The sequence below is a fragment of the Oscillospiraceae bacterium genome, assembly GCA_015067255.1.
Classification (GTDB): domain Bacteria; phylum Bacillota; class Clostridia; order Oscillospirales; family SIG519; genus SIG519.
In genome coordinates this window covers 1-47,972 of sequence record SVMS01000011.1, presented here as the reverse complement: position 1 = coordinate 47,972, position 47,972 = coordinate 1, and the positions used below count along the sequence as shown (strand labels likewise).

Below are 47,972 nucleotides of genomic sequence, written 5' to 3'. Positions count from 1 at the left end.
CTCATGAGCTTGCACATCAGCGAGGAATTGCAAGAGAGGAAGAGGCGAATTTCGTGGCATTTATGGTTTGTATTTTGTCAGATGATCCGTATCTTCAATATAGTGGCTATTTGGATGTTTACTCTGATGTTATGAACGCCTTATATTCGGCAGATAAGGAGCTTTATAGCGCTGTTTCAGCTCGCCTTTGTGTTGAGGCAAAAAGAGAAAGAGCAAGCTATTCAAAATTCTTCAAAAAATATGCCGATTCAAAGACATCTGAAATTTCTAATAGTATAAATGATTCGTTCTTACAGGCTAATGGTCAAGAGCAGGGCACAAAAAGCTACGGAATGGTCACTGATTTGACAGTTGCATATTACAAGGCGAAGATAAAGAGCTAAATAGCGAAAAATACCTTTTGTGAATATAATGATAACAGTTTTATTCACGAGAGGTAAAAATGAAAAAAATTATTATTGATGGTGGGCAATCTCTTGATGGTGTAATTGAAGTAAGTGGAATGAAAAATTCTGCACTACCTATAATTTTTGCCTGCTTGCTTATAAAAGAAGAGTGTGTGCTTGATAATATGCCAAGAGTGAGCGATGTGCATAATTCGCTCGAAATTTTGCGTCAAATGGGCGCCGAGGCTGACTTTATCGATGCCCATACAATAAAAATTAACACTAAAAATGCCCAAAACATATATTTTGATATGGATTTAATATCAAAAATGAGGGCATCTGCTTATCTTATGTCAAGCTGCCTTTCAAGATACGGAAGTGTTCATATGGTATATCCAGGTGGATGCAACTTTGGCGCAAGACCGATAGAACAGCATATAAAGGGCTTTAAATGCCTTGGCGCAAGCTGTACTGAGGACGGAGAATTTATAGCGCTTTCGCTTTCTAAAAGACTACAAAATGTAAAAATAACCCTTGACAAAATTTCTGTTGGTGCTACAATAAATATGATAATAGCTTCTTGCGTAGGAGAAGGCACAGTAACTATCGAAAATGTGGCTAAGGAGCCCCATGTGCTTGATCTTATTGCCTTTTTGAACATTTGTGGCGCTAATATACGGCTTTTTGGCAATTCTATAAGAGTTGTTGGGGTGAGGTCCTTGAATGGCAAAAGATATCGTATTTATTCTGATATGATAGAGGCACTCACATATGCGACATGCGTAGGTAGTGCCAAGGGCAAAATTTATCTTAAAAATGTTGATTATGAGCATATTTTGCCTATTATTCCTCATTTTGAAAAGACTGGAATATCGATAAAATACAAAAACGGATTTGTATGTATAAAATCCCCAGAAAAGCTTGTATCAACAAGCGTTTTTACGGCCCCATATCCTGAATTTCCAACAGATTTGCACCCTCAATTTTCGGCGATGCTTTGCTTTTGCGATGGTGTCGGAGAAATTACAGAAACAATTTTTCCAGAACGCTTTGCCTATCTTTGCGAGCTTGAAAAAATGGGCGCAAAATTCAAAAAAATCGGCAACAAGGTTGAGATTTACACGTCATTGCTTCACGGTGCAAGCCTTGATGCAACCGATCTTCGTGCAGGTGCAGCTCTTATAGTGTCTGCATTAGGAGCAAACGGAAGAAGCGAAATAAACAATGTTAATTACATCGTCAGAGGATACGAGGACATAGTTCCCAAGCTATCATCTGTCGGTGCAAAAATATTTTATGATAACAAATAAAAGGAGATACAAAAATGGAAGTAACAAAGGAAACTCTTATCGGTGATGTTCTTGATTATGATGTTGAAACAGCACAATTTTTCTTTGAAATAGGAATGCATTGTTTAGGCTGTCCCTCTGCAAGAGGAGAAACTCTTGAGCAAGCTTGTGCTGTTCACGGAGTAGACATTGATGAGTTTTTAGAAAAGCTCAACAGCCATTTTGAATAACAAAAAATCTCGCTGAATTTATCAGCGAGATTTTTTTATCACTTAATATTTTCCGTACTCTCTCCATATGCTGTGCATAAGCTCATAGCGTTCAAGAGCAAGTCCTGTATATGCACAATTTGAAGAAGAAAAGATATATCCGTATCCGGGCATTCCGTCACGAAGAGCTCTTTTACAATCCTCTATTATTTCCTCTTCTGTTCCTGTTTGTAAAAGTCCGCAATTTACATTTCCTATAAGACAAATTTTATCTCCATACTTTTCCTTAACAAATTTAAGGTCTACTCCACCCTGAGGGTCAAGAGAATGTAATGCATCAGGACCTGCGCCTACAAGGTCATCTATAATAGGCATTATATTACCGTCTGTATGCTTTATTGTATAAAGTCCCATATCTTTATACGCCTTTATTTGCTCTGTTAAGTACGGTGTAATAAACTCCGAAAACATATCAGGTGATAAAAATGGATTATCATTAAAGCAGTAGTCACTACACATAGTTATTCCGTCAAGCTGCGCACCTTTTTTCAAAAGCATATCAATAAAGTTTGTTCCGTTTTTAATATTTTCTCTTGCAATTTCGTGCATTTTTTCGGGCTCTTCATAAAACTTTATAGCTTCTTCAACCATATTTTCGCCATTGGGAATAGGAAATGTATAATCTCCGTGAATTGTTACATAATATTGTCCTTCACCCAATTCATTAACCTGATTAATAAGCTCAACATATGTATCTATATCATCATGTATAGGACCTTGAATAAATATAGCACTGTGGTCATATTTCTTTGCTATATCAACATATACAGATGCCGCATCCTTAATCTGTGCAAGCTTTTCCTTTGTACTCATCTGATTCCATTGACCGAAGCCTCTGTGTGTAGGATGAACCTTTCCTATACTTTCCATACTAAGAAAGAATACAAGTTCAAAATGAGGTACATAACCGCTTATAGGCTCTCTTTTTAATGCTTTTATAAATCTCTCTTTGTTTGTCATAATCTTATCACTTCCCTGCTTTTAAATTAATTTATAAATTTTTTTATATTTCCTATAGACATACATAATATAAACATAGCTATATTTACACATACTATACTTGCGCCTGCGGGCACTGAATAAAAATAGGAAATAATTATACCTAAAACAAAAGATATAACGGCAACAATAGCTGAAAAAATAACAACTCTTTTAAAGCTCTTAAAAATCCGCATTGAAGAAAGAGGCGGAAAGATTATAAGTGCAGAAATTAGCAAAGCACCCATAAGCCTCATTCCCAATACTATTGTTATTGATGTCAGTATTGCCAAAAGCATATTATATGCTCCGGTATTTACTCCCGTAGCCTTAGCAAAGCTTTCATCGAAGGTTACTGAGAAAATTTTCGAATAGGAAAAAATATATAAAACAAGAACCGCAATACATAAAACAACAGACAGCCAAAGGTCTTTTTTCTCAATGGTAAGTATGCTTCCAAACATAAAATTTTGAATATCTACGTTCATTCCCTTTGTAAGAGAAACAACCATAACGCCTATAGCCAAGGCTCCCGTAGATATCATAGCGATAAGCGCATCACCTTTTATTTTACTGTTTTCGCTTATTCTAAGTAATAAAAATGCAGAAATAACTACAATAGGTATAGAAAATTCAAGCTCGGCAAAATTCAAAGCAGTTGCTATTGCCATAGTTCCAAAGCCTACGTGAGAAAGGCCGTCCCCTATCATAGAATATCTTTTCAAAACAAGGCTTACACCAAGTAATGCGGCGCAAAGTGCTACAAGACCACCCACAATAACAGCACGCTGCATAAACTCATAGGAAGAAAAGATTTTAATAAGCTCATCAAGCATTTTATTCTCCTCCCATAAATTCTTTTGAAAATTTACTCTTTAAATAATCCTCAGTTTTTCCAAAGAAAATTTCTTTATTTCCAAGATGCAAAATATGACTTGCGTATTTTACCGCAGTTTTTATATCGTGAGATACCATAATTACACTTATACCGTCTTTATTGATTTTTTCAATCAAATTATACATTTCAAGGGTTGCAACAGGGTCTAAGCCCGTATATGGCTCGTCTAAAAGCAAAAGCTTTTTGGTTGCACAAAGAGCTCTTGCAAAAAGCACTCTCTGTTGTTGACCTCCTGAAAGCTCAGAATAGGATTTTTTCAAAAGATTTTCAATACCCATTTTTTTCATATTTTCCAAGGCTGTATTTTTTTCTTTTTTAGAATAAAACGGACGCAGCCCTCTCGAATTAAGACAACCCGAAAGCACAATTTCATATACGTTAGCAGGAAAATCCTTTTGAAAATCACTTTGCTGTGGCAAATAGCCTATCTCATATTTTTTAAGTCCGTCTGAAAACTTTATTTTACCCTTTGAAACATTTTTTAAGGAAAGCAACGCTTTAATAAACGTACTCTTTCCGCTTCCGTTTTCACCGACAATATAAATATAATCGCCTTCGTTTACTTCAAGGCTAAGGTCAGACAAAATTATATTTCCGTCATATCCTAAGCTTATGTTTTCACAGCTTAAAAGTGACATATTAAATCCCTTTCAAATAGCTTTTAAAAAGCATTTTTTAACGTTTCATAATTTTTATACATAAGAGAGAGATAAGTTTCTCCTCTTTCTTTTTCTTCTTTGGAAATATTATGGCAAGAATGAAGCAAAGCAATATTTGCGCCTGTTTGAGAAGCTATACTTTGACACATTTTTTTATTTGAAAGCTCTATATAAAAAATTGTTGATATTTTTTCTGCTTTGATTTTATCTATTAAAAAAGCTACGGTAGAGGCATTGGGCTCTGTTTCACTGCTGCAGCCGGGAAATGCTCCGTAATAATCAAGTCCGTATCCTTCAACAAAGTAGCGAAAAGGAAACCTATCGGCAAAAATCAAAGTTACTTTTTTATTATTAAACAACATTTCAAAAGCATTGTCAAGATTTTTAATTTCATTTATATATTTTTCTTTATTCTGCTCATAATGCTCTTTGTTTTGCGAATCTATTTCAATTACTTTTTTATAAATTCCTTCTGTTATTTTAATTGCATTTTTGGGATAGGTCCACACGTGTTCGTCATACTCTTCTCCGCTATGCTCTGTATGATGTTGCATACCTTCTTTCAATTCTTCCTTTAGTATTTCTGTACAATCCATCATTTTAAGAGTATTTATAGGTTTCTCCAATGAATTTAATATTTTTTCAATCCAGGAATCTGATACTCCGCCCGTATAGATAAACAAATCACAATTTTGTAATGCTATAATATCCTTCGGGGTCGGCTCGTAGGAATGGCTTTCCGTTCCCGGAGGTACAAGCATTGTTATATTTGCTTTATCTTTACATATTTCTCTCGCAAAATCATAAGACGGAAAATTTGTTGAAATAATATTGATTTTATTATCCGATTTATTTTCTTCAAGCCCTTTGCAGCTTGCAAATGATATTAAAACCAACATTACAGCTATTAAAAAACTTAAGTATCTTTTCATTATTTACAATCCTTACAAACGCCATATATTATAGTTTTTGAATTATCCATAACAAAATTATGGTCTTTAGCAAGATGGGTACCCACTTTTCCCATTATATCGCAATCGGTATGGATAATCTCTCCGCATTTTAAACATTTTAAATGAAAATGAGAATCACAGTTATTACAATTATTAAGTCGGTAATTTGCACAGCCGTCATATTCGGAAATAAATTTTTTCAAAACTCCTTCTTCCGAAAGCTTTGACAACATTCTATAAACAGTCGCCTGCCCCATTTCAAGCTCATTTGACTGTATTATTTGCTTTGCACTAAAGCATTTATCAGGACTGTTTTTAAAAAAATCAATAATTAAACTTTTCTGTTTTGTATTATACATTTTCATACTAAAAATCAACCCCTGCAAAAAACTCAAATTGATAATCATTATCAATTTGAGTTTATCATATATATAGTAAATTGTCAACAAAAACGTAATATTTTCTAATAATAAAAAAACATCATAAAATATTACCAAAAATCAAAATAAAACCATTGACTTTAATTTAATTATATTGTAATATTTTAAAAAAGATTTTTTTGGAGGTCTTTATATGACTGTCAGAGAACGTATGCAAGCTATTTTAAATATGAAAAAGGTTGATAAGGTACCTGCTGTAGAATGGGCTACCTGGTGGGACAAAACTGTTGCAAAATGGCAAGAAGAAAACAGTTCGGTTCCTTCTGATAAATTTGAACTCTTTGATTTTTTCGGACTTGATACACAGTATCAGCTATGGGTCCCTTCCCGTGATGAAACTACCCCTGCTCCTGCATATGAAGGCGCTCCTATAATGGAAGATGAAAAAGATTATGAAAATTTACTTTCTCATCTTTATCCGGAAAACACTTTTGAAAATATAAAAGCTTCTCTTCTTCAGATTAAGCAACAACACGATGAAGGTAAAATTGCTGTTTGGTTTACTTTGGAAGGCTTTTTCTGGTTTCCCCGTACTCTTTTCGGAATAGAAAATCACCTTTATTCTTTTTATGACTATCCTGAGCTTATGAAAAGAATAAATACAGATTTAATTGAATTTCATAAAAAGGTTATAGAAGCTATTTACGAGGTATTGACTCCCGAATTTATGACCTTTGCTGAGGATATGTCATATAATCACGGACCTATGATTTCAAAAGACCTTTTTGACGAATTTATGGCACCTTTTTACAAAGAGATTGTTCCTCTTATAAAGGCTAAAGGCACCAAAGTATTTATAGATACCGACGGTGATGTTGAACCTCTTATTCCCTGGTTTAAAGAGGTTGGTATCGAGGGTGTTTTACCTTTAGAGCGTCAGGCGGGCGTTGATGTTAACAGAATACGTCAAAACCACCCCGATTGGCTGATGATGGGTGGCTTTGACAAAACTATTATGAAAAACGGCGAAGAGGCTATGAGAAAAGAATTTGAACGTCTTCTTCCCGCTATAAAATCAGGCGGATATATTCCTTCTGTTGACCATCAGACTCCGCCCGATGTTTCAGTAGAAAACTATAGAATATACGTTAAGCTACTCAGAGAATATTGCGAAAAAATTTAGTTTTCTTCTATTTTTATGCTTGCTTTATTATCCCACTGCGAAGGATATTTGGGATTGAAGGTATATTCTCCGTTTTTCAGCGTAACTCCCATTATTTCTTCCGTTACAATTTTAAAGAACCAGCCTGCTGAACCTGTATAATGGCTCCAGCCTCCCCTTCCCTTTAGACCTTGAGCTGTATATATATCAGCAGATAATGCATATGGCTCTGTGAGATATTTTTTAGCTGTATGGCTGTTTCTTGCGTGACTTAACGGATTTATCATTTTTAAAAGTTCATAGGCTTTATCGGTTTGTTTGTCCTTAATCAGTCCTAATACAAGCCATAATGCTGCGTGCGTATATTGTCCTGCATTTTCTCTAATTCCGGGTATATAGCTTTTTATATACCCGGGATTATTTTTGCTGTTATCAAAAGGCGGAACAAACAGAGAAATTATTCCGTTTTCCTCGTCTACAAGCTCTTTAACGGCATTTTCAAGCGCACTTTTAACCCTATCTTTTTCAAGTCCTATTATTGAAGCAAAGCTTTGAGGCAAAGCATCTATTTTACATTCATCACTGTTTTGACTTCCCAATGGGTCCCCGTTATCAAAAAAGCCTCTTATATAATAGCCCGAATCAAAGGCTACATCTTCAATGTTTTTTCTTAAAGCTTGAGCAGTTGTTTTACAAAGCTTAGCAGTTTCGCTGTCTGCTAATTCAATGCAAAGCTTTTTTAATCTCTCTGCTACCAAAACGACAAACTGACTAAGCCATACAGAAGTGCCTTTTCCTTGTGCGCCTACATTATTAAAGCCGTCATTCCAATCTCCGCTGCCTATAAGAATAAGTCCGTTTTCTCCATAGTTAAGCCCCTTTTTAAAAGCTCTTACTGCGTGCTCGTATACATTTTCCTTAATCTGTGATTTTTCGGGAGTAATATAGGCTTCGTTAACTCCTTTTTTCAGTTCATCTGCTTTAAGATAAAATATTTTTTTATCGAGAATTGTTTTATCTCCCGTTTTTTCTATATATTCACAAAGAGCGTATGGGAGCCATAGCAAATCATCGCTACACCTTGTGCGCACGCCTTTTATAATCTTTGTTGACTCACAGTACTCGTGCCACCAATGCATAACGTCGCCCTCTTCAAACTGTACTGAACAGCAACGCAAAATCTGAAGCTTTAAAATTTCCGGATAGATTGAACTGATGCAGATTGCATCTTGAAGCTGGTCTCTGAAGCCAAAAGCACCACCGCATTGATAGAAGCCTGTTTTAGCAAAAAGACGGGAGTATAAAATTTGTTTTTGCAAAAAATTGTTATAAAAAAGATTCAATTCTTCATCGGGAGTATCAATAATAAATTTTCTGTCAAATTTATTTTCTATTCTCTCTTCTTTGATACAGTTTTCAATAGCCTCTTTAGATTTTGCATATCCCAGAATAAAGCTTGTTTTAAAGCTTTGTTCACTGTTAAGCTGCTTTTCCACTCCTACAGCAAGACAATTTTCACAAGGCTTTTTAGTCAATGCGTTCCATATACCCTGTAAAAATTTTCTTCTGTTGTCTGTTCCGTAGGTGCTGTCTTTACAGTACAAAAACATTATTCCGCCATATCCGTTATTAACAATATTTCTTGCGCTCCATACTCCGTTTATATTTTCTGTTGCTATTGCACCGTGTCGGGTTTGTGAACTTAAAATAGGCTCACAATAAAAACAAAGCTCAATATTTTCCATACGTTGAGAATTGTTTTTTATTTCTACGTCTACATATTTGCACGGCTTTATACCGTCTACTGTTACAGTAACCTTTATCTCTGCAAAATCAAGCTTTGCCTCGAAAATTGCTTTATCAGGCCTTATAACAGTATGACCTTCACGGCATATATCATATATTTTTCCATGACAACGTAAAAAAAGTCTTTCTCCGCTGTTATCATATACAGTATCATTTGACCACGGAGTCAGCTTATTTTCTCTTGCATTTAATGCAAAGGTAAAGCCCAATGAGCTATCTGAAACCAAAGTGCCGAAATTTTTATTTGCAATTATTGCGCAGTAAGGAGGTCTGAAGCTCCAATGTCTTTTATTCGTTATTTTATATTCCTTTTGCGAAAAACCTCCTATTTGAGTTTGATTAAATAAAGCTTCCCTGTTAGGCTCACTTTCGCCGTATGAAAGCCTAAAAGGTAAAAATTTGTTTTGAGAAAAGCTTTCGTCTTTTTCTTCAAAGCTAAATACGCTCATACGAAGTAAAAATCTTCTCTCTTGAACAGGGAGATTTACCGTATATATATCACCTTTTGAACGGTATCCGCTTATACGAATTTGATTTATCTGTGCATTTATTCCATTATAAAGCGGTCTGTCATAGCCTTGTTTTTCGTCATAAAAAATTACAAGGTCACAGTTAACTCCTTTTTTACGGAAATATACATATATATCAATAGGTGTTCTTAATGCTTTTAAATCCTCTTGTTTATTTATAGATGTGCAAATTATAGGAATATCTCCGGAAATTCCGTATTGCCACAGGGTATCTAAGCCATAGCTTCTTTCGGGCGGTTGTATTATTGGATTAGTATTATAATAAAGCTTTGGTAAAATTTTAAGAGCTGTTTCCTGTTTTCTTTGAGAAAGTGTTGAAAAGGGCGGTAAGGCTTGACTCATCAAAGAAGTTTTTTCATTTTTCAGATTTAAAAACATCTCCTGTGCCTGCTCTTTAGTTTTGCCGCAGCATAAAAGCAAAACAGCAGAAGCCTTATTCTTTTGTGGCTTCATTTTTCCTAAAATACAAAGGCAAGGATTTACAGGAGATGGTGCCACTCCTTTAAAGCTGTTTTCTCTCAAATCAATATCTGAAAGACCTTCCATTCTGGGCAAAATATTTTCTCTCATTGTTTCATATTTTAACTCACTATCACTGCTAAGCACTCCTGCGGCAAGCCATATTTCCTTATCTTCAGGAGTTCTTGTACGGCGTGTAAAAATCACAAAATCTCTCTCATCATATTGACAGCAAGTAAACAGTGCAGAAAAAGCAGGATGGGAAAGTTCGCTTTCAAAGGCTGTTAAAATAGGCTCTAAATAAAAAGCAAAGCTTATATCTTGATTTTTCTTCATTTCAACACTAAGCTCAAAAATTGCCGCAGGCTGTGATTTATGCAATGTAGATACCATTGTCGCATCAAAATTCTGAGTATTCAAATAATAAACTGCTCTGCTTTCAGAAAGAGTCGCCTTATAGTTTTGATTTGTATCGAAAAACGGTGCTGAGGTTACACTGTATTTTTTATTTTTATCAATTATAAAAGCAAAAACACCTTGAGGCATTTTAAAATTATCTCTGCGATATTTTAATACTCCGACTCCGCCATACTTAATAATACAACATCCATTATCAGAAACAACAGCATTCATTGAACCGTTTGAAATTACAGAAGCTCTCTGATTATTCATTGAAATTTCACGGCTTACAACTGAAACAGGAAGCAGCTTCATATCAGGAATACGGAAATCTTGTTTTTCATTATATAAGCTTATACGAGCAGGTACCTTTTCGCATAACAATTCTTCAAAGCTATTCATCTGCAAATCACTCATAAATATTTTTACAAGTGCATCGTCGCAAAGTGCATTACATATTGCGCATATACTCATTCCCAAGTGATGTGCCATATAGCTTTTTACTATAGCGAATTGACCGTTAGCACGATTTTTTGTAAAGTCTACTGCTTCAAAAAATCCGTATTTTCCATATACACCTAATTTTTTTAATCTTTCAAGATTATGAAGGGCGCTGAAGGGCTGTATAGCAACAGTCAAAAAGGTTGAATAAGGTGATATAACCCTTTCACCCTGTCTGTATTTATCAAGAGCGAGCTTAGGCACTCCAAAGGCTCTGTACTGATAGGAAAGCTCATTATCAAAAGCATAAAATCCGCTTTCGGAAATTCCGTAGGGTCTATGATATTTTTTTTGTTCATTTATAGCAAAATGAGTTGCTTCCCATATAAGACTGCCACTATAACAAGGCAAAAACAAGTTAGGCATCATATATTCAAACATTGTTCCGCTCCAGGATTTCAAGCCGAAATAGCCTCTGTAACCTATAAATAGTCTATTTAAGGCAGACCAGTGCTTTTTGCCAACCTTTCCCTTTGCTATAAGATAGTATCCCGTCATTCTGTATTCGCTCATAAAAAGGTCGTAGCAGTTATCCCCTGTTTTACCTTCACTGTCTACCCCTATATAAAACAGCTTCTTTTTCTTATTATATAAGAAATCAAAATCCATTTCATTTTCTATATTTTTTATATCATTAAGCAAGCTTTCTTTAGCCTTGTTCTTTGATAGATAAGAATACAAAAGACAAAGACTGCAAGCTAAGTTTCCGCTGTCAACGGTAGAAATATATCGTGGCTCTAAAGGCTTTAAATCCTCTGTTGAATACCAGTTATAAAGATGACCTCTGTATTTTTCAGCTTTTTTTATTGTTTCAATTGTATTTTCAATTTTTGAAACTAAGCTTTCAAAAGTAATTATTCCTAAAATATGGGCGCTGACATGAGCAATAAGAGACATACCTATATTGGTAGGTGACGTTCTTTTAGCCTGACGGTAAACAGGCTGCTCCTGTAAATTATCGGGCGGCAAAAAATTGTTTTCTTGATTTACGAAATCTGCAAAATAGCTATATATATCTTTTGCATATTCCATAAGCTTTTCTTGTTTTTCAGCAGGTATTTTTCTTATTTGTTCCGGGGTTGGTTTAGAAATCAGATATGCCGCTAAGGGCGCAAGAGCAAAACCTACTCCTATGACAATAAGGTGAATTTTCAGTGTAAGAATAAAAACCAATGCAAAAACCGGACATATTATCATTCCTTTATAATAGCTCAGAAGAGTATCTTTTCTTTTATCCGATTGTGCGGCTGTTATCCAAACCAAAAGCTTTTTCTTAGTAATAAGCATACGGATAAGCGCTACATAAAAAGCGTGAAAGCTTACCAAAGCAGCATAAGGTAAAAAAATCAAATCAAACAATGCGCTTAAAAATACGCTTTTAAATACTGATATTGTTTTTGAAGAATATCGTATTTTTATAGCTTCAAGGCCACCGTGCACTACTGTATCAACAAGAGAAATAATCTGTCCCGAAAACAGTGATATAATTCCCACAGCAAAACAAATCGGTGAAAAAAAGCCCCATAGTAAAAGCTGTAAATTAGCTCTTATCAAAAGCATTCTTCTTATATTATCCAAAAGCTTGAATTTATTTATTGAGGAAATTCCCGAAAGCTCTTTTTCCCCCTTGGAATTAACAACCTTTTTAAATAAGAATATAAGGCTTTGCACATCTCCCCTATACCATCTGTGAGCACGTTTATAATAAGCAAATACACTTGAAGGAAAGCTGTCTGTCATAGCAACCTCGCCTACAAAGCCTGTTCTCATAAAAAAACCTTCTAATAAATCGTGGCTTAAAATTTTGTTATGAGGGATTTTTTTAATTGCCGTTTTATAAAATGCTTCTACGTCAAGAATTCCTTTTCCCGAAAAAATACTTTCTTCAAAAATATCATAGTAAAGGTCATAGGTAGGGTTGCTGTAGGTTTCGCTACCGCCGAAGCCTGCATAAATTTTTGAAAAAAGATTTTTTTGAGAAGATGCCAAATCCGCTGACAGTCTTGTAACGATTATTCCATAGCCATTCTTTACAATGCCTTTTTTCTCATCAATTTCTGCCTTATTTGATGGATGAAGCATAGCACCTACAAGAGTTTTAATTTCTTGTATTGGTAAATTTGTATCGCTGTCCAAAGCTGTAATATACTTTATTTTTCTTAATCTTTCCTGATTTCCAAAGATATCACCGTTGATTTTTTTGCCTTGATATATATAGGAAACAAGCTCACATATTGCTCCTCTTTTTCGCTCAAAACCCATAAATATTTTTTCTTTTGGATTATAGCTTCTGTTTCTTACAACACAGAAAAAGCAATCGTTTTTTAATTCTTCTATTTCTTTTTTTAGAGTTTGCTTTAATTCTTCATCGCCTTTTTCTACTTTCAGATTACTGTCTTTAAAATCTACCAAAAGTCCGAAAAGTACGTTTTTACCACCGTTTGTACAATTAAGCTTTTTTATTCTTGTTATAAGCTTTTCTATATCCTTTTTGCTTGTTACAAGACACGATATAACTACTGCTGTAAGCGCATTATCGGGTATCTCCTTTAGCTTAATTACAAAACAAGGTCTTATTTTTCTGAATTTATAATAGGAAAAATCTAATATTTTTTTAACAATTTCACTTACAGGAATTACAAATAGGAAAAAGCTCCACCAACGTCCCAAAAAAGCTGTAAGAACGCTGCTTAAAGCCACTGTAAAAAATGTCAACAAAAATAAATATATATAACCTGCTATGTTTTTTTCTTTTTTAAAAAGTATTTTTCCCAAATGAACGTTATTTTTTTGAGCTTCGTTCAATACTTTTTTTGCCTGTTCAAGCTGAGAAATATTATTTTTATCAGCAAGCTCCGCAACTTTTTTTCTGTAATAATCCTTTGACGCGTCTGTCATAGAGGAATATACATTCTCAGGGTCTTTTTCTAATACCCTCTCAACCTCCCAAAAGCTTAAAACATCCTTTTGCTCTATATCGCAAAGTTTGCGGTAAGCGATAATTATATCCTTAAAGCTACATTTTTCTTTACCTCTGCAAAGTCTGTAAAGTCTGTAACATAGCTCCAATCTTAAGCATAAAAGTATTTTTGAAATAGTTTCATATTTTAAAACATTCTTGTATTTATCGCTTTTTAGAATTGCTCCTAAATTTTCTAAAGAAATATCATATTCAAAGTTTGAAATACATTCTTTTGCTATATCAAAGGCAATACCGCTGTTACCCCTTAATTCATTAAGGGCAAAATAGACTTCCTGCATAACTATATATATATTTTCATAAAGCCAGCGTTTATCTCCCTCGTTTTTTTCAGCAAGGGTAAGATTTTGTTGATATTTTTTTATATATTCCGCCTGCTTTGCATAAACATATAAGCTTTTATCCATACACTTAATCCCCGTTTTTTAATTTTTGTTTTTAGTATGCTCAAAAACGTTAATTAAATGTAAAAAATTTGATTTTATCTCACTATATACATAGCGTTAAGAACACTCCAATTTGACGGAAAACGCTTCATAAGGCTCCAATAACCGCCGCCATACAAAGAATATTCTTCTATAAGGGAAAGCTTTTCAGATATGCTTTTTGCATCGTCAAACCATATCTCGTGCACTTGATTGTTTTCATTTGTATAAACAAAATGCGGAGCTTGAGAAACCTCGTCATAAAGGATTTCAGCCCTATATTTTACCGCTATATCATAAGCCTGCGATGTAGAAATACTTACTGCTTTAGTCTGTCCCTTTACATATGGTAAAGGCCAGTCATAACCATAATTAGGTAATCCTAAAATTATTTTTTCAGGCGGCATTTGAGTCAATGCATATTCTACAACAGCTCTGACATTTTCTATAGGAGCTACTGCCATTGGCTCTGAATACGTATATCCCCATTCATATGTCATTAAAAAAACATAGTTTGCCGCTTCTGAAAGACCTGCGTAATCATGAGCCTCATATAAAAGACCTCTTTGAGCTGATGAAGTTTTCGGGGCAAGAGCAACTATAACGTCATACCCGTAGTTATTCAAATACTGTGTGGCTTTCCTTACAAATTCTATATAATTTTCTCTGAGCTGTGCCGGAATAAACTCAAAATCAATATCAAGACCTGTATAGCCTTTATTTCTCATATTTTGATAAATGTTTTCTATCAGACGCTGTTGTGCCGCTTCATCATTTAAAAGCTGTTCTGCAAGGGCACTACTGAAATTCCCTTCCTGCGTAAGTGTAGAAATATGCATAAATGACGATGTTCCATAATACTGTGCAGAAGAAATAAGCTGTTCATCATCAAGGTCAACAAGCTCCCCCTGAGGAGTAAAGCCGTATGTAAACGGAAGAAGGTTTGTAAGATAATATAGAGTCCCCTCTAATAGCCTTTGCTCTATAAAAGGATATGCATATGCATTTATTACCACCTCTCTCGTCGGTGTATCGGTGAAATCAATTATTATACTCTGACCCTCATATATTTGCGGCCTTCCTTTTAAAGAGGCATTATTTCTATAAAGCTGTCTTACGCTCGTATTATACTGCTGAGCAATAGAAAAAAGGCTATCACCCTCTACTACCGTATGTACTGTTTTTGGATACAAAATTACCAAGCTTTGTCCTACAGCCAAGGTATAAGGAGCTAAAAGTCCGTTATATTCTATAAGTCTGCTTATTGTTATATTATAATTCTCTGCAATAGAATTTACTGTTTCTCCCGATTGTACCGTATGTATTATCATATTTACACTCTCCCCATCAGAATTTCATACAAATATTATATTAAGACACTATTTTTTTAATAACTTGATATAATGTTATTTTTTTGTTGCAAATAAATTGTTTTTCATTTATAATAGTATAGTAAATGTTTTAGCTGAAAGGGATTGACATAAAATTGGAAAAGCAAGAGCTTTTTAATTATATATTGTCTGCTGCAGCTTCAAACCGTCTTAGTCATTCCTATTTAATTGAAAGTAATGATACCTCAGGAGCACTTGAAGCAGCAAAGCTTATGGCTATGTGCTTTGAATGTGTCGGTCAACAAGTCCCCTGCAAAAAATGTAAAGACTGTTTGAAAATACAAAAGGATATTCATCCTGATGTTATTACTGTATCTGTCCAAAAAGACAGAGCGACAATCGGTGTTGAAGCTTCACGTCAAATTTTTGCAGACGTTTTTGTTATTCCCAATGAAAGCAAAAAGAAAATTTATATAATCCCGCAGGCAAATTTACTCACCGTTGCCGCACAGAATGCTCTTTTAAAAACCCTTGAAGAGTCTCCGGAATATGCAGTATTTATTCTTATTACTCCCGAGGGAGAAGCTATGCTTGAAACAATCAATTCCCGTTGTATCAGACTCTTGCTTTCTTCTGAGGATGAAGCTTCTAAGAAAAAAGAGCTTCAGACAGCTTCTGATTTTTTAAAGGCTTTATATGGTACAAATGAATTTGCTTTTCTAAAATTTTCAGACTCTCTTTCTAAAAAGCGTGAGTCTCTTTTAAAGCAAATCAGTCTTTTAAAAAACGTATTCAGGGATATAATAATCTCAAAAAGTGTTAAAGGTGCAGACCTTTACATACCTGATTTTTCAAAAGACTATGCGCTTGCCGCTTCGAAAACTACTATAAAACAGCTTTTAAATGTTGTTAACATCTTAGAAGATGCTTATACACAAATAGAATCAAATTCAAATATCAATCTTTCGGTTACTGTTTTATTTATTAAAATTTGGGAGGAAGTTCATTGACAGAGGTTATTGGAATAAAATTCAAAAAAGGCGGAAAAATTTATTATTTTGGTCCCGCAGGAATAAATTTTAAAAAAGGAAGCTTTGCTATTGTTGAAACTTCACGCGGAGTAGAAATCGGAGAAGTGGCTTTGGAAAACAGAGAGGTTCCTGATGACTGTATTGTGCCCCCTCTTAAAAACGTATTAAGAGAAGCTACTCCGGCAGATATAAAAAAATCTCAAGAGGCTGTTGAAAGAGAAAAACAAGCCTTTGAAATATGCCAAAAGAAAATTTTAGAGCATAAGCTTGATATGAACCTTATAAACGTTGAATGTAGCTTTGATTCAAACAGACTTCTATTTTATTTTACCTCCGAAGGCAGAGTTGACTTTCGTGAATTGGTAAAGGATTTGGCATCAATTTTCAAAACAAGAATTGAGCTTCGTCAAATCGGTGTACGCGATGAAGCAAAGCTTCAAGGCGGTTTGGGAATATGCGGCAGACCTTTTTGCTGTTCCTCATTTTTAGGAGATTTTCACCCTGTTTCTATTAAAATGGCAAAGGAACAAGGCCTATCTCTTAATCCTACAAAAATTTCAGGAACTTGCGACAGGCTTATGTGCTGTCTTAAATACGAGCAAAACGCATATGAAGATTTGGCTAAAACAACTCCACGTGTAGGCAGTATAGTACAAACTCCGGACGGCAACGGCGTTGTAACGGAAATCTATTTGCTTAAAGGTCTTGTAAAAGTACGTTTGGACAGCAATCCTGATGCTACTCCAAAAATTTATAATAAAGAAGACCTTAAAATATTAAAGAAAAAAGAAGAGCCTGAAACCCAGGAAACAGAAATCGTTACAGACGATTCTATATGATGCAAAAAAGCTTATGAGTTTTTACGACTCATAAGCTTTTTAAATTATCAGTTGCTTCTTTTCTCTTTTTTCTTCTTACTCTGTTTATATGTCTTTCAAAATCACCGTTTGAAATAAGCTTTGCCAAAACAAACTGCATAAAAGTCGGTACTGTGCAAGAATAAAAGCCTAATTTTTCTTCAAATACAGCCACTAATTTTTCGGGCAAAACCATATACCCCACACGAAGCGACGGGGATATAGTTTTAGAAAAAGTGTTCATATAGATAACATTTTCCTTTGATGTGTCTGAAAACAACGTTTCTTCGGGCTTTTTCGAAACTGAAAACTCCGATTCAAAATCATCTTCTATAATATATCTGTTATCTTTACTCGCCCAACGCATATATTCGTGGCGTTTAGATGCGCTTGCTGTTACTCCGCTTGGAAAACTACGATACGGAGATATATGAAGAACGTCTGCTTTACTTTCTCTTAAAGCAATGCTTTCTATTCCATCATTACCAAGAGGTAGCTTTTCGTATTTTACATCGGAAGCTTTATATACCTGCTCTATCTTTTTATATGAGGGGCTTTCTATTGCATACACTTTATTTCTTCCAAGCATATCTATTATTAAGCTATAAAGATATTCAGAGCCTGAGCCTATAATAATTTGCCTTGTATCAGCAATAATACCTCTGCTTCTTGCAAGGTATTGTCTTATTGCTTCTCTTAATTCTATACAACCTAAATTTGAAGATTTTTCTAAAATACTTTCTCCAAAATCATTCATTACGCTTCGCATTGTTTTTGTAAATACCGAAAATGGAAATTCGGAAGATGCACTTTTATTGTGATTAGACAAGGTTGTATTTGAAACAGTTTTATCCGATGCACTTGCGAAGCCGTCATCTATGCGAAAAATAACAAAATATCCGCTTCTTTCTTTAGCTTCCGCATATCCCTCATCACAAAGAAGCGAATATGCGTGCTCTACTGTTACTGTGCTTAATCCCATTTCTTCTGCAAGTATTCTTTTTGAAGGCAGCTTACTGTTATAAGGGTATATCTCTTTTATTATATCTTCCCTCATTTGCCTATAAAGCTGAAGATAAGCAGGCAAAGTATCATCTTTATCTATTATGTATTTCATCTGGTTATATATTTTTCTCCCATTCTGACTATTTTCATATGACCAAAAATATTATATACTATTTAAAAATAAAAAGCAAGGAGGAAAGCAAATGTTACGCACACAGCAAAAAAAAATAGCTGTTATCAATGATTTTTCCGGTTTTGGACGTTGTTCTATTACTGTTTCATTACCTATTATATCTGCGATGAAAATTCAGTGCTGTCCCTTGCCTACCTCAATTTTTTCTAACCATACAGGCTTTGATAGCTTTTATTATACAGATTTCACCGAACATATGAGCTCTTATATAGAAGAATGGAAAAAGTTAAATCTTAATTTTAACGGAATACTTACAGGTTTTCTCGGTTCTCCGGAACAAATAGATATAGTAAAACATTTTTTTGAGTATTTTAAAAAAGAAGATGCCGTTATTGTTATAGACCCAATTATGGGTGATTGCGGAGAGCTATACCCCACCTACTCTCCCGAGCTTGCAAAAAAAATGGGTTCTTTAGTCCCATATGCTGATATTCTTACTCCTAATCTCACAGAGGCTTGTATTCTTACTAATACTAAATACCGTAATGATATAGACAAAGATGGACTTCTTGAAATATGTCAAAAGCTTAGCTTAATGGGACCGAAAAAAATTGTTATTTCAGGTCTTGAACACCAAGACAACCTTGATAATTTTATTTTTGAAAAAGGAAAAGCACCTATTGTTATTACAGCACACAAAGTAGGTCCATGCCGTGCAGGAACCGGTGATGTTTTTTCTTCAATTATTGCCGCTGATGCTGTTAATGGCAAAGACTTTACAACTTCTATTCAACACGCTTCTTCTTTTATTGCCAAAGCTTTGCGCAAAACTGTTGAGCTCGGTTTACCGAAAACTGACGGTATTTGTTTTGAAGAATTTTTATCAGAAATCTGAAGGAGCTTTTATATATAATGAAAAAAGAAAACATAAAGCTTATGTGCCTTGCAGGAGTTTTTACTGCTATTGTATTTGTTTTTACTGCTTATCTTCATATTCCAATCCATACGGGATATATACATATAGGAGACGGATTTATATATCTTGCTTCTTGCATACTCCCATTGCCTTATGCTGTCTTTGTAGGTGCAGGCGGTGCTCTTCTTGCTGACTGTCTTACAGGCTTTGCTCTTTGGGCGCCTGCTTCTGTAATCATTAAAGCTATAACTGTATTTTTCTTTTGCAGAAAAACGCACAAAATTATTTCTAAAAGAAATATATTTGCCTTAGTCCCTTCCTCCTTAATATGTATTGGTGGCTATTACATTTACGATGCGTTGATAACGGGTAATTTCTTTTCTCCTATAGCTGCAATTTGGGGAAATATAACTCAATGTGTTTTTAGCAGTATTGTATTTATCCTTATTGGCATTACATTTGATAAAATTGATATTAAAAAATTTATAAGGTGACAAAAGTATGATGACTATTACATACCAGGTTAAAAACGGAATTTATGTCAATATCACAAACCGTTGTCCTTGTGACTGTACTTTTTGCCTGAGAAATAACAACGACAAAGTTTATGATTCAGACTCTCTTTGGCTTGAGCGTGAGCCCACTGTACAAGAAATTTGTGACAGCATTGACACTTGGGATTTAGATAAATACACTGAAATTGTTTTTTGCGGTTTTGGAGAACCTACAGAACGTCTTGACGCTTTGCTGAAGGTAGCAAAATATATTAAAGAAAAAAGTAATATAAAAATCCGTATAAATACAAACGGTTTATCCGATTTAATTTGGAAAGAAAAAACTGCGCCCAAGCTCAAAGGACTTATTGATGCAGTTTCCGTAAGCCTTAATGCTACCAATAAAGAGGATTATCTTAAAATAGTGCGTTCTAAATTCGGTATTGACTCATACGACGCTATGCTTGAGTTTACAAAAGATTGCGTAAACTATGTTCCTGATGTTATGATGACAGTGGTAGATGTTGTAACTTCTCCCGAAGAGCAACAGCGTTGCCTCGAAATTTGTAATTCTATAGGCGCTACCCTTCGCATACGACCGTATGAAAGCTGATAAATAAAGGAATGAGAATAAGAAATGGTAAAAAAGGTGATAAACTATTTTGCATCAATCATTACCTACACCGTTATTTTAGGATTGCTTTCTCCCATTTTTGATATGGTAAATATTTTGGATACATATAAACGAATAGATCACTGGCTTCTTTGTTTTCTTGCCGTTTTGACGGTATATCATATTCTATTTTACTTTGAAAAAGTCAATCCGAGAAAAATGTATTACTGTGTAGGAGTGTTTACTACAACAATTGCAATATTATTTTCGTCAGTTGCCTTCATTGTAGCATTAATATGGATAGCAATTCTCGAAAACATTGCAATAAAAATTGTATTTTTGTTTGTTTCTTCTATTATATATTTAACCCTAATTTATATTTTTGTACACCGAGGCGTAGCTGTATATAAACGAGGGAAAATTAGAATATTTAAATTTAGCGTTAAAACATATCAAACCGATAAGATTGAAGATTATAGCTTTGATTATATCGGTAAAAAATGTGTAATTCATATTATTGTTTCAGGAAATGACCACATTTTCAAAATTCCATCATCTTCTGCAAAGCATTGCGAACAACGGTTTAAATCCATAAATTGCCGTAATCATACGATATAAAATTATCCCCGACAGATTTTAAAATCTATCGGGGCATTTTCTTTCTTATAAAAAGCAACCATTATATGTCTGTTTTTTATCGTTATATTATGCGTACATACCGTTCATTGACATATACGCATATATTTTTTCGCCGTGTTCCTGCTCTTCTTTTTGAATATGGTTAAGCAAATTTCTTATTGCTGTATCTGAAAACTCAAATATCGAAATATTATAAAGAGTTGAAGCGTGCTTTTCTGTTGCCAAAGCATCCTGACAAAGATATTTATCTTTATTTTTATCTTCTGCTGAACAGTTTGAAGGTTGAGCAGGTACTTGAGGCTGAGTTCCTCCGCCGTTGCCTGTCGGAACTGTACCGCTTTCAATTTGATTTAAAGTTTGCAAATGCTGTTGTTCTACTTGACCTATTTGAGAAAAAAGATTTTTTAATCCTCCGTCACAGGCATCGTTTGCATATTTCATATACTTTTCAATACAAAGCTGTTCCTGGTCCTTCATATCTTTTATAAGTGTTTGTTCTTTTTGTGTCAATGTCATTTTATTTTCTCCTTTTTAAAGCTTTGGAATCCAAGTTTCCATATTACCCTTATAGAATGAATAGGGTGCGCCTACAAGAACTATTGTTCCTTCATCGTCTGGATGTTTTTCTACAGTGAATTTTCTTTCCTTATATTCGCCTGTTGCGGGAATTGTAAAGTCTTTTCCCATTTCTCCGCTGAAATCTGCATCAAATGCAGCCCATGATGCCGCTGCGGCAACTCTTCCCAAATCTATTACATCCCATAAAAACATATAAGGACAAACATAATCAAAGGCATTGTCGCTACTCTTTTTAGGCATAAAATCCTGCATTTCGCTGGGAAGTCCTAAGCCTGTGAGCTTAATATCAGACTTTGAACTTTTCAATGCCTGTCCTGCTGCTGCCATACCTACTGTTGTCGGTGATATGATAACATCAACCTTATTTTCTGAAATAAAGGCATTTGCCTGAGTTGTACTTACTGTAGGGTCATCGTTTCCGTATTTTTTATCTATAGTAGGACTTACTTTGCCTTTATATACATCACGCTTTAATTCCTCTTCCATTTTAGCTATCCAGCCGTTTTGGACGGGTGTATCAATAGATGCGGAAAGAACTCCTAATTTTATTTCTTCGCCTTTATAGTCTGCCAAGGCATCATCGCAAGCTTTTTTTATATCTGCATCCTCGGGATAATCTTTTCTCATAGCTATAAGCACAGCGGCTTGTACAAGTGTTTCACCTACGCCGCTTTGGGAAGTGGGGTCAACGTGAGTTATTCTGTAGTCGGGAGATACCTTTGAGTCTACCGAAACAATTTTAATTCCTGCATTCTGAGCTTTCTTCAAAACCTCGTCGTATCCTGCTTCTCCGTTTGTTGAAATTGTTATTGATGCTACCTTTTGAGTTATAAGCTCGTCAATAAGTGAAACCTGTGCGGCAACTGTTGTTGTAGCCGGACTTTTATATACGGCTTTGCCGCCCTTTGATTCTATATACTCCTTAAATCCTTCATACATAAGGTCTCCGAAAGTATTTCCCGTACTTTTAAACATAAATACGTGAGCACCTTCAAGGCCTCCTGCTGTTTCTGAATTACAAGCTGTAAAGCTTATAAGACAGGTGCTTAGTAATAAAACTGATAATATTGCCGAAAAAATTTTTTTGCTTTTCATTTTAAACTCCTTTTCAGGCTTTTGAAGCCTTTAATTTTATATTTGATATCAATACCGCAATTATCAAAATTAATCCTACGACAATTGTGCGGGTATTAGACTCTATTCCTAAAAGTCCCAGACTGTAATTTAAAAATGCTATTATAAGTGTTGAAATAATACAGCCGTAAACTCTTCCCTTTCCTCCATTGGTTGAAATTCCGCCTAAAACGGCTATTGCAATTACATTAAGCTCATAGCCTATTCCCATATCTGAGCTTATGCTTCCCATTCTTCCTATAAAAAATAAAGAAGATACAAATGCCATTATTCCCATTATAATAAATACTATTATCTTTATTGTTTTTACACGTATACCCGAATATCTTGAAACCTCTGTGCTGTTACCTATCATATAAAGCTTTCTGCCAAATCTTGATTTATGCAAGCATATTGCAAAACCGATGCTTGCCAAAATAAAAATAATGAGAGAAAAAGGTATTCCGAAGATATTACCCCAAGAAAGCTTTGAAAGCCACGAAGGATAGCTTTTAAGCACATTTACATCTAAAATTATCCTTACTATTCCTCTGAAAACCAACGAAGTCGCTATAGTTACAATAACAGAGGGCATTTTACAAAGTGCAACTAATGTACCGTTAATTGCTCCGCATAATATTCCTGTCAACAAACCTCCCAAAATTGCAAAAAAAGCTCCTGCTCCCGATTGAAAAATCAAGCCCGTTGTCATAGCGCAGGCAATCATTGTAGATGCTGTTGAAACGTCTATATCTCCTATCATCAATATAAATATCATTCCCAGTACCATAAATGACAGGTCCATACCCGACTGTATAATTGAGGTAATAGTTCCGGAAGAAAAATAAAGGTTTGGTTTTGTCAGCATAAGAATAATATTTATAAATATCAAAATATATACAAGTATCATTTCCCAGCTGACAAGAAATTTAGACAAATCAAATTTCTTTTTAACTGTTAAATCCCGTGTCATTTTAAAATTCCTCCCAAAGAGATATTTCTATCATATCAAAGCATCTCTTTCTTTCAAGGCGTTATTTTCAATCATTTTTCCTGTAATAAGATTTATTGCTACTGCTATAATTATGATTATACCCCGTATTGCATCCTGCCATACGCTGAAACCCGGAAGCATCGAAATAAAATTAGAAATAATGCTCATAATTATAACGCCTATTACTACTCCGTCAACTCTGCCTCTGCCACCGTTTATACTTACTCCGCCCAAAATACATATTGCTATGGCTTGCATTTCAAAGCCTGTGCCTATCTGCGATGAGCAAAGAGCATAGTTTGCAGTAAATAACATTCCTGCGAGTCCTGCTACTGCTCCGCATAGTGTATAGGCTAACACCTTTACATTCGATGGATTTATTCCCGCTATTTTTGCCGAGTTTTCATTTGTTCCTACGGCGTAAATATATCTGCCGCTTTTTGTATATCCAAGGAAAAATGCAACTATTATATAAACAATTACCGTTATCCAGATAATATTATAAATTCCAAATATTTTTCCCTGTGCAAAGGCTTTATAATCCTCTGTAAAACGATGAGGAAAAACCCAGACACCGTTACTTATTAAAAAAGCTATTCCTCTGTAAATATACATAGTTCCTAAGGTTGCAATAAGAGGAATCATTTTAAGCTTTCCTATAAGAAGTCCGTTTACAAATCCGCACAAAGCACCTATAACAACAGAAGCTATCAGCCATACTATTGCGGGTACTTCATTGAAATTATCCATAAGAAGAGATGCAGATACTCCCGAAAGACCCAATGTCGATGCTACGGATAGGTCTATTCCACCTGTCAACAGTACAAACATCATTCCTATAGAAAGCAAAGCATATACTGAATTGTTTTGAAGCATATTATGTGCTGTTGTTAAAGAAAACATAGAAGGAGTTAAAAACGCCGCTATAATAAGCAAGCCTGCTATTCCCAATATAAGACCGAAATTATGATATCCGGTAATTTTTTTCAAAGCGTTCATTATTATCCCTCTCCCCCTTCTTTAGCAAGAGCTGCTGACAAAAGCATTTCCTGAGTTGCCTCTTTTGTTTTAAATTCTCCAGTAATTCTTCCTGATTTGAATACATATATTCTGTCAGAAACGCCTAAAACCTCAGGCATTTCGCTTGATACCATTATTATCGCATATCCTGCTGCGGCAAGCTCATTCATTATCTGATAAATAGAAAACTTAGCACCTACATCTATACCTTTTGTAGGTTCATCAAGAATAAGCACTTTTAAATTGCAATTAAGAAGCTTTGCAAAAACCACCTTTTGCTGATTTCCTCCCGAAAGCGCATTGGGAGTATCACTTATATCCTTTGCTTTTAAAGCCATTTTATTGCAAAGCTGTATTGCTGTTTCTATTTCTTGATTTTCATCCATAAAGCCTGACTTGGAAAACTTCTCAAGAACTGCTGCAGAAACATTTTTATATAGAGGGAATTCATAAATGAGTCCCTGTCTTTGCCTGTCTTCAGGTAAAAGAGCAATTCCTTTTTTCAAAGCGTGCGTAGGAGATATTACATCTATTTTTTCATTATTTATAAAAATTTCTCCCTTATCAGCCTTTAATATTCCGAAAACAGACTGACATACCTCTGTTCTTCCTGAGCCTACAAGACCTGTAAATGCAACTATTTCCCCCGCATGCACATCAAAGGATATATCTTTAAAATATCCTGTTTTAAAAAGATTTTTAACACTTAAAACCTTTTGCCCTATTTTTACATTTTTATCAGGATACATTTGGGTAAGTGTTCTGCCAACCATAGCCTCTATAAGCTTTTCGTTTGAAATTTCATTTGTCTGCCAATGGCCTATATATTTGGAATCTCTGAAAACCGTTACACTTTCACAAAGACGGTACATATCTTCAAATCGGTGCGTTATAAAAATAATTGATACTCCGTCTTCTTTTAAGTTGTCAACAATGGAATAAAGTTCTTCACATTCGTGCTTTGTAAGTGAAGCTGTAGGCTCATCCATTATAAGAATACGTGCATTTCTCGAAAGTGCTTTTGCTATTTCTACAAGCTGTTGCTGTGCGACACTCAAGGTTTCCATTGGCTTATTGACATCTATATCTGCACTAAGACTCTTTAATAGCTCTTTTGCCTGTTTTCTCATTTGTCCCCAATTATATGTTCCTAAAGGGGTTAAAATTTCTCTTCCCATAAAGATATTTTCTGTTACCGTCAAGTCGGGAAACGATGTAACGTGCTGATAAATAGCCGCTATACCATACTTTAACGAATCAAGCGTTGAAGAAAATTCCACCTTTTCTCCGTCTACCAAAACAGTACCGCTGTCAGGCTTATGAACTCCTGTTATAACTTTGATCAGGGTTGATTTTCCTGCTCCGTTTTCGCCCATTAAGGCAAGAGTTTCTCCCCTTTTAAGCTTTAGCTCCACATTGTCAAGGGCAGTTATTGCATCGAATTTTTTTACGATATTTTTCAATTCGAGAATATATTCAGACATTTTGCCGTAATCCTCTCTTTTTATATGATGTATATTATTATTTTCAGCTTTATGTTTTATATACTGTTTCAAATAGAAAAAAGTGTTTGCAATTAAGCAAACACTTTTTTAGAAATTATTAAAATAAAACTCAAAATTAAAATTCCTATTAAACTTATTACAGCGCCTGTTTCGAGCCATTTGTTTTTATATTTAACGGTTATTATACTGTCTTCTTCGGGGACTTCAAAGGCTAAAAATGTATTATAATTTTCAAACGTCTGTATTTTTTCTCCGTTTATATAAGCTTCAAAGCCTTCATAGTATGGGATTGTTGTTGAAACGTAGCCGCTTTTATTATTTTTCACGTTTATTATATACTCTCCCGCTTTGTTTTGAGTTACCTCATAGTCATTGATGTCTGACAAAGCCTTTTCCAATTCCTCTGTATCCAAAGTATAAAAGCAAGCAAAATCAATATCAAAGCTTCTTGCTGACTTAGCGTTCAATTCTATATCAACAATATCATTTTCTTCATAATAGCCTAAATCCACTATATTATAGTTATTTTCAGGATAAGTATATGCTCTGAAATATTCGCAAAGCTTTTCTCCGTTTACATACACATCACAATTATATGCCTTTTGTGAATACAGATACATATAAAGCCTGCCCGTTTTTTCTACTGTTACGCTATAATTCATATCATCTTTTTCAAAAGAAGCTTTTTTATAAATTTGAAAATTTTTTAAGCTTAGCGTATCTAAATAATTTTGCTGATTTAAAAAAGGATCTTTGTAAATATCAAAATCATCAATTATTGAATTAGTTTCAAAAGCTAAACCCAAGGCATAAGGATTTTCATAAAGGATATATTTATTTTTTCGGGATATTTCCTTATAAAACGGTATTTCTTCTTGGCTTAATACATATTTAATTGAAAAAATACTGTCTGAAAGAGGTGTTGCACCTTTATATTTTGTCCAAAATCTTGATTGCAAAAAGCCCATATTTTTTATAAAGCTATTGGTTTTTTGATTAAAACCCGAGCTGTAATGAGAAATTCCGTTAATATACAGCGACATATTATCATTTCTGGAGCGCGCAAAGGTCTTTTCTGTTCTATAGAGATTTTCACTTAAATCAATGTCATTTAATATTTCTCTCACCTGAGAAACATACTGAGTGTAGCTGTCTCTTTTTTCGTATATATAAGTGTCATCAATAGTAAATACAAGCATAAATGTACTTAACGAAGCTTCAAGAATAAGCACACAGCTTAAAACTATTTTGCTTATTTTCTTTTGATAAATTATAAAATATATACTTAAAAATATAAAAGCTATAATAACAAAAACAAAGGGAGCAGAAAAAGCACCGATAACGAAAAGCAAAACTGTTACGGCAATTGATAAATACAATCTCTTTTTACTGATATTTTCAAGCTTTGACAGTCCCTTTGCGCAAATAGTGATAGCCATAAATGAAAACAAGAAGGAATATCGGTAAGGATACCAATAGGGCGAATTAAAGCCGTGCCATAGTAAATCAAGCGGATTCAAAAGCATTGAAAGAGTTATTACTCCTAAAACAATTCCGTTTCCTATTTTCTCTCTTAAGCTAATATTTTTATTAAGGAAAAAGAAGAAAATCCCCGGTACACAAATAAGTCCTGAATATATATTGGGAAGTCCATATACACCGTCGGTTGTTTTTATAGTATCACTATATCCTAAATAAAGCTTTGAAAGAAAATCGGGAAGCGAGAAATTTATATACATTGAAAAGTCGGTATCGTAATATCCGCCTCTGCCCGACAAAACAGAAAAAAGCGATGGCAAAAGCACTACTGCACAGCAAGCACCGCAAATAGCTGAAAAACAAAAAAAGCTTATAATACGCTGAATTTTAAACGGCTGTTTTATATATAGGCAAATAACATACAGCACTAAAAAAACACATACCATAAAACCTATATAATAATTAGATAAAATAGTAAGTATTAAAAAAATACAATACAAAAGAGGTTTATTTTCATAAAGCAGTTTTTCAAGAAAAACAATCAATAACGGCAAAAATATCACGCCGTCAAGCCACATAGGGCAAATCCCATAGACCACGAAAAAAGCGCAGAAGCAATACATTTGCGAAAAGGCAAGCTTTATTCCAAAGCTTAAAGATGGAAACTTTTTATTTATAAAAAAAGCAAAGCAAAAAGCACAAAGTCCTGATTTTAAAAGCGCTATAACAAGAACTGCTTCTAAAATAAATTTTTCGGGAAATAAAAGTATTATCAAATTCAAAGGGCTTAAAAGATAATATGAAGTAATTCCAAAGGTATCTCCACCCAATGCAGTTTTTAAAGAAAATATCAAATTTCCGCTGTCCCCAAAAATACTCTGTCTTAAAAAGCTATAAAAGTCTGTATATTGATGGGAGATATCAACCGTTAAAAACGCTTTTTCTCCAAATGGGAAAATTTTCACTGCTGCAAAGCATAAAAACAAAATGCCTATTCCTAAAAGAAAAGAAAAGGCATATAACAATATTGATTTATTTATCTTACTTTGCATAAATTCACCTTGTAAAAAATATTTAAACTACTATATGGCCAAAAATTTTTACAAATATTTCCTTACTTATTCCTTCTACCTGCATTATTTCTTCAACACTTTTAAAACTACCGTTTTTAATACGGTAGTTTATTATATTAAGACATATTTGCTCATCAAGTGCTTCTATTGTCTTAAGCTCTTCAAGGGTTGCTGTATTTATATTTATTTTTGTAATATTCAAAGGCTCTGCCGTTGCGGGAGCATCGGGCTTTGACAAAGCAAATTCCGCAATTTTCCCGCAACCGAAAGCAACTATACAAACACATATAGTTATAACACAGACAATATTTATTGTTTTTGTCATTTTATAATTTCGAGTATTCTTTTGCCCATCTCATCCGGACAGTCACATTTTTCGGGCACAGTATCAAAAAGCTTCCACTCTTCATAATGAGAAGCAGTTTCTCCAGGTACAAGCTTAACTAATTTTCCTAAGCTTTCAATCTCAGTCATATATTCACTGGTATATGTTTCAAAATTACAGCCGTTGTCTGTATATGCTGCATTTTGATCATATTCAAATTTTTTGAGGAATGTAACTCCGTCATTTATGTATGCTGACCAGCCATTGTTGTTATCCATTCCGACTTTTAAAGGAGTTTTTTTCTCTTTATCCTGTTTTAATAAAACAAATTCTTTTCCGAAAGATATGCGGTCATCATTCAAATTTGTATACGGCCAAAGCATAAGAGTTCTGTTGGAAAGCCAACCTGTATCATTGGTATTCATAGGAAATACTTCCCATCCGCCTGCTTTCATAACAGTAATTGCCCAAGGCGCAATTTCATAAGTTTTATCCGATTTGTTTTCTAAGAACATATCAACTCTTACCTCAGCGCCCTCACCTATTGTAAGAACTGTTTTGCCCTGTAAATTAAAGGGAGTTTGAAGTCCTTGAATAAAAGTAAATTTATTTGCGTCCACACTGTACTCAATCGGAATATTATCGGGATAGTATGTATAACCGTATTCGGGACCTACCCAAAGTCTATGCCCGCCGTAAAGATACCATTTAGCATCTTTTCCGTAAACTTCCTTTACCTCATCCTTTTCAGATGAAAAAACTCTGTCTACGTCTTCAAAAAATAAATTTTCTTTTCCACAAAAAGCAAATTTTATTACTCTGGGGCCAACATCAAGAGTAACTATCAGTTCAATTACTCCGTTATTTATTTCAAGGCATCTTCCATAATTTTTATAGTTTATTTCTTTGTAATTCATTTTTATATCTCCTTTGAAAAACTTATTTTTTGGAATTTTCACGTTCGAGCATTTCGTGTCTGATATCCCACAGCTTTTGAGATAAATCCACATAATATGTGTGAGGGTTTTCAAAACGCTTTACTTCATCCCAAAGCTTATCCACTTCAGAAAGACAATAATCTCTTATAGTGTGTACATCGGGAAGCTCATATACAAGCTCTCCCTTATCAAAAATCTTTACAAGCAAAGGCTTCAATGTATAATCTTCAATAACTTTACGCTTCCAGGTATAATCGGGATTGAAAATTTCCAAAGGTTTTGTCTGATCTATTTCCTCATCGTATAAGCATACAAGGTCAGCCATAGCCTTATTGGTAGAATTTTCATAAATTCTGTATACCTTTTTAAAATGAGGATTTGTAATCTTTGCAACGTTTTCGGAAATTTTAATTTTAGGTATTATCTGTCCGTCATTTTCAACAGCTACAAGCTTATATACGCCGCCAAAAACAGGCTCGCTTTTTGATGTTATCATACGTTCGCCTACACCAAAGCTGTCTATCTTAGCACCCTGTAATGTTGTTTCTCTTATTATTATTTCATCCAATGAATTTGATGCCACAATTTTACAATCAGGATATCCTGCATCGTCAAGGATTTTTCTTATTTTTTTGGAAAGATAGGTTATATCTCCGCTGTCTATACGTACTCCCACAGGTCTGTATCCTTTGGGTTTAAGCACTTCATCGAAAACTTTAATTGCATTTTTAATTCCAGATTTCAAAACATTATAGGTATCTATAAGCAATATGCAGTTTTCGGGATAAAGCTCTGCATAATTTTTAAATGCTTCATATTCATTATCGTAGAGCTGTACCCAGGAATGAGCCATTGTGCCCGATGCAGGTATTCCCCATTTTTGAGCCGCAACAGTACAGGAGGTTGAAGAGCAACCTGCTATATATGTAGCTCTTGCGCCCTGCAATGCTGCATTACAGCCCTGTGCACGTCTTGCACCGAATTCCATTACAGGACGTCCGTTTGCTGAACGCACTATTTTATTAGCTTTTGTTGCTATTAGTGATTGATGGTTTACACAAATAAGAAGCATTGTTTCAAGGAACTGTGCTTGAATTACAGGACCTCTTATTATCATAACGGGCTCTTTAGGGAAAATTGGTGTTCCTTCGGGAACTGACCAAACATCACAGGTAAACTTGAAATTTTTCAAGTAATCTAAAAACTCATCGCAAAACAAATTTTGCTTTCTGAAAAATTCCAAATCCTCTTCGTCAAAATGTAGATTTTTTATATATTCCACTGCCTGCTCAAGACCTGCCATAATAGCAAAGCCGCCGCCGTCGGGAACTTCTCTGAAAAATATATCAAAATAAGCTATTTTATCTCCCATTCCTGTTTTCAAATAGCCGTTTCCCATTGTAAATTCATAAAAGTCTGTAAGCATTGTAAGATTTATATCTTTTCTCATTTTTTTCAACCCTTTTTATTTTTTTAATAATTTTTTTGCTTCTTTTAATATCATCCAAAGAGCTTTATTCTCTGCACCGTGGCGGACATATTCTCTTTCGAATGAGCCTCTGCCTATAATTATTTTTTCACTTATGTTTTTTTCTTTTGTTGATATGCCTATATATACAGTCCCTACGGGATTTTCTTTATCTCCACCGTCCGGCCCTGCATAGCCCGTAGCCGAAACACCTATATCGGCACCTGACTTAACTCTTGCACCGTATGCCATTTCTTTTGCTGTCTCTTTACTTACTGCGCCGAATTTATCCAAAGTTTCCTTTGATACACCTAACAGCTTATTCTTTTTATCATTACTGTAAGTTACAAAGGAACATTCAATAACGTTTGATGCACCCGGTACAGAAGTTATTCTTCTGGCTATCCCTCCGCCTGTACAGGATTCTGCTGTTGCTACCTTCAAGCCTTTTTTACTAAGCTCCTTAACCGCCGCTTCCTCAAGAGAGGCAATATCTATTCCGTAGACATACTCACCTATTGTTTGGCAAATTTCTTCAACTGTTTTGTCAGCCATCTTTGCTGCTTCTTCTTCATTTTCTGCTTTTGCCGTAACTCTTAAAAGAACCTCGCTGCTTTTAGCGTATGGAGCAACTGTTGGATTTTTTTGATTTATAAAAGAAAGAAGCTTACTTTCGATAAAGGATTCCCCTGCTCCGTATACTTTTATATCTCTTGAAACCATTGTATCTGTCTGTAATTTTTTCAATTCCTTTAATGCGCAGTTTTCAAACATATCCTTCATTTCAGAAGGCGGTCCCGGCAGCATTATGAGAATTTTATTATTTTTATTCAGTAAAAATCCCGGTGCCGTACCGCAACGGTTTTGAAAAATAATTGCATTTTCGGGGATATATGCTTGCTTTTCATTTGAAGCAACCATCTCTGTTCCCCTTTTTTCGAAAAATGCTTTTATTTTTTCAAGCGCCTCTTCATTACAAACAAGCTTTTCATTAAAATATGCCGCCGCTGTTTCTTTTGTAAGGTCATCTTGAGTAGGTCCTAAGCCTCCTGTTGTTATAACCATATCTGAGCGCTCAAATGCAATTTTTAAAGCATTTTCCAAACGTTGTTTATTATCCCCTGCTACAGTGTGATAGTAAACATCAATTCCAAGACTTGAAAGCTGCTCTGACAAATACTGAGCGTTTGTATTTACTATATTGCCTAACAAAAGCTCTGTTCCTACAGCTAATATTTCACAGTTCATAGCTATTCCTTCGCTTCATATAAATATCTAACATTTTCTTTGCATCTATTGCCATTGTTCCCGCAGATTCGCAGATTATAGTAGGTGTAAGATTCTTTTTACAAATAATTTCTGCCAATGGCTCAAAATCAGGACCGAATTTTGTATCTTCAAATGTAAGATGCTTTTTTTCTCCGCCGTCTGTATATTCTATCTTTGAAAAATGGCTGTGAAAAATTTTCATTCTGTCATAGCCTATTTTATTTTCTGTAATTTCTAATATCTTTTCAAAGTCATTTGCTGTTTTGAGAGTTCCCATAGTTCTTGCGTTAAGATGTCCGAAATCTATTGCAGGGATAAGTCTTTCATCTATACTGCAAAGCTCGAGCACCTCTTCAAGAGTACCCAATTGATTGATTTTTCCCATAGTTTCGGGACATAGTGTTATATGGGAATAGCCTTGCTCATCTAAAGCTTCAAGAGCTCTTTTAAGAGTATCTTTAGCTAATTCCAAGGCTTGTTCACGGGATATTTTTGCACAGGATCCGCTGTGAACAACTATTCTTGTTGCTCCCATATCGTTTGCAGCCCTTGCGCTTTGCAAAATATAATTTATAGAATTTAATCTTTTTTCCTCTTCTATACTTGAAAGAGATATAAAATAAGGACTGTGTAAGGAAAGAGATATATTATGCTCCTTTGCCTTTTCTCCCAAGGCTTTGGCAGTGTTTTCGGAAACGTTTACACCTCTGCCGCACTGATATTCATAGGCATTGAGTTCCATTTTTTCAAGCCAGCCCGGCATTTGCAAGGTTGTTTTATAGCCTTGCTCATAAAAGCTTTCGTCATTTCCTGCAGGTCCGAATTTTATCCTATACATACAGAGTACACCTCGTTTTTCTTAAGTCCGTACTTTAAAGAAATTTCCTTAACGGCATCGCTTTTTGAATAGCCGTTTTCTACAAGCTTTTCAAATTCTTTTTTTATATCTATCTGTGGCGCTTCCTCTTGTTTACAGCCTTCTAAAACAAGCACAAATTCTCCCTTTGGCTCATTTTGTTCATAATACTCTATTGCTTCTTTTAGAGTAGTTGATATTCCCTGCTCATAAAGCTTTGTAAGTTCTCTTGCAATATATATTTTTCGATTTCCCAAAAAAGTATACATTTCTTCAAGTGTTTTTTTGAGGCGATGAGGTGCTTCATAAAAAATTGATGTTCTGCTTTCCTTAGACAACTCAAAAAAACGTGCTTTTCTCTCTGAGCTTTGAGTCGGTAAAAAGCCTTCAAAACAAAATCTAATAGCATCAAGCCCTGACATACACAACGCCGTAATTCCGGCAGAAGGACCGGGAATTACCGTATATGAAATATCATTTTTTATGCAGGCTTTTACCAAATCACAGCCGGGGTCAGAAATAACAGGCATACCCGCATCTGAAACAAGAGCGCATTTTTCACCCTCTAAAAGCCTTTGTATTATTTGCTCCTCACGCATAGCTCTGTTATGCTCATGATAGCTTATAAGAGGCTTTTTTATTTCAAAACGGTTTAAAAGCTTTAAAGTATTTCTTGTATCCTCAGCTGCAATAAAATCAACTTCACTCAGCACGCTCAAGGCTCTGCGAGATATATCTTCTAAGTTTCCTATAGGAGTTCCCACAAGATAAAGGCTGTATTCTCTCATATTGTACCTTTCAAATTTTAAAATTCTGTATCTGCACAGGTTCTTCCGCAAACAAGGGAATGAACAACTGTTTTTATTTCAAGATGTAACGGATTTGCCTGATAATCGTCCTGTGCTTTTTTAGAAGCAAAAACACAGTAAAGAACGATATCGTATTCACCGCCGTTATAGTTTATTCCCACGTCTATATCCTCTAAGCCTTCGACTTTTCCCAACAAATTCTTAAATTTAGGCTGTAAAATATCTATTGCTTGATGTGGCTTTACATCTTCTTTAAGCTTCCACATAACTATATGTCTTACCATTTTAATTTCTCCTTTTTGCATAAAACTTTTGGGACAAGAAACGCTGTTACACGTGCTCGTCCCAATATAAAATTAAACGATTATTCCTTTTTCTCTTTGTGCTTGCTTATATTTTTCTGTAAGTATTTGAATTCTCTCTAAGGGATTAAGAGCAATACTTACTGAAAAATCATGGTTTATAGCTGCTATAATGTAAGAAATATACTTCGAAACGTCTACCTCAATAAACCATTCTCTTTCACGGCATTCGGGAGTAATATATGTAAGATTTGTTCCTAAAACTCCTGTTATTGCGCCGTCTTTATATGCTTTATCAAAGAGCTCAAGACCGCCTGTAAACAGAGTAAAGGTTGCAGAAGCAAATATTCTGTTTGCCTTTCTCTTTTTAAGCTCATATGCTAAATCAAGCATAGACTCTCCTGAAGCTATAATATCATCGGAAATAAAAATATCCTTACCTTCAACAGATGCTCCCAAATATTCGTGAGCAACTATGGGATTTCTTCCGTTTATAACCTTTGAATAGTCACGTCTCTTATAAAACATACCCATATCAACGCCTAAAACAGAGGAATAATACATATTTCTGTTAAGAGCGCCTTCGTCGGGGCTTACTATCATAAGATGCTGAGGGTCAAGAATAATATCGTCATGACGGCGAAGCAAAGCTTTTAGCACCTGATATGTAGGACGTACATTATCAAAGCCCATAAGAGGTATTGCGTTTTGTACTCTGGGGTCGTGAGCGTCAAAGGTTATAATATTTGTTACGCCCATTCTTTCAAGCTCTTGCAAAGCAACAGCACAATCCAAGGACTCTCTGTAGTTTCTTCTGTGCTGACGGCCGCCGTACAGTAAAGGCATTATAACTGTTATTCTGTGACCTTTACCGCTTGCCGCTTGAATTATACGCTTCAAGTCGCAATAATGGTCATCGGGAGACATAGGCACTTCCTTGCCGTACATTTTATATTTACAGTTATAGTTTCCAACATCGACAAGAATAAAAATGTCATTTCCTCTGATAGTCTGCTTAATCATACCCTTACCGTCACCTGTTGAGAAACGAGGGCAGTCAACCTCTACTAAAAAGGTATCAGCCTGGTATGCAGGGCTGTTTCCCGACCAAAGAGTCAGATAATTGTCAATTTTCTTTCCCAAAGCGCTCATACTGTCCATAGCTATAATGCTTAAGGGCGCCACCTGCTTTGAAAAGTCAAAAATTGTTTCACTGGCATTAATACTTGTCATGTTTTTCTCTCCTATTTTTTCTATTTTCTATATTTTTTTAATTGCCTAATGCTTCAAGTTTTTCTGAAAAATCAGCTATATAGCTTTCAAGCTTTTCCTGTGCTTCTTTTTTTGTTTTTCCGCTTGTCATATAATAAATTTTAATTTTCGGCTCTGTTCCCGAAGGACGCACAACAACGCTTGTGCCGTCAACAAGCTTATAAAAAAGCACGTTTGACTCAGACATTCCTGTATCCCTTTTTGCGCCTGTATCAAGCTGAGTAATTTCTTTTGTTTTATAGTCAGTAAAAGTATCAGCCTTTACTGAGCCTATTTCTCTGAATATCTCTTTTCGTAAATTACTCATAATATTATTTATTTTCTTAGTTCCGTCAAGACCCGGCATAGCGTAGCTTATGCTTTTTTCTATATAATAGCCGTACTCATTATATATATCAATCAAAGCATCATACAAGGTTTTTCCCTCTCCTGCATAAAAGGCTGCTGCCTCTGCAAGAATAGCCGATGCAAAAACCGCATCCTTATCTCTGCAGTAATTACCTGCAAGATAGCCAAAGCTTTCTTCATATCCGAAAAGGAAATTATATTCTTTTGAAGTTTCCCACTGTAATATTTTTTCTCCGATATATTTAAAACCGGTGAAAACATTTTCAATATGGATATTGTGCTTATCGCATATTGCCTTTGCAAGCTCTGAGGTTACAATGCTTTTAATAACGGCAGGGCTTTTGGGCATCATATTTTTCTTTTCACGTATTGTTATTATATAATTTAATATAATTGCTCCTATCTGATTTCCGGAAAGAACGATATATTCACCCTCGGAATCACGAACCACAACACCCACTCTGTCAGCATCGGGGTCTGTACCCAAAATCAAGTCAACGTCTTCCTTGCGTGCCATCTCCATAGCAATTGTAAAGCCTTCTTTTTCCTCGGGGTTAGGAGATTTGACTGTGGGAAAATCGCCGTCTGTAATCATTTGCTCTGGTACAGTAATTATATGCTTAAATCCCATTTCTTTTAATATTTTAGGGACAAGACGGTATCCTGCTCCGTGAAAAGGAGTATATACTATTTTAAAATCATCTGCTATAGCTTTTACGGAGTCTGTATTTATACATTGCTTTGATACTTCCTTCAAATATTTATCATCAAAGCTTTTATCAAGAATTGTTACGTAGCCTTTATCTACCGCCTCCTGATAATCCATACAAACAACATCTTCAAAAATATCGGATTCCAAAATCGCCTGTATAACAACCTGCGCCTGCTCGGGAGAAATCTGAGCTCCGTCCTCCCAATAAGCCTTATATCCGTTATATTCTTTCGGGTTGTGGCTGGCTGTTATATTGATACCCGCTATACAGTTTAGCTCTCTTACTGCAAAGGAAAGCTCAGGGGTAGGTCTCAGCTCGTCAAAAACATATGATTTTATACCGTTTGCTGCAAGCACTCCTGCCGCCTGCTTTGCAAATTCAGCAGAAAAATGTCGTGAATCATACGCTATTGCCACACCTCTTTTTTGAGCCTCTTCTCCGCAATCGGAAATAAGCTTTGAGATACCCTGTGTAGCATAACGCACGGTATAAATATTCATCATATTTGTACCTGCGCCTATAATTCCTCTGAGGCCTGCTGTACCAAATTCAAGATTTTTGCAAAATCTGTATTCTAATTCTTTTTCATTGTCCTTTAAAGCTACAAGTTCTTTTTTAGTCTTTTCATCGACCTTATCGCTGTTTATCCATTTTTCATATTGTGCTTTATAATCATGCATATATATCACCTATCCCTTAATATGTAAAGATAGAATTTTTATTTATGGTATTCGGTATTGTTTATAATAGTAAAGCTTCTGTAAATCTGTTCTGTCAGAATAAGTCTCATAAGCTGATGAGGAAAAGTCATTTTAGAAAAAGAAAGCTTAAAATCAGAGGATGCTTTAACACTTTGGTCAAGCCCGAAGGAAGAGCCTATTACAAAGCATATTGTGCTTTTTCCGTAAAGCATAGTCTGAGAAATTTTATCGGCAAGCTCTGTTGAGCTTAGCTGCTTTCCTTCTATACAGAGGCTGAACACATATTCATTACCGCTTATTTTCTTCAATATTGCCTGCGCTTCATTACTTAACGCTTTTTCAACTTCCTTTTGAGAAGGGTTTTCAGGCAGACGGCTTTCAGGAAGCTCAACAATTTCGAAGTTACAAAATCCGTTTATTCTCTTTATATATTCTTCAAGAGCCTGAGAAATACTTTTCTCTTTTATTTTGCCTATACATATAATTTTCACAGTCATACGCAAATAACCTCAGACGGATTATGTCTTGGAGCAATACTAAGACTTAAATCTCCGCTTTTTATTCCTTTTTGAGAAAGATACATACTAATTGACTGCATAGCCTTTTGAGGAGTATTGTTTTGCTCAGAAAGATGTCCTAAAATTATTTTTTGAGTTCCGTTTTCAAGAACATTCAATATTGCCTGTGCGCTTTGTCTGTTTGAAAGATGACCGAAATCTCCCGCTATACGTTTTTTTAGCATAAAAGGATAATTCTGATTGTATTCAAGCATCATTTCATCGTAATTAGCTTCAAGCAAAATATAATCGCAATTTTTAGTATTTTGCAAAAATTCTTCAGTAATATGCCCCATATCTGTTGCGATTGCAATTTTTTTATTTGAGCTTTCTATAACATACCCCACACTACACGAGCTGTCGTGAGGGGTTTTAAAAGAAACTACACGAAAGCCGTAAAGCTCTGCACCGTCCCCTGCTTCAAAGGGTACAAAAAGATTTTTGTCAATTTCGGGATAAATCTCAGCTATTTTTTTCAAAGTAGCCTCTGTACCGAAAATGTGCTTTGAATATTTTTTGGATAACACCTTTAAAGCGCTTATATGGTCGGTATGCTCGTGAGTAATGAATATACCGCTTATGTGCTTCATATCTTTGCCAAAGCTGTCAAGTGCAGCTTCTATACGCTTACAGTTACAGCCCGCATCTATTAAAACAGCAGTGCCGTTATCCTCAGCATATGTACAGTTTCCGGAGCTTCCGGAAAACAATGTGCAAAAACGCAAAAAACTCACCCAATCTTGTTTGCTGCTATGGTTTGCTCTTCCGCTTCATAGCTTTCTTCATATATTTGTGCGCCGAGAGAACGAAGCTTTTCAACTATATTTTCGTAGCCTCTTTCTATATGGGATACTTCCTCTACCTTTGTTATTCCCTTTGCCATAAGGCCTGCTATAACCATAGCCGCACCTGCACGCAAATCACAGGATTTAACAATAGCGCCCGTAAGCTTTTCGACTCCTTCGATAACAGCTATCTTACCGTCAACACTTATCTGCGCTCCCATTCTTTTGAGCTCGTCAACGTATTTAAAACGATTATCCCAAACGCCTTCATTAACTATACTTGTTCCCGTTGCAACCGATAAAAGCGTTGTTATCTGAGGCTGCATATCTGTAGGAAAACCGGGATAAGGTAAGGTTTTTACATTTGCTCTTGTAAGAGGTCCGTCTCTTTTTACAAGAACTGCTTCATCAAACTCTTCAATAGTAGCGCCTATTTCGGTAAGCTTTGCGGAAATTGATTCCAGATGCTTAGGAATAACATTTGTAACAAGCACTTCTCCGCCTACTGCCGCTGCCGCTACCATATAAGTACCCGCTTCAATCTGGTCGGGAATAATTGTATAAGTTCCGCCGTGGAGCTTACTTACACCTGTAATTTTTATAACGTCTGTTCCTGCACCCTTTATATTTGCGCCCATAGAGTTAAGAAAGTTAGCAACGTCAACAATATGAGGCTCCTTTGCCGCATTTTCAATAACTGTCTGTCCCTGTGCTCTTACAGCCGCAAGCATAATATTTATAGTTGCGCCTACAGACACATTATCAAGATAAATATTTGCACCGTTTAAATTTTCAGACTTTGCATAAACAATACCGTGCTCTATATTAACGCTTGCGCCTAAAGCCTCAAAGCCCTTTATATGCAAATCAATAGGTCTTACTCCGAAATCACAGCCGCCGGGCAAATCAACACGGGCATTATAAAATCTGCCGAGTAATGCTCCCAAAAGATAATAAGAGGCACGCATTTTTCTCGCCAGATTTGTAGGTGCGCAGTAATCTGTCATTTTACTGCAATCTATTTCCATAGTTGTTTTATTTATAGTTTTAACATTTGCTCCCATTTTCTGCAATATTTCACAGATAAGAGTAACGTCATTTATCTGAGGGATATTCTCTATTCTGCAGACTCCTTCTACAAGAATAGCTGCAGGTATTATAGCAACAGCGGCATTTTTAGCTCCGCTGATTTCAACTGTTCCTTTTAACTGTTTGCCTCCGTCAATGACAAATCTTTTCATTCGAAATTCATCTCCCGAAAATAAAATTTATATAAAAATTTTACCAATTTACCAAATACATAAAAACACTGAATATTATACCATATTACCTCAGGTAAAGTAAAGCGATTTTTAGAAAATTATTAAAAATATTATAATATTATATATTATCTTGTATTCTCGCTTTTTTATACGCCTAAAAGTTTTCGGGCATTTTTTTCAAAAATCAATTCCAGTTCTTGCTGAGAAAGACCGCTTTTTTTCAAGTTTTCAATCTCTTCTTTTGCGTATGACCACGGGCTGTCACTGCCGAAAAGTATTTTGTCTGCCCCGTGCGCCCTTACTATTCTCAAAAACTGTTCGTTTTTATAGTGCTTTGTTCCCATAGATGTATCCATATATATTTCTTCACCTACAAGATACTTTTCAACCTCGTCCCACATTAGAAAACCGCCCAAATGAGAAGCAATCAATGTTCCGCCCTGCATTTGCTTTATCACGTTTTTCAGCCTTTCGGGAGGACAGTGAACAGGCGGAGGAAGTCCTATATCAACTCCGCAGTGAAAAATCAAAATAAGGCCTTTTGAAAAAATATAATCGTACATTGGAAGCATTTTTTCATCATCGACAAAAAAGCCCTGATAATCAGGATGAAGCTTTATACCCTTAAAACCGGCTTGAGCTATTAAATCTATCTCTTCTTTATAATTTTCATTGTCCTGATGAAAGGTACCGAAAGAGATTATTCTTGAGTCCGAAACCTCTTTTGCCCATTTATTTATATTTCTTGTCTGAGATGGTTTAGTGGCTATCGGAAGTATAACCGCCTTATCTACTCCCGACTCATCCATCAAACGCAATAAATCTGTCTTGGTTCCGTTATGCCAAGCTTTTAATTTACTGCATTTTTCAAGCTTTTCAACCGCTCTTTGAGCAATTGAATCATCAAAAATATGATTATGAAAATCAACTATCATTTTTACCCTTCTATTTTACTGAAATTTAAGATTTTCTCTGAAATTTATCATCATTTCTCCCGAATGGTTTGAAACAGACTGAACAACACCCATACATAAGAATACGCTCATAAGAGATGAGCCTCCGTAACTGAAAAACGGGAGAGTTATTCCTATAACAGGTAATACACCTGCGCACATTCCTATATTTTCAATAGTTTGTGCCGCAAGCATTGTAGCAACTCCCGTACACAGCAAAATTCCATTGTCGTCTTTTGAATTTATACCGACCAAAACCACTCTTAAAATAATCAAAAACAATAAAGCTATAATTACCATACAGCCTATAAATCCAAGCTCTTCTCCCGCAACAGAAAAGATAAAATCCGTATGCTTGGCAGGCAATAAATTGTACTGAGTCTGTATTCCGTCAAAAAGACCGTTGCCTAAAAATCTACCCGAGCCCAATGCTGTTTTACTCTGAATTGCCTGATAGCCTATTCCCAATGGGTCAAGCTCAGGATTAAAGGCTGTCAATATACGCTTTTTCATATATTCGGGCATAATACTGTTCCACAAAACAGGAACACATATAATTCCCGCAACTGCTGCTCCTGCAAAATAAACGTATTTAAGGCCTGCCACAAAAAGCATAACCAAAAATATAACAAGATATACCAGCACAGAGCCTATATCCCCTTGAAGAACAATAGGACCTGCATAGCAAAGAAAATGAACAAACAAAAGTAATACCATTAACGGAGAATTAAGATTTTCTCTTACCTTTGCTATATGTGTTGTTATTGTAATGATAAATCCTACTTTAGCTATTTCCGAGGTTTGAAGCTTTATTACTTTAAGGTCAATCCAGTTTCTGTTACCGTCTACATCTTTTGCAACAAAAAAAGTAACAATTAACGCCACAAAGAAAAACAACAGAATGTATTTTGAAAAATGCATATAAATTTCATAGTCAAAATATGCTATTAAAAACATAACCGCAAGTCCTATAACAAGACATACGCTTTGAATTAAAACATTTCTCAACGCAGAATCGGTATTTTGAGTCGCACTGTAAACAAGAACAAATCCAAACACCGGACTTATTATGCACAAAAAAATAAGAAAATTGTCAAGTCCCTTAAAAAAATTTCTTATATATCCAAAAAAGGTTTTCAAGCATTTTCTCCTTCCTTTTTCCATTTCAATAAAAATTATACTTTTACAAATACAGTATACTATTTTTTTTACAGTTTTTCAATCAAAAATAAAAAAATCTTGAAGAATATTTAATTTTATGATAAAATCAATAATGGATTATTAAGCACTAAATAAATTTATATTAATATTAGGGAGAAACAATATGCTTACAGACATTCAAATTGCTCAAGCTGCAAAGATGAAAAACATTACTGAAATTGCTAAAATTGCCGGAATAGACGACAATGAGCTTATCCCCTACGGACGTCACAAGGCAAAAGTAAGTCTTGATATTTTCAAACGCCTTAAAGACAAAAAAGACGGTAAGCTTATTCTTGTTACCGCAATAAATCCTACCCCTGCAGGTGAAGGAAAAACCACTACTACAGTAGGATTGGGACAGGCTTTTTCAAAAATCGGCAAGAACTGTGTAATTGCACTTCGTGAGCCTTCCCTTGGTCCTGTTTTCGGAGTTAAGGGCGGCGCCGCAGGCGGCGGATATGCGCAGGTTGTTCCTATGGAAGATATAAATCTTCATTTTACGGGAGATATGCACGCTATTTCAGCAGCTAACAATCTTTTGTGTGCTATGATAGACAATCATATTCACCAAGGAAACGCTTTGAATATTGACTGTCGCAGAATTGTTTTTAAACGTGTTGTTGATATGAATGACCGTGCTTTGAGAAATATTGTTGTCGGCTTAGGAAACAAGGTTGACGGTGTTCCCAGGCAGGATAGCTTTTCTATAACCGTTGCCAGTGAGGTTATGGCGATTTTATGTCTTTCTTCCGATTTGGAAGACTTAAAGAAACGTTTGGGTAATATTCTTATAGGCTATACCTACGATGAGCGCCCCGTATTCTGTCGAGATATTAAAGCAAACGGCGCTATGGCTGCTCTTCTTAAGGATGCTTTGATGCCCAATTTGGTACAAACCCTTGAAAACACTCCCTGTCTTATACACGGAGGTCCTTTTGCAAATATTGCTCACGGCTGTAACTCCGTTATAGCAACCCGTCTTGCTATGAAGCTTTCTGATTACTGTATTACCGAAGCAGGCTTTGGCAGTGATTTGGGTGCTGAAAAGTTCTTTGATATTAAATGCCGCAAGGCAGGACTTAATCCCGACGCTTGTGTAATAGTTGCTACAATAAGAGCTTTACGTTACAACGGCGGTGTTGCTAAGGCCGATGTTGGTATTCCCAATATTGAAGCTGTAAAATCAGGTGTTTCCAATCTTAAGGCGCACATTGATAACATAAAGGGCTTTAATGTTCCCGTCATTGTTGCTTTGAACAGCTTTAATACAGATTCTCCCGAAGAAATAGAAATTGTTAAAAAGGCTTGCTCAGAAGCAGGCGTAGGCTTTGCTCTTTCTGAAGTGTTTGCAAAGGGTGGAGACGGCGGAATTGAGCTTGCAAAAGCTGTTATAGAAGCCACTGAAAACAAGCAAAAACTATCTCTTACCTATGATGATAATATGAGCATTGAAGAAAAGATTACAGCAGTTACCAAGCGTGTTTACGGCGCAAGCGGAATTATCATTACAGACAAAGCTAAAAAGACAATTAAAAAAATAAACGAAATGGGATTTTCTCATTTTCCGATATGTATTGCTAAAACTCAATATTCCTTGAGCGACAATCCTTCCCTTTTGGGAAGACCTTCTGATTTTAAAATCACAGTCAGAGATATCAATATCTCCTCAGGCGCTGAATTTTTAGTTGTTTTAACAGGAGATATAATGACTATGCCCGGACTTCCTAAAGCTCCCGCCGCAGAAAACATTGATATTGATGCTGACGGAATTGTTACAGGTCTTTTCTGATGATATATTCAAACAGCTATAACGAAACAATAAATATCGGAATTGAGCTTGGCAAAAAGCTTATTGAAACCGGAGGATATATTGCAATGTACGGCGATTTGGGCGCCGGAAAAACAGCCTTTGTTTCAGGGCTTGCCAAGGGACTTGGATATGACGGTGACGTCAGCAGTCCCACCTATACAATAATGCACGAATATTTGGGAAAAATACCTTTATATCATTTTGATATGTACCGTATTTATGACGAGGATTCTCTTTATTCTACAGGCTATTACGATTACGTCGGCACAAAAAGTGTAATTGCTGTGGAATGGAGCGAAAACATCCCCTTTGCTCTTCCCAAAAGCTATATAAAAATCACAATAACTCAAGGTAAAAACGAAAACCAAAGAATAATAAACATAGAAAATATAAACTGAAAACGGTGAAATTATGCCTATTAAAATTTCAGACAGGCTCCCTGCCAGAAAAACTCTTGAAAATGAAAATATTTTTGTAATGACGCAAAAGCGTGCGCTAAAGCAGGACATTCGTCCTCTTAAAATAGCAATACTTAACCTTATGCCTACTAAAATTGCTACAGAAACACAGTTGTTGCGTCTGTTAAGTAATACGCCTTTACAGGTAGAACCTACCCTTTTACAGACAAAAACATATATTCCTAAGAATACATCTTCTGACCATTTATTAGCCTTTTATAAAACCTTTGATGATATTAAGGATGAAAAGTTTGACGGGCTTATAATTACAGGTGCTCCCGTTGAAAATATGCCCTTTGAGCAGGTGGAATATTGGGACGAGCTTTGTTCTGTTTTAGAATGGTCTAAAACAAACGTTCATTCAAGCTTTCATATTTGTTGGGGCGCTCAGGCAGGTCTTTACTATCATTACGGAATTAAAAAATATCCTATGGATAGTAAGATTTTCGGTGTGTTTGAGCACAAGGTGCTTAAAAAAAGCCATCCTTTACTAAGGGGCTTTGACGACAAGTTTTTTGTACCGCATTCAAGACATACGGAAATTAAAGAAGAAGATATTAAAAAGTGTAAAGAGCTTGAAATTTTATCGTCCTCAGACCGTTCAGGAATTTATATTGTAGCAAGTAAAACAAAGAACCAATTTTTTGTTACGGGGCACTCTGAATATGATGCTGATACACTTTCAAAGGAATATTTCAGAGATGTTGATAAGGGTTTAAAAATTGATATACCTTATAACTATTTTGAAAATGACGACCCTTCTATTCCCCCGAAAAAGACTTGGCGTTCTCACGCTAATCTTCTTTATTCAAATTGGTTGAACTACTTTGTATATCAGACTACTCCCTATAATCCCGATGAAATAAAATAGCATTAGGTGACAGCTTTGAACAGTATTACTTTACAATGTCCTGCGAAAATAAATCTCAGCCTTGATATCTTAGGTAAACGTCCCGATGGTTATCACGAGCTTCAAACTATTATGCAATCCGTTTCTTTATATGATGAAATATCAATAAAAAAAACAGACTCTGAAGGTATTTCTTTAAGCTGTAATTTTTCTTATATTCCCATTGACGAAAGAAATGTTGCATACAAAGCTGCTAAGCTTTTTTTTGAAGCTACAGGAATAAATCAATCTATTCATATATCAATAAAAAAGATAATCCCTGTTGGTGCAGGTCTTGCCGGTGGCAGTACAAATGCGGCAGGCGTTTTAATCGGACTTAATAAAATGTTTGATTTTCCGCTGTCTGAGCATAAAATTCTCGAAATCGGTAAAGCGGTAGGCGCTGACGTTCCCTTTTGTATAAACGGCGGAACTTGTTTTTGTGAGGGTTTGGGAGAAATTCTTACACCTCTTAAGCCTATGCCTAACTGTTATTTTGTTATAGTCAAGCCAAAGGAAAGCGTATCAACACCAAAGGTTTATTCTATGCTTTCTAAAAATGCTATTATTAACCGACCATTTACTGACAAGCTTTTACAAACTATCGAAGATGGCAATCTGAATTTACTTACTAAGTATGTTTTCAATGTTATGGAGGATACTGCAATTTCAATTTGTCCTTCAATTTCTACTGTTAAATCAATGCTTTCAAAATATTCTCCTATGTGTGTTATGATGAGCGGAAGCGGTTCTTCTGTTTTTGCAATATTCAATAACCAGGATTATGCTCAAAAATGTAAAAATGAAATGAAAAAACATTATTCCTCTGCTTTTATATGTTCTCCTTGTCAGGGAATTATTGAAAATTAAATTATCAACGAAGGGTGCTTTTATGCTGATTTTTGAAGAGAAAAAACTATATTTATTACAGCTAAAAAAAGATATTGATGACTTGGCTGACGCTTTAAAGCTTACTCAAGTAAAAAAAGAAATTGAAGAGCTTGAAGTACAGGCATCTCAAGAAGAGTTCTGGAACGATATGCAAAACTCTCAAAAAGTTTTACAACGTACAAAACAGCTTAAAGATAAAATCGAAAATTACTCTTCCCTTTTATCTCTTTATGAAGATACTCTTACTCTTATTGAATTAGCAGATGAGATGGAAGACGAAAGTCAATTAGATGAGATAAATAAAGGTGTAGAAGGCATAGAGAGTGAATTAGAGCATCAACGTCTTTCAACTTTGCTTTCAGGTGAGTATGATAAAAACAATGCCATTGTTACTTTCCATGCAGGCGCAGGCGGAACGGAGGCACAGGACTGGGCTGAAATGCTCTACCGTATGTATACTCATTGGGCTGAGAAAAACGGCTTTAAATATAAAATTCTTGACTACCTTGACGGTGATGAAGCAGGCTTAAAAAGCGCTGTTATTCTCGTAGAAGGTATTAACGCTTTCGGATATTTAAAATCAGAAATGGGCGTACACAGACTTGTCAGAGTTTCACCCTTTGACAGCTCAGGCAGACGACATACCTCTTTCGCTTCTGTTGAGGTTATGCCCGAAATAGATGACAGTATCGAAATTGAGATTCGTGATGAAGACCTCAAGGTTGACACTTACCGTGCAAGCGGTGCAGGCGGACAACACGTTAATAAAACTGAAAGTGCTATCAGAATTACGCACATTCCCACAGGTATTATCTGTGCTTGTCAAAACGAACGCAGCCAGCATCAAAACAGAGAAGTTGCTATGAAGATGCTCAAATCAAAGCTTGTTGAAATCAAAGAGAGAGAGCATCTTGACAAAATTGAAGATATTAAAGGTGAGCAAAAAGAAATCGGTTGGGGCTCTCAGATACGTTCTTATGTATTTATGCCCTATACTCTTGTAAAGGACCACCGTACAAACTTTGAGTCAGGTAACATAAATGCTGTTATGGACGGAGATTTAAACGGATTTATAAATGCTTATTTAAAATATATGGTTGATAAAAAATAAAGAGATGAGGGCAAAACTCTCATCTCTTGCAGGGTGTCCAAAAAGAGTGCAGATTTCGTCAATCCGTTCTCGTCGGCGTACATATAGGGTAGAGCAAATAATTCAAACTCGTTTTAAAAAGGCGGATTTTCGCTCATTCTACGTTAAAATACTCGTTAATCCATTGAGGATTAACTCCGTTTTATGCCTTGTCTGA

43 protein-coding genes are annotated in these 47,972 nt (G+C 35.3%); 15 read left to right on the top strand and 28 right to left on the bottom strand.

The genetic code is table 11. The features are described 5' to 3' along the window. The 3 genes from E7480_04025 to E7480_04015 all read left to right on the top strand — a co-directional run. The coding region (locus E7480_04025) for a DUF3810 domain-containing protein (GenBank protein MBE6903757.1) at positions 1 to 383 on the top strand (383 nt) is incomplete at its 5' end. A 59-nt stretch (positions 384 to 442) separates the two neighbouring features. Continuing rightward, the gene (murA, locus tag E7480_04020; protein MBE6903756.1) at positions 443 to 1,696 is read left to right on the top strand and encodes a UDP-N-acetylglucosamine 1-carboxyvinyltransferase; all 1,254 of its coding nucleotides are present in this window, start codon (positions 443 to 445) and stop codon (positions 1,694 to 1,696) included. Between the two features lie 14 nt (positions 1,697 to 1,710). Continuing rightward, a complete protein-coding gene (locus E7480_04015; GenBank protein ID MBE6903755.1) occupies positions 1,711 to 1,905 on the top strand; it encodes a DUF1858 domain-containing protein in 195 nt (64 codons plus the stop codon). Positions 1,906 to 1,947: 42 nt separating this feature from the next. Here the strand turns inward: E7480_04015 and E7480_04010 are convergent, their stop codons facing one another. Genes E7480_04010 through E7480_03990 form a run of 5 tightly spaced genes read right to left on the bottom strand, consistent with a single transcriptional unit; the run spans position 1,948 to position 5,839 of the window. Then, positions 1,948 to 2,904, bottom strand: a complete 957-nt coding sequence (locus tag E7480_04010) for a hypothetical protein (protein MBE6903754.1) — start codon at positions 2,902 to 2,904, stop codon at positions 1,948 to 1,950. A gap of 26 nt (positions 2,905 to 2,930) precedes the next feature. Then, positions 2,931 to 3,758, bottom strand: a complete 828-nt coding sequence (locus E7480_04005) for a metal ABC transporter permease (protein ID MBE6903753.1) — start codon at positions 3,756 to 3,758, stop codon at positions 2,931 to 2,933. 1 nt (position 3,759) lies between these two features. Beyond that, positions 3,760 to 4,458: a metal ABC transporter ATP-binding protein gene (locus E7480_04000; protein MBE6903752.1), complete on the bottom strand. Its 699-nt coding sequence runs from the start codon at positions 4,456 to 4,458 to the stop codon at positions 3,760 to 3,762. A 23-nt stretch (positions 4,459 to 4,481) separates the two neighbouring features. Beyond that, a complete protein-coding gene (locus E7480_03995; GenBank protein MBE6903751.1) occupies positions 4,482 to 5,411 on the bottom strand; it encodes a zinc ABC transporter substrate-binding protein in 930 nt (309 codons plus the stop codon). After that, on the bottom strand, positions 5,411 to 5,839 hold the full coding sequence (locus tag E7480_03990; protein MBE6903750.1) for a transcriptional repressor: 429 nt from the start codon (positions 5,837 to 5,839) through the stop codon (positions 5,411 to 5,413). The genes E7480_03995 and E7480_03990 overlap by 1 nt, the downstream gene beginning before the upstream one ends. Before the next feature lie 166 nt (positions 5,840 to 6,005). Between E7480_03990 and E7480_03985 the strand changes: the two genes are divergently transcribed. Beyond that, positions 6,006 to 6,995 (top strand): hypothetical protein, encoded by a 990-nt coding sequence (locus E7480_03985; protein ID MBE6903749.1) that lies wholly within the window; start codon positions 6,006 to 6,008, stop codon positions 6,993 to 6,995. On the opposite strand, the gene E7480_03980 is transcribed toward E7480_03985, so the two are convergent. Beyond that, entirely contained in the window at positions 6,992 to 14,056 is a 7,065-nt protein-coding gene (locus tag E7480_03980; GenBank protein ID MBE6903748.1) for a hypothetical protein, read from the bottom strand. The genes E7480_03985 and E7480_03980 overlap by 4 nt on opposite strands. A 74-nt stretch (positions 14,057 to 14,130) precedes the next feature. Beyond that, positions 14,131 to 15,405, bottom strand: coding sequence for a LysM peptidoglycan-binding domain-containing protein (locus E7480_03975; GenBank protein MBE6903747.1), 1,275 nt, complete (start codon positions 15,403 to 15,405; stop codon positions 14,131 to 14,133). A gap of 134 nt (positions 15,406 to 15,539) precedes the next feature. Here E7480_03975 and E7480_03970 point away from each other — a divergent pair, with 134 nt between their 5' ends. Both E7480_03970 and E7480_03965 read left to right on the top strand, forming a co-directional pair. Further along, the gene (locus tag E7480_03970) at positions 15,540 to 16,415 is read left to right on the top strand and encodes a hypothetical protein (protein ID MBE6903746.1); all 876 of its coding nucleotides are present in this window, start codon (positions 15,540 to 15,542) and stop codon (positions 16,413 to 16,415) included. After that, on the top strand, positions 16,412 to 17,275 hold the full coding sequence (locus E7480_03965) for a stage 0 sporulation protein (GenBank protein ID MBE6903745.1): 864 nt from the start codon (positions 16,412 to 16,414) through the stop codon (positions 17,273 to 17,275). The genes E7480_03970 and E7480_03965 overlap by 4 nt, the downstream gene beginning before the upstream one ends. A gap of 28 nt (positions 17,276 to 17,303) precedes the next feature. Here the strand turns inward: E7480_03965 and E7480_03960 are convergent, their stop codons facing one another. Continuing rightward, positions 17,304 to 18,410 (bottom strand): PLP-dependent aminotransferase family protein, encoded by a 1,107-nt coding sequence (locus tag E7480_03960; GenBank protein MBE6903744.1) that lies wholly within the window; start codon positions 18,408 to 18,410, stop codon positions 17,304 to 17,306. A 91-nt stretch (positions 18,411 to 18,501) separates the two neighbouring features. Here E7480_03960 and E7480_03955 point away from each other — a divergent pair, with 91 nt between their 5' ends. Genes E7480_03955 through E7480_03940 form a run of 4 tightly spaced genes read left to right on the top strand, consistent with a single transcriptional unit; the run spans position 18,502 to position 21,072 of the window. Then, the gene (locus tag E7480_03955; protein MBE6903743.1) at positions 18,502 to 19,326 is read left to right on the top strand and encodes a pyridoxamine kinase; all 825 of its coding nucleotides are present in this window, start codon (positions 18,502 to 18,504) and stop codon (positions 19,324 to 19,326) included. Positions 19,327 to 19,343: 17 nt separating this feature from the next. Then, positions 19,344 to 19,841, top strand: coding sequence for a TIGR04002 family protein (locus E7480_03950; protein MBE6903742.1), 498 nt, complete (start codon positions 19,344 to 19,346; stop codon positions 19,839 to 19,841). 10 nt (positions 19,842 to 19,851) lie between these two features. Then, positions 19,852 to 20,454, top strand: coding sequence for a TIGR04100 family radical SAM protein (locus E7480_03945; protein MBE6903741.1), 603 nt, complete (start codon positions 19,852 to 19,854; stop codon positions 20,452 to 20,454). 24 nt (positions 20,455 to 20,478) lie between these two features. Next, positions 20,479 to 21,072: a hypothetical protein gene (locus tag E7480_03940; GenBank protein ID MBE6903740.1), complete on the top strand. Its 594-nt coding sequence runs from the start codon at positions 20,479 to 20,481 to the stop codon at positions 21,070 to 21,072. A gap of 87 nt (positions 21,073 to 21,159) precedes the next feature. Here E7480_03940 and E7480_03935 read toward each other — a convergent pair whose 3' ends face one another. From E7480_03935 to E7480_03840, 20 genes are all read right to left on the bottom strand, one after another. After that, complete coding sequence (locus E7480_03935) at positions 21,160 to 21,609, bottom strand: spore coat protein (GenBank protein ID MBE6903739.1); 450 nt, start codon at positions 21,607 to 21,609, stop codon at positions 21,160 to 21,162. A gap of 15 nt (positions 21,610 to 21,624) precedes the next feature. Next, positions 21,625 to 22,767 carry a hypothetical protein gene (locus E7480_03930; protein MBE6903738.1) on the bottom strand — a complete coding sequence of 381 codons (1,143 nt, stop codon included), beginning with the start codon at positions 22,765 to 22,767 and terminating at the stop codon, positions 21,625 to 21,627. 13 nt (positions 22,768 to 22,780) lie between these two features. Next, a complete protein-coding gene (locus E7480_03925; GenBank protein MBE6903737.1) occupies positions 22,781 to 23,758 on the bottom strand; it encodes an ABC transporter permease in 978 nt (325 codons plus the stop codon). A gap of 30 nt (positions 23,759 to 23,788) precedes the next feature. Then, positions 23,789 to 24,778 carry an ABC transporter permease gene (locus E7480_03920; protein MBE6903736.1) on the bottom strand — a complete coding sequence of 330 codons (990 nt, stop codon included), beginning with the start codon at positions 24,776 to 24,778 and terminating at the stop codon, positions 23,789 to 23,791. A gap of 2 nt (positions 24,779 to 24,780) precedes the next feature. After that, entirely contained in the window at positions 24,781 to 26,283 is a 1,503-nt protein-coding gene (locus tag E7480_03915; protein MBE6903735.1) for a sugar ABC transporter ATP-binding protein, read from the bottom strand. Between the two features lie 92 nt (positions 26,284 to 26,375). Further along, entirely contained in the window at positions 26,376 to 28,835 is a 2,460-nt protein-coding gene (locus tag E7480_03910) for a hypothetical protein (GenBank protein MBE6903734.1), read from the bottom strand. A 22-nt stretch (positions 28,836 to 28,857) separates the two neighbouring features. Beyond that, complete coding sequence (locus E7480_03905; protein MBE6903733.1) at positions 28,858 to 29,181, bottom strand: helix-hairpin-helix domain-containing protein; 324 nt, start codon at positions 29,179 to 29,181, stop codon at positions 28,858 to 28,860. Continuing rightward, entirely contained in the window at positions 29,178 to 30,098 is a 921-nt protein-coding gene (locus E7480_03900) for a hypothetical protein (GenBank protein ID MBE6903732.1), read from the bottom strand. The genes E7480_03905 and E7480_03900 overlap by 4 nt, the downstream gene beginning before the upstream one ends. A gap of 22 nt (positions 30,099 to 30,120) precedes the next feature. Next, on the bottom strand, positions 30,121 to 31,569 hold the full coding sequence (locus E7480_03895) for a nicotinate phosphoribosyltransferase (GenBank protein ID MBE6903731.1): 1,449 nt from the start codon (positions 31,567 to 31,569) through the stop codon (positions 30,121 to 30,123). Between the two features lie 15 nt (positions 31,570 to 31,584). Further along, the gene (locus E7480_03890; GenBank protein MBE6903730.1) at positions 31,585 to 32,835 is read right to left on the bottom strand and encodes a competence/damage-inducible protein A; all 1,251 of its coding nucleotides are present in this window, start codon (positions 32,833 to 32,835) and stop codon (positions 31,585 to 31,587) included. Beyond that, positions 32,825 to 33,694 carry an endonuclease IV gene (locus E7480_03885; GenBank protein ID MBE6903729.1) on the bottom strand — a complete coding sequence of 290 codons (870 nt, stop codon included), beginning with the start codon at positions 33,692 to 33,694 and terminating at the stop codon, positions 32,825 to 32,827. Before E7480_03885 ends, E7480_03890 begins: the two co-directional genes overlap by 11 nt. Continuing rightward, entirely contained in the window at positions 33,682 to 34,500 is an 819-nt protein-coding gene (gene rsmI, locus E7480_03880; GenBank protein MBE6903728.1) for a 16S rRNA (cytidine(1402)-2'-O)-methyltransferase, read from the bottom strand. Before rsmI ends, E7480_03885 begins: the two co-directional genes overlap by 13 nt. Positions 34,501 to 34,517: 17 nt before the next feature. Then, entirely contained in the window at positions 34,518 to 34,826 is a 309-nt protein-coding gene (locus E7480_03875) for a Dabb family protein (GenBank protein MBE6903727.1), read from the bottom strand. 51 nt (positions 34,827 to 34,877) lie between these two features. Continuing rightward, on the bottom strand, positions 34,878 to 36,056 hold the full coding sequence (locus tag E7480_03870; protein MBE6903726.1) for a ribose-phosphate pyrophosphokinase: 1,179 nt from the start codon (positions 36,054 to 36,056) through the stop codon (positions 34,878 to 34,880). A gap of 37 nt (positions 36,057 to 36,093) precedes the next feature. After that, complete coding sequence (locus tag E7480_03865; GenBank protein MBE6903725.1) at positions 36,094 to 37,836, bottom strand: phospho-sugar mutase; 1,743 nt, start codon at positions 37,834 to 37,836, stop codon at positions 36,094 to 36,096. A gap of 38 nt (positions 37,837 to 37,874) precedes the next feature. Next, a complete protein-coding gene (gene rlmH, locus E7480_03860) occupies positions 37,875 to 38,354 on the bottom strand; it encodes a 23S rRNA (pseudouridine(1915)-N(3))-methyltransferase RlmH (GenBank protein MBE6903724.1) in 480 nt (159 codons plus the stop codon). After that, positions 38,351 to 39,148 carry an MBL fold metallo-hydrolase gene (locus tag E7480_03855; protein ID MBE6903723.1) on the bottom strand — a complete coding sequence of 266 codons (798 nt, stop codon included), beginning with the start codon at positions 39,146 to 39,148 and terminating at the stop codon, positions 38,351 to 38,353. The genes rlmH and E7480_03855 overlap by 4 nt, the downstream gene beginning before the upstream one ends. Then, positions 39,145 to 40,440, bottom strand: a complete 1,296-nt coding sequence (locus E7480_03850; GenBank protein MBE6903722.1) for a UDP-N-acetylglucosamine 1-carboxyvinyltransferase — start codon at positions 40,438 to 40,440, stop codon at positions 39,145 to 39,147. The genes E7480_03855 and E7480_03850 overlap by 4 nt, the downstream gene beginning before the upstream one ends. Positions 40,441 to 40,607: 167 nt before the next feature. Then, positions 40,608 to 41,396, bottom strand: a complete 789-nt coding sequence (locus E7480_03845) for an amidohydrolase (protein ID MBE6903721.1) — start codon at positions 41,394 to 41,396, stop codon at positions 40,608 to 40,610. 15 nt (positions 41,397 to 41,411) lie between these two features. Further along, positions 41,412 to 42,578 carry a rod shape-determining protein RodA gene (locus E7480_03840; protein MBE6903720.1) on the bottom strand — a complete coding sequence of 389 codons (1,167 nt, stop codon included), beginning with the start codon at positions 42,576 to 42,578 and terminating at the stop codon, positions 41,412 to 41,414. Between the two features lie 160 nt (positions 42,579 to 42,738). On the opposite strand from E7480_03840, the gene E7480_03835 reads away from it, so the two are divergent. The 5 genes from E7480_03835 to E7480_03815 are packed head-to-tail and all read left to right on the top strand — an operon-like array spanning position 42,739 to position 47,776. Beyond that, positions 42,739 to 44,406 (top strand): formate--tetrahydrofolate ligase, encoded by a 1,668-nt coding sequence (locus E7480_03835; protein ID MBE6903719.1) that lies wholly within the window; start codon positions 42,739 to 42,741, stop codon positions 44,404 to 44,406. Then, on the top strand, positions 44,406 to 44,825 hold the full coding sequence (gene tsaE, locus E7480_03830; GenBank protein ID MBE6903718.1) for a tRNA (adenosine(37)-N6)-threonylcarbamoyltransferase complex ATPase subunit type 1 TsaE: 420 nt from the start codon (positions 44,406 to 44,408) through the stop codon (positions 44,823 to 44,825). Before E7480_03835 ends, tsaE begins: the two co-directional genes overlap by 1 nt. 13 nt (positions 44,826 to 44,838) lie before the next feature. Next, positions 44,839 to 45,756, top strand: coding sequence for a homoserine O-succinyltransferase (gene metA, locus E7480_03825; GenBank protein ID MBE6903717.1), 918 nt, complete (start codon positions 44,839 to 44,841; stop codon positions 45,754 to 45,756). 6 nt (positions 45,757 to 45,762) lie between these two features. Continuing rightward, positions 45,763 to 46,644: a 4-(cytidine 5'-diphospho)-2-C-methyl-D-erythritol kinase gene (locus tag E7480_03820; GenBank protein MBE6903716.1), complete on the top strand. Its 882-nt coding sequence runs from the start codon at positions 45,763 to 45,765 to the stop codon at positions 46,642 to 46,644. A gap of 22 nt (positions 46,645 to 46,666) precedes the next feature. Beyond that, entirely contained in the window at positions 46,667 to 47,776 is a 1,110-nt protein-coding gene (locus E7480_03815; GenBank protein MBE6903715.1) for a peptide chain release factor 2, read from the top strand. The last annotated feature ends 196 nt before the right edge of the window (positions 47,777 to 47,972 follow it).

Excerpts from the sequence above, each read along its gene's own strand:
- E7480_03990 (MBE6903750.1), bottom strand. The coding sequence starts at position 5,839 with ATGATTATCAATTTGAGTTTTTTGCAGGGGTTGATTTTTAGTATGAAA.
- E7480_03875 (MBE6903727.1), bottom strand. The coding sequence starts at position 34,826 with ATGCAAAAAGGAGAAATTAAAATGGTAAGACATATAGTTATGTGGAAG.
- E7480_03985 (MBE6903749.1), top strand. The coding sequence starts at position 6,006 with ATGACTGTCAGAGAACGTATGCAAGCTATTTTAAATATGAAAAAGGTT.
- E7480_03915 (MBE6903735.1), bottom strand. The coding sequence starts at position 26,283 with ATGTCTGAATATATTCTCGAATTGAAAAATATCGTAAAAAAATTCGAT.
- E7480_03885 (MBE6903729.1), bottom strand. The coding sequence starts at position 33,694 with ATGTATAGGATAAAATTCGGACCTGCAGGAAATGACGAAAGCTTTTAT.
- E7480_03950 (MBE6903742.1), top strand. The coding sequence starts at position 19,344 with ATGAAAAAAGAAAACATAAAGCTTATGTGCCTTGCAGGAGTTTTTACT.
- rlmH (MBE6903724.1), bottom strand. The coding sequence starts at position 38,354 with ATGACTGTGAAAATTATATGTATAGGCAAAATAAAAGAGAAAAGTATT.
- E7480_03835 (MBE6903719.1), top strand. The coding sequence starts at position 42,739 with ATGCTTACAGACATTCAAATTGCTCAAGCTGCAAAGATGAAAAACATT.
- E7480_04005 (MBE6903753.1), bottom strand. The coding sequence starts at position 3,758 with ATGCTTGATGAGCTTATTAAAATCTTTTCTTCCTATGAGTTTATGCAG.
- E7480_04010 (MBE6903754.1), bottom strand. The coding sequence starts at position 2,904 with ATGACAAACAAAGAGAGATTTATAAAAGCATTAAAAAGAGAGCCTATA.
- E7480_03930 (MBE6903738.1), bottom strand. The coding sequence starts at position 22,767 with ATGAAAAGCAAAAAAATTTTTTCGGCAATATTATCAGTTTTATTACTA.
- E7480_03910 (MBE6903734.1), bottom strand. The coding sequence starts at position 28,835 with ATGCAAAGTAAGATAAATAAATCAATATTGTTATATGCCTTTTCTTTT.
- E7480_03845 (MBE6903721.1), bottom strand. The coding sequence starts at position 41,396 with ATGATAGTTGATTTTCATAATCATATTTTTGATGATTCAATTGCTCAA.
- E7480_03975 (MBE6903747.1), bottom strand. The coding sequence starts at position 15,405 with ATGATAATACATACGGTACAATCGGGAGAAACAGTAAATTCTATTGCA.
- E7480_03925 (MBE6903737.1), bottom strand. The coding sequence starts at position 23,758 with ATGACACGGGATTTAACAGTTAAAAAGAAATTTGATTTGTCTAAATTT.
- E7480_03815 (MBE6903715.1), top strand. The coding sequence starts at position 46,667 with ATGCTGATTTTTGAAGAGAAAAAACTATATTTATTACAGCTAAAAAAA.
- E7480_03840 (MBE6903720.1), bottom strand. The coding sequence starts at position 42,578 with ATGGAAAAAGGAAGGAGAAAATGCTTGAAAACCTTTTTTGGATATATA.
- E7480_03945 (MBE6903741.1), top strand. The coding sequence starts at position 19,852 with ATGACTATTACATACCAGGTTAAAAACGGAATTTATGTCAATATCACA.
- E7480_04000 (MBE6903752.1), bottom strand. The coding sequence starts at position 4,458 with ATGTCACTTTTAAGCTGTGAAAACATAAGCTTAGGATATGACGGAAAT.
- E7480_03960 (MBE6903744.1), bottom strand. The coding sequence starts at position 18,410 with ATGAAATACATAATAGATAAAGATGATACTTTGCCTGCTTATCTTCAG.
- E7480_03920 (MBE6903736.1), bottom strand. The coding sequence starts at position 24,778 with ATGAACGCTTTGAAAAAAATTACCGGATATCATAATTTCGGTCTTATA.
- E7480_03940 (MBE6903740.1), top strand. The coding sequence starts at position 20,479 with ATGGTAAAAAAGGTGATAAACTATTTTGCATCAATCATTACCTACACC.
- metA (MBE6903717.1), top strand. The coding sequence starts at position 44,839 with ATGCCTATTAAAATTTCAGACAGGCTCCCTGCCAGAAAAACTCTTGAA.
- E7480_03955 (MBE6903743.1), top strand. The coding sequence starts at position 18,502 with ATGTTACGCACACAGCAAAAAAAAATAGCTGTTATCAATGATTTTTCC.
- E7480_03995 (MBE6903751.1), bottom strand. The coding sequence starts at position 5,411 with ATGAAAAGATACTTAAGTTTTTTAATAGCTGTAATGTTGGTTTTAATA.
- murA (MBE6903756.1), top strand. The coding sequence starts at position 443 with ATGAAAAAAATTATTATTGATGGTGGGCAATCTCTTGATGGTGTAATT.
- E7480_03900 (MBE6903732.1), bottom strand. The coding sequence starts at position 30,098 with ATGAATTACAAAGAAATAAACTATAAAAATTATGGAAGATGCCTTGAA.
- E7480_03865 (MBE6903725.1), bottom strand. The coding sequence starts at position 37,836 with ATGCATGATTATAAAGCACAATATGAAAAATGGATAAACAGCGATAAG.
- E7480_03935 (MBE6903739.1), bottom strand. The coding sequence starts at position 21,609 with ATGACATTGACACAAAAAGAACAAACACTTATAAAAGATATGAAGGAC.
- E7480_03890 (MBE6903730.1), bottom strand. The coding sequence starts at position 32,835 with ATGAACTGTGAAATATTAGCTGTAGGAACAGAGCTTTTGTTAGGCAAT.
- rsmI (MBE6903728.1), bottom strand. The coding sequence starts at position 34,500 with ATGAGAGAATACAGCCTTTATCTTGTGGGAACTCCTATAGGAAACTTA.
- E7480_03980 (MBE6903748.1), bottom strand. The coding sequence starts at position 14,056 with ATGGATAAAAGCTTATATGTTTATGCAAAGCAGGCGGAATATATAAAA.
- E7480_03895 (MBE6903731.1), bottom strand. The coding sequence starts at position 31,569 with ATGAGAAAAGATATAAATCTTACAATGCTTACAGACTTTTATGAATTT.
- tsaE (MBE6903718.1), top strand. The coding sequence starts at position 44,406 with ATGATATATTCAAACAGCTATAACGAAACAATAAATATCGGAATTGAG.
- E7480_04015 (MBE6903755.1), top strand. The coding sequence starts at position 1,711 with ATGGAAGTAACAAAGGAAACTCTTATCGGTGATGTTCTTGATTATGAT.
- E7480_03850 (MBE6903722.1), bottom strand. The coding sequence starts at position 40,440 with ATGAAAAGATTTGTCATTGACGGAGGCAAACAGTTAAAAGGAACAGTT.
- E7480_03870 (MBE6903726.1), bottom strand. The coding sequence starts at position 36,056 with ATGACAAGTATTAATGCCAGTGAAACAATTTTTGACTTTTCAAAGCAG.
- E7480_03905 (MBE6903733.1), bottom strand. The coding sequence starts at position 29,181 with ATGACAAAAACAATAAATATTGTCTGTGTTATAACTATATGTGTTTGT.